Below are 57,671 nucleotides of genomic sequence, written 5' to 3'. Positions count from 1 at the left end.
GGTACTACGACGCGTACTACGGCAGCGCCCAGAAGGTGCGCACGCTGATCACCCGGGAGTTCCAGCAGGCCTTCGACCAGGTCGACGTGATCGTCTCGCCGACGACGCCCACCACCGCCTTCCCGATCGGGGAGCGGGTGGACGACCCGATGGCGATGTACCTGATGGACCTGTGCACCATCCCGTCCAACCTCGCGGGCAACGCCGCGATGTCCCTGCCCTGCGGCCTCGCGCCGGAGGACAACCTGCCGGTCGGGCTCCAGATCATCGCCCCCGCCACGAAGGACGACCGCCTGTACAAGGTCGGTGCCGCTGTCGAGGCCGCATTCGTGGAACGCTGGGGGCACCCGCTTCTCGAGGAGGCTCCGTCACTGTGAGCGCAATGGCCAAGAAGGCTAAGAACTTCAAGAAGTCCAAGTCCGGCGCCTACCTGTCGATGGCCACCACGGCCTTCGGCGCGCTGAGCGTCGTCAAGCAGGCCAAGCTGGCCCGCGAGGACAACGACACCCTGCGACTCGTCGACGCCGCGGTCTCGGCCGCGGCCATCGTCACCGGCCTCGCGATCCTGTACCGCGAACTGAAGCGCCTGGGCGACGACGACGTGCTGCTGGGCTGAGGCCCGTTCGCGCCTCGGGGCCCGGCCTCGGCCGGGCCCCGGCTGCTCATGAGGACATTGCCGGTACGAGAAGGAGGTGACACGGTGATCACGCGACTGGAGATCGAGGGCTTCCGCTCGTTCCGCGAGGTCGCGGTGGACCTCGCCCCGTTCACGGTGCTCGTGGGCCAGAACGGCTCCGGCAAGAGCAATCTGCTCGAGGCGGTGGATCTCGCCGCGCAGGTACTCACCGACAGCCGTCATCTCGACGTCGAGCAGGGCCCGCCCGGTCATCACACCTGGCGGGGCGGCCTCCGGCCGGGCGGTGACCGCAGGGGCCGGATCCTCGACCTCTTCCACCGGTACGGGGACGGATCGGTCGCGGACCGGCTGCGTCTCACGGTGTGCTTCCTGCACGTCGATCCCGAGTATGGGCTTCTCCATCTGCGCCTGGACGCGGAGGTGAACCGGCCGCAGGAGCGGGGCAGTCCCTCCCTCACGGTGAGCGTGCGCCCCCTGACCGAGGCACCGGCGTACTGGGGTCTCGACAGCCGGCTCCAGGAGGAGATCCGCGCGAACGCGGAGGTCCCGTACTCCTTGGTCGAGGTGTGGCGTGCCTGTGCCTGGGACCGGCTGGTCCCGCGGCCCTCCGCCGCGCGCAAGGCCCCCGACCTCGCCGACGACACCCGAGTCGCACCCGACGCGGGCAATCTGGCCGCCGTACTCGGGCGCCTCCTGGCCGGGGGAGAGCAGGACGCCGACGAGGAGCACGCCCGGCGTGCGCTGCTGCTGCGGGCCGACACCTCGGCCGTCCTGCCGGGCCTGGTGGAGCTGCTGCCCCGGCCCAACGAGCACGACGGCACCTGGGAACTCGACCTGGTCTACCGCGACGGCACCCCCATCCCCGTCCGCCTCGCCTCGGACGGAACCCTGCATGCGCTGGCCCTGCTGACCGCCGCGCACGACGGGGTGAGCGGTCCGCTCCGGGAGGGGCGCGCGGCGCACCGGCCGGGCGCGTGCGCGACGCTGATGATCGAGGACGTCGAGAACGGCCTGCACCCCGGTCAGGTCAGGGAACTTGTGGACCGGCTCCGGCGGTGTTCGGGTGTGGACGCCCTGCAGCAGATCATCGTCACCACCCACTCGCCCGTGGTCCTCTCCGCGGTCTATCCGGAGCACACCGGCGACATCCGCTTCGTGGACACGGTCGTCCGGGTCGGCGGAGGCGAGGTGGCCTCCCGGCACACCCGGGTGCGTCCGCTCGCCGAGTCCGGTCGGCGCGGCACCTTCGTCGGCCCGTACGAGGTGCGCCGGTATCTGGAGTCCGCGACGGCGGGAAGCCTGTGAGCCGTTATCTGACCTTCGCGCTGTTCGTCGAGGGGCCCGAGGACGAGGCCTTCTTCCGCCCGCTCGCGACGCGGCAGCTGCAGGCGATGGCGGCCGGGCTGCCGGAGCCGTTCGACGTCGACGAGTGGCCGGTGACCGCGGACTGCAGTACCGCCCGCAGCCTCCACGAGCAGGTGTGCCGACTGGTGGCCGACCTGGCCACCGACCGGGACCTCCTGCTCCTCCACAACGACCACCGCGAGCGCGCGAAGATCGACAAGGTCCGCTCCGGCGTCGAACTCCCGCCCGGCTGCCGCATCGTCCCCACCGTGCCGATCCGGGAGACGGAGGCATGGCTCCTGGCGGACGGCCCCCTCCTCGCCTCCCTCCCCGGCGCCGACCGCGCGCTGATTCCCTCCTCCCCGCACGAGGCCGAGAAGGTCCCCGACCCGAAGGCCTTGCTCTCCCGTATCCTGCGAGGTCGGGACACCCGTCAGCTCGCCCAGCACCTCGGCGAGCGTGCCGACCTCGACCGCCTCCGCAGACTCCCCGCGTACCAGCAGTGGTGCGCCGATCTCACAGCTGCCCTGAAGGAGTTGCACTTCCTGTGACCGTCACGACCGACCTGGTGTCCTACGACGAGGCCCTCGAGTCGTACGACCCCGTCATGGGCCTGGAGGTCCATGTCGAACTCGGCACCAGGACCAAGATGTTCTGCGGCTGCTCCACCGAGCTCGGTGCGGAGCCCAACTCGCAGACCTGTCCGACCTGCCTGGGGCTGCCCGGTTCGCTGCCGGTGGTCAACGCGACCGGCGTCGAGTCCGCGATCAAGATCGGGCTCGCGCTGCACTGCGAGATCGCCGAGTGGTGCCGCTTCGCGCGGAAGAACTACTTCTACCCGGACATGCCGAAGAACTTCCAGACCTCCCAGTACGACGAGCCGATCGCCTTCGACGGCTATCTGGACGTCCAGCTGGAGGACGGCGAGGTCTTCCGGGTGGAGATCGAGCGCGCCCACATGGAGGAGGACACCGGCAAGTCCACCCATGTCGGCGGCGCCACCGGCCGCATCCACGGGGCCTCGCACTCCCTGCTCGACTACAACCGCGCCGGTATCCCGCTCATCGAGATCGTCACCAAGCCGATCGAGGGCGCGGGGGAGCGGGCCCCGGAGGTCGCCAGGGCCTACGTGGCCGAGCTGCGCGAGCTGATCAAGGCGCTCGGCGTCTCGGAGGCCCGGATGGACAAGGGCCAGATGCGCTGCGATGTGAACCTCTCGCTGCGGCCGAACGGCACCACGGAGTTCGGCACCCGCTCCGAGACCAAGAACGTCAACTCGCTGCGATCGGTGGAGCGCGCGGCCCGCTTCGAGATCCAGCGGCACGCCGCGGTGCTCTCCACCGGCGGCACCATCGTCCAGGAGACCCGCCACTTCCACGAGGAGGACGGCTCCACCACCTCCGGCCGGATCAAGGACAACGCCGAGGACTACCGGTACTTCCCGGAGCCCGACCTGGTGCCCGTCGCGCCCCCGCGCGAGTGGGTCGAGGAGCTGCGCGCGGGCCTGCCCGAGCAGCCGCTGGCCCGCCGCAACCGGCTGCGCGAGGAGTGGGGCGTCGGCGCCCACGACATGCAGTCGATCCTCAACGCCGGTGCCATCGACCCGATCGTCGCCACCATCGAGGCGGGCGCCCCCGCCGACCAGGCCCGCAAGTGGTGGATGGGCGAGCTGGCCCGGCACGCCAACGAGACCGGCCGCCCGCTCGACGCCCTGCCGATCACCCCGGAGCAGGTCGCCCGGGTGACCGCCCTGGTGGCCGCGGGCGACCTCAACGACAAGCTGGCCCGCCAGGTCATCGAGGGCGTACTCGCCGGTGAGGGCACCCCGGACGAGGTGGTCGACAAGCGCGGCCTCAAGGTCGTCTCCGACGAGGGCGCACTGACCACCGCGGTCGAGGAGGCCATCGCCGCCAACCCGGGCATCGCCGACAAGATCCGCGGCGGCAAGGTGCAGGCGGCGGGCGCCCTGGTCGGCGCCGTGATGAAGGCGACCCGCGGCCAGGCGGACGCCGCCCGCGTGAAGGAACTGATCCTCGCGCAGCTCGGCGTCGAGGGCTGACACCCGGCACCGTCCGGACCGGTCACCCGCCGGACCAGCCACCCGAAGGGGGCGGCGCACCAGCCCGGTGCGCCGCCCCCTTCGGCGGGCGCCCTCCCCTGACGGATCGGCTGTCCTGAAGGACCGCCGCCCGGACCGCCGCCCCGGACTGCCACTCCGGAGTGCCCCCGGGGTCCGCCGCCCCGGACCGCCGCCCGGACCGCCACCCTGGACTGTCACCCCGGACCGCCTGACCCCCGTCCCGGACGATGCCGACACCCCCGAACGATACGGAGCCCAGGACTGAACGCCGTCCTCGCCGAGACCCTCTCGGTGGCCATGCTGCTCGCGGTGCTCGCCTTCGCGGTGGCCCGACCGGGCGCCTGGCCGGAGGCCGCCGCCGCGGTGCCCGCCGCCTCGCTCCTGGTCGCCCTCGGCGCGCTCTCCCCGGAAGAGGCCTGGGCCCAGCTCCGCGAGCTGCTGCCGGTGGTGGGCTTCCTCGCGGCGGTCCTGGTGCTCGCCCAACTCTGCGCCGACGAAGGGCTGTTCGCGGCGACCGGGGACCTGGTGGCGCGGGCCTGCGGGGCACGGCCCGGGCGGCTGCTCGGCGGCACCTTCGCGGCGGCGGCCGTCACCACGGCCGTCCTCAGCCTGGACGCCACGGTGGTGCTGCTGACCCCGGTGGTCCTGGCCACCGCCCACCGGGTCGGCGCCCGCCCCCGCCCGCATGTCTACGCGAGCGCCCACCTCGCCAACTCCGCCTCCCTCCTGCTCCCCGTCTCCAACCTCACCAACCTCCTCGCCTTCACCGCCAGCGGGCTGAGCTTCACCCGCTTCGCGCTCCTGATGACGGTGCCCTGGCTGGCGGCCGTACTGATCGAGTACGCGGTCTTCCGCCGCTTCTTCGCCCGCGATCTGGCCGCCCCGGTGCACACCGCCGACCCCGCCGAGGTCCCCCGCTTCCCCCGCTTCACCCTCGTCGTCCTGCTGCTGACCCTCGCCGGTTTCGCGCTCACCTCCTTCGCGGGCGCCGAGCCGGTGTGGGCGGCCCTGGCGGGCACCCTGGTCCTCGCGGTACGGGAACTCGCCCGGCGCCGCACCACCCCGCTGCGCCTGCTCCGCTCGGCGAACCCGCTGTTCTGCCTCTTCGTCCTCGCGCTCGGCGTCGTGGTGAAGGCGGTGGTCGACAACGGACTCGGCGAGGAGGTGGACCGGCTGCTCCCCGGCGGCGACTCGCTGCCCGCGCTGCTCGGCATCGCCGCCCTGGCCGCGGTCCTGGCCAACCTCATCAACAATCTGCCCGCCGTGCTCGCCCTGCTCCCGGTCCTCGGCTCGGCGGGCCCCGGCCCGCTGCTCGCCGCCCTGATCGGCGTGAACCTCGGCCCCAACCTCACCTACGCCGGGTCCCTCGCGACTTTGCTGTGGCGCCGGATCCTGCACGAGCACGGCGACCCGGCGGCGATGCCCCGCCTCGGCGAGTTCACCCGCCTCGGCCTGCTCACCGTCCCGCCCACCCTGCTCGTCTCGACCGTCACCCTGTGGGCGGGACTGCGGATCTTCTGACGGCTCGGGATTCGGGGCCCGGGGCTCGGCCCGAGACCCGAGGGGCGACCGCAGCGGGCACCGGATGTCGGGTCCGGGAGCCCTCGCTCTTCCTAACGTGAGGGCAGCACAACAGCAGCAGGACAAGGAGAGCCACGGTGCTGGAGCAGCTCAACGAGGCCATGGAGGACATCGAGCGCCACCTCGGTGAGAAGACCGACGCGGCACGGCTCGCACGGATCGCCGTCACCTCGGAGTACCACTTCCGGCGGATGTTCTCGGCCCTCGCGGGTCTGCCGCTCTCGGAGTACGTACGCCGCCGCCGGCTGACTGTCGCGGGCGCCGAGGTGCTCGCGGGCGAGCGGACGCTCCTCGACATCGCGGTGCGGTACGGCTACGGCTCGGCGGAGGCCTTCGCCCGCGCCTTCCGCGCGATGCACGGGGTCGGCCCCGGCGAGGCCCGCCGCACCGGCGCGGCCCTGGAGTCGCAGCCCCGGCTCTCCTTCCGCCTCACCGTCGAAGGGAGCAGCAGTATGCGGTATCGGATCGTGGAGAAGGACGCCTTCCGGATGGTGGGCCGGGGGACGCAGGTCCCCTTGGTCCACGAGGGGATGAATCCGGCCATCGTCGCCTTTGTGCGGAGCATCGGCCGGGAGACCCTGGACCGCCTGGCGGAACTCTCCGACCAGGAGCCCGAGGGGATCGTCGCAGCCGTCGACAAGCTCTCCGCGGGCCGGGAGGAGGGCACCGAAATCGACTATTTCCACGGGGTGTTGACCGGCGCAGACGCCCCGGAGGGCATGGAGACCCGTACCGTCGCGGGCGGCAGCTGGGCGGTCTTCGAGAGCTCCGGCGCCTTCCCGGAGGCCGTCCAGTACCTCTGGCGGGACATCTTCACCCAGTGGTTCCCGGCCAACCCGTACCGCAGCAGGCCCGGGCCCGAACTCTCCTGGACGAAGCTCTCGGCGGACGGCAAGGAGGCGGACGCCCAGGTGTGGATCCCGGTGGAGCACACCCCCGAGGCCCTCGCCTGAGCGGCGCTGCGGCTCCGGGCACCGGCAAGTGCCGTGCGCGGCCCGCCGGTTGGGACGACATGACACCCCGACCGGCGGGCGGCGGCACCGGGCCGTACGAGACCATGTGCACGCGAGGAGCAAGGGCACAGGGGAGACCGGAGAAGGCAAGGAGCGGCGCCGATGGCGACGACGACGGGGCCCGCCGCGCCGGGCGACGAAGCGGCGCAGCAGCGGATCGCCGCGCTGGTGGCGGGCGTGCAGAGCGATCTGGCCCGCACCGAGAGCAAGGCCGGGCTGCTGCTCGCCCTGTCCGCGGCGGCCCTCGCGGCCCTGCTCTCGGCGGCGGTGACCCTGGACCTCCCGGCCGCCGTCGCGGTGACCGGCGCCCTCGCCGCCGCCGCGCTGCTCGCGGCCACCGCCCTGCTGCTGCTCGCCGTACGCCCCGACCTCACGGGCACCGGCTGGACCAGCTGGCCCGCCCTCGGCGACGAGGAACTGCGGGCCCAGCTCCTCGGCGGCTACCGCGTGGAACACCTGCGCTTCCTGGCCGCCCTGGCCCTGCGCAAATTCCGGCTCATCCGCGCCGCGGTGGACTGCCTGCTCGCCGGGCTGGGCCTGGTGGCGGTGGCGGGGGTGCTGGCGGGGGTGGGCTGAGAAGCCTCAGGGAGGCCCGAGGAGTGGTGGCGGCCGGATCCGGGCCCGCGCCCACCCGATGTGCCCACTCTGTGAGCAACCCCACCAAACGGGCAAATGATCTCTTGTTCCTGCAAGAGTATGTCCCGGCTGTTCTCCTATCCTTGCGGGTATTCCGGGGCTTTCAGTATGTTCCGGACAATGCGCGGCCTGCGGTCGACCACCGCCACCGTGCTGCTCCCGTCGACGACCTCGAAGCACACCAGGGAGCCGATCCGTGGCAGCACTCGCCCGGTGGTGCGTCAGGCACCGACTCGCCGCCGTACTGCTGTGGCTTCTCGCGCTCGGCGGTACCGCCGCGGCGGCCGCCCTCACCGGATCCGCGTACTCCAACGACTACGAGGTGCCGGGGACCGAGTCCGGGCGGGCCACCCGGTTGCTGGACGAGGACTTCGCGGGGCTCGGCGGGGACGGCGACACCCTGGTCTGGCACACCCCGCGGGGCACCAGCGTCCGGGCCGCCGACGTCGAGCAGACGATGACGCGGACCCTGGAGCGGGTCGCCGCGCAAGACCGGGTCGCCTCGGTGACCAGCCCCTACGGGGAGCGCGGGGCGGGGCAGATTAGCGCCGACAGCCGGACCGCGTACGCGCTGGTCACCTTCGACGGTCCGGTGGGCGAGCTGGACAGGTCCGATGCGCAGGCCGTGGTGGACGCCGCGGCGGCGGCGCGCACCGAGGGGCTCCAGGTGGAGCTGGGCGGCAGCGCGGTCGGGCTGACCAAGGAGCAGGGCGGGCATCTCGCCGAGTTCGTCGGGGTCGGGGTCGCCGCGGTGGTGCTCTTCCTCGCCTTCGGTTCGCTGTCCGCCTCGCTGCTGCCGATCGCCACGGCGCTGGTCGGCGTCGGCACCGCGTACGCCGGGATCGAACTGCTCGGCCATCTGACGACCGTCGCGGACTTCGCGCCGATGCTCGGGCTGCTCATCGGCCTCGGGGTCGGCATCGACTACGCCCTCTTCCTCGTCACCCGGCACCGGCGGGGCCTCCAACGCGGGCTGCCGGTTGCCGAGGCGGCCGCCCAGGCGGTGGCCACCACCGGGCGGGCGGTCGTCTTCGCGGGCGCCACCGTCTGCATCGCCCTGCTCGGGATGCTCATCCTCCGGCTCAGCTTCCTCGACGGGGTGGCGATGGCGGCCTGCCTCACCGTGGTCCTGACCGTGGCCGCCTCGGTGACCCTGCTGCCCGCGCTGCTCTCCTTCCTCGGCATGCGGGCCCTCAGCCGCCGCGAGCGCCGCCGGCTCGCCGAGGAGGGGCCGCGGCCCGAGCTGCCGACCGGGCTCGCCGCCCGCTGGTCCGCCTTCGTGGAGAAGCGGCCGAAGCTGCTCGGGGCGCTGGCGACGGCCGTGATGGCGGTGCTCTCGCTGCCCACCCTCGCCCTGCACCTGGGCACCTCCGACCAGGGCAACGACCCCGCGGGCGCCACCACCCGCAAGGCCTACGACCTGCTCGCCGAGGGCTTCGGACCCGGTGTCAACGGCCCGCTCACCCTGGTCACCCGGGTCGACGGCGCCGACGACCGGCTCGCCCTGGACAATCTGGGCGGCGCCCTCGAAGCGACCCCGGGCATCGGCTCGGTGAGCCCGGTGGCGTACAACGCGGCGGGCGACGCGGGGTATCTGACGGTGCTGCCCCAGACCGCGCCGCAGTCCGCCGAGACCAGCGCGCTGGTGGACCGGCTGCGAGCGCACGTGCTGCCGCGGGTGGAGGCCGACACCTCGCTCGATGTGCAGGTGGGCGGGGTGACGGCGAGCTACGACGACTTCGCGGACGTCATCCTCGGCAAGCTGCCGCTGTTCATCGGGGTGGTCATCGGCTTCGGCTGCCTGCTGCTCCTGCTCGCCTTCCGCTCGGTCGGCATCCCGCTGAAGGCGGCGGCGATGAACGTCGCCGCGGTCTCGGCGGCCTTCGGCGTCGTGGTGGCGGTCTTCCAGTTCGGCTGGGGCGCCGGGCTGCTCGGCCTGGGCGGCGCGGGGCCCATCGAGCCCTTCCTCCCGGTGATCATGGTCTCGGTCCTCTTCGGACTCTCCATGGACTACCAGGTCTTCCTGGTCAGCAGGATGTACGAGGAGTGGCTGGAGACCGGCGACAACCGTCGGGCGGTACGCGTCGGCCTCGCCGAGACCGGCCGGGTCATCAACTCCGCCGCGGTGATCATGATCTCGGTCTTCCTCGCCTTCGTGCTCAGCGGGGACCGGGTCATCGCGATGTTCGGCATCGGTCTCGCCGCGGCCGTGGCCCTGGACGCCTTCGTGCTGCGCACCCTGCTCGTCCCCGCCCTGATGCACCTGCTCGGCGGCGCCAACTGGTGGCTGCCCAGGAGCCTGGACCGGCTGCTGCCGCGGATCAGCATCGAACCGCCGGAGTGCCGCGCGGGCGCCGTCCGGCCCACCGGATCCGTACCGGCGGCGGACAGTGCTGCTCTGGAGTCGTACGAGGAGAGCGGGCTCGTCGAGCGGCGGTGAAGGGGACGCGCCGAGGCCCGCGAAGTCTCTCCGGGGCCCTGGGACGCCCTGTGCGGAAGGCCTCGTGAAACTTCGGGGGCCGATATTAAGGAACTTCTCAGACTCCCTCCGTACCGTGCGCCGCATGGGAACCACGAACGAGAACACAGCCGAGAAGGACGAGGCGGCGGTCGCGGCGGCCGCCGAGGCCGAGGCGAAGGAGGACAAGGTGCCGGCCGCCCGTGAGGAGGGCGCGAAGGCCAAGGAGGAGGCGGCCCCCGCCGAGGAGAAGGCCGCCGCCCCGGCCGACCTCGGCAAGACGCCCGCCGAGGACGAGGTGGTCGTCGAGGAGACCGTCGAGGGCGAGGAGATCGTCGAGGCGGAGCCCGAGCCGGCGGCTGCCGGTGTCGGCCTCGGCGCCGGGGCCGTGGTCTCGGCCGCGCTCGGCGTCGTCTCGCTGACCGGCGGCTGGCTCGGCACCATCGCCTCCGCCCGCGCCAACCTCAAGGGCCAGATCAAGACCTCGCAGGAGGCCAGCGCCGCCGACCAGATCCAGGCGGTCTACGGCGACTCCTGGGAGGCCACCGCCCTGGTCGGCGGGATCTTCGCGCTCGTGGCCCTGGTCATCGGCGCCGTCGTCCTCGCCCGCCCGGCCTTCGGTGTGCCGCGCCCGGCCCCGGCGGTCTGGATCCGGTCGGTGGCCTGGGGCGGCGTCGTCCTCGGCGTGATCGGCCTGCTGCTCGCCGTCCTGAAGTACACGGACGTCCTGCTCTCGCTGCCCTCGGCACCCTGAGCGGGCGGCCGCCCCGCCCGCACACCCCCACGGCGCACCGGCCTCCGCAGGGAGCCGCCGCCCGCCCCCGTCCCCCACGGCCCGGTCTGACCCCAGACCGGGCCGTTCGCTGTGCCGGGCCGGTACGGGGTGCCGGGGGGCCCGTTACCGGTACGGGTGTTCCCGGCGCGGCCAGGCGCGGGAGGCCGCCCGTACCCCCGCTCCGCCGGACCGCGCGCATACCTCGGCGGAATCGGGTTACTCGGTAGTACACGATCCAGTGCCCCGCGGCGCGCACGACTGCCCGGTGGTGCTTCATCCGTACGCCAAGGAGGCGTTGAGCATGCTCTTCCTCGTAGTCGCCCTACTGGTACTCCTGGTCGTGCTGGGGGCGGCCTCCTATCTGCCGCTGCCGGTGGCCCTCGGCCTCGGCGCGGTCATCGTGGTGTGGCTGGCGGTGTTCACCGTCAAGGAACGCCGCCGCCGTACCCGGGTGGGTGAGGTCCGATGAGCGTGCGCCTGACAGGGGAGCCCACCCGGCGGACCGGCCGCGCCGACACCTCCGGCATGGCCGTCGCCTCCTTCGTCCTCGGACTCGTCGGCTTGCTGGTCCTGAACCTCGTCCTCGGCCCGATCGCCATCGCGCTCGCGGTCGTCGCCCTCCGGCGCAACACCCCGCGCCGCTTCCGCGCCTGGCTCGGCCTCGGTCTCGGCATCGCCGACCTGGTGATCATCGGCGTACTCCTCGCGGTGAACGGCACCGCGGGCTGGGTCGCCGTGGGGTGAACGCCCGCGATCGCCCCGGGCAGCCCGTGCCCGGGGCGATCGCGCGGTACGGGTGCGCCGGCCGTGCCCGGGCCGACCGAAGACGCAGAGTGAGTCCCCCTCGAAGGGCGGCTCCTCCTTGCCCTGCGGTTTCTCCTTGCCCTGCGCGGCGGAGAGCAGCCCCGCGGGGTTGTGGCGCAGAGTGACGGCGAACGTGCCGGAGGAGTGGAGGCGCTAAGGCCCCCCGCGCGAGGCCCTGAGGCCCCGCGCCCCGGCAAGATGCGGCAGCCTCCCGATGCGGCCCGGGGGCCTGCCCCGGAAGTCTTGAGGCATCACCTCGCGGAAGAGCGCTCGCCCCCTCGGCGGGTGAGCCGGGCACCGACCTCGGACCGCCGCTCCGCGGCCCGATGCGAAGACAGGGGAAGAAGATGTCCGCCTACGACCGGATGTTCGCCTACGAGCTGCACCGGCTGCGCCACGCCGAACTCGCGGCGGAGGCCGCCCGCGACCGGCAGCTGCGCGAGGCCCGCACCGCCCGTCGCACCGCGGGACGCGCCGCCGCCCGCAGTGCCGGCCGGGAAGAGGGAGGGCAGGTGAGGCGGCAGCTCCACCGGTCCTGGTCCGGTCGTGCGGCGTGAGCGGTGGCGGGCTTCCCGGGCCGGGCCCCGAGCCGGTCGGGGCCGGGTCCGGCGGGGCCGCCGGTGCCCGCTGTGCGATGCTCGACGGCGTGGAGAACAGGTCGGTCAGTCCGGTTTTCGTCGGTCGCGAGGAGGAGCTGGGCACGCTGCGCGAGGCGCTCGCCCGGGCCGGTGCCGGGGAGCCCCAGGCGCTGCTGCTCGGCGGCGAGGCGGGCGTCGGCAAGAGCCGCCTCCTGGAGGAGTTCGGCGCCGAAGTACGGGAGGCGGGCGCCGAGTTCGCGGTCGGCGGCTGCGTGGAGATCGGCGCCGAGGGGCTGCCCTTCGCGCCCTTCTCGACCGCGCTGCGCGCCCTGCGCCGCCGGCTGCCCGCCGAGTTCACCGCCGCCGTCGCCGGGCAGGAAGCCGAACTCGCCCGGCTGCTCCCGGAGTTGGGCGAGAGCCCCGGGGGCCGCTACGAGGAGGACGGCACCGCCCGGCTCTTCGAACTCACCCTGCGCCTCCTGGAACGCCTCGCCGCCGAACGCACCCTCGTCCTCGCCCTGGAGGACCTGCACTGGGCCGACGCCTCCACCCGGCACCTGCTCGCCTACCTCTTCCGCACCCCCGCCCGCGGCCGCCTCGTCCTCCTCGGCAGCTACCGCTCCGACGACCTGCACCGCCGCCACCCGCTGCGCCCCCTGCTCGCCGAACTCGACCGGCTGCGCACCGTCACCCGCGTCGAACTGCCCCGCTTCAGCCCGCCCGAGGTCTCCCGCCAGCTCGCCGGGATCCTCGCCGCCGAGCCCGAAGAGGCCCTGGTGGACGAGGTGTTCACGCGCAGCGACGGCAACGCCTTCTTCGTCGAGGAACTCGCGGGCACCGTACGGTCCGGGCAGTGCACCGGGCTCACCGACTCGCTGCGCGATCTGCTCCTGGTCCGGGTGGAGTCGCTGCCCGAGGAGGGCCAGCGGGTGGTGCGGATCGTCGCCGAGGGCGGTTCCACCGTCGAGTACCGGCTGCTCGCCGCGGTCGCCGGGCTCGGCGAGGACGCCCTCATCGAGGCGCTGCGCGGCGCGGTCGGCGCCCATGTCCTGCTCCCCGCGCCGGAGGGCGACGGCTACCGCTTCCGCCACTCCCTGGTGCGCGAGGCGGTCAGCGACGACCTGCTGCCCGGCGAGCGGGCCCGCCTCAACCGCCGCTACGCGCACGCCCTGGAGGCCGAACCCCACCTCGTACCGGCCGAGGAGCGCGCCACCCGCCTCGCCAGCTACTGGTACCACGCGCACGAACCGGCCAAGGCCCTGCCCGCCGTCCTCGACGCCTCCGCCGCCGCCCGCAGGCGGCACGCCTACGCCGAGCAACTCAGCCTCCTGGAACGGGCGATGGAGCTGTGGGACCAGGCCCCGGAGACCGCCCGCGCCGGGCTGCGGCCCCTGGACCACGCGGAGGCCTACCCGGTGGGCGACCGCGACCCGGCGGCCGCCCCGCTGAGCTTCCTCGACCTGATGGCGGAGGCCGCGGTCGCCGGGCGGCTGTGCGGGGAGCGGGAACGCGCCATGAAGATCACCAAGCGGGCGCTGCGGCTCCTCGAAGCGGACCCCGATCCGCTGCGCGCCGCCTGGTTCTGGGTCCAGCGCTCCCGCCTGGTGCAGAGCCAGGGCCGCGGCGACGGCCGGGCCGAACTCGCCAGCGCCCAGGAACTCGTCCGCGGGCAGCCCCCGTCCGAGGTGCACGCCGAGGTGCTCGCCCACGCCGCCACCTGGACCATGCTGCACACCCCCGGCCCCGAGTCCCTGGCCGACGCCGAACGGGCCGTCGAGTACGCCCGCATGGTCGGCGCCTGGGACATCGAGCTGAACGCCCGCCTCACCCTCGGCGGCCTGCTCGCCGACGCCGGGGACGTGACGCGCGGACTCGCCGAGATGGAGGCGGTACGGGAGGCCGTCGCCACCCGCGGGCTCACCTTCCTGCTCGGCCGCAGCCATGTGAACCTCGCCTCGGTGCTCGAAGGCCTCGGCCGCTCCCGGGAGGCGGTCGCGGTCGTCGAGGAGGGCATCGTGCTCGCCCGGCGCTACGGACTCCAGGAGTCGGCGGCCTGGCTCTGGGGCAACCTCGCCGAATCCCTGACGACACTGGGCCGTTGGGAGGAGGCGACCGCCGCCGCCGAACGCACCGAGCACGGCGGCCAGGGCGCCAAACCCGGCGGCATGGGCGCCCTGCGCCTCGGCCTGCTCGCCGCCGCCCGGGGCGACGAGGAGGAGACCGCCCGCCGCCTGGCGGAATCCCGTACCCGCTTCGGGGGCCTCGACCCCATGCCGCAGAACTCGCTGCCGCTGGCCCGCCTGGCCCTGCTGCTCGCGGCCGGTCAGGGCCGCCTGCTCGACGCCCGCGCCGAGGTGGCCGGTGCCGTCGAGGCCGGATTCCCGCCGGGCACCCAGCGCTACGCCTGGCCGCTGCTGCTCGCCGCCGCCACCGCGGAGGCCGAGGCCCGGCACCTCGCCCTCTCCGCCCCCGGCCGCGCGGAGGCCCTCGACCTGCTGCGCGCGGCGGCGAAGCGGCTGACCACCGGGGTACCGGTCTGGGAGGCGTACGCCCACTGGCTGCGCGCCGAACTCCTGCGCGCCGAGGGCCGGTCGGACCCCGCCGCCTGGCGCGAGACGGAGTCGGCACTCGCCCCCTTGGAGCGCCCCTACGACCTTGCCCGGGTCCGGCTCCGCCTCGCGGAGGCCCTGCTGTCGGGCGGGGGCGAGGGGCGCCGGGGCGAGCAGCGCGGGGAAGCGCGGGACGAGGCGCGCGGGAGCCTTCGGGACGAGCGGGAGGAAGAGCGGAGTGACGTACGGGGGGACGAACGGGGTGAGGCCGTCGTCTTGCTGCGGCAGGCGAAGGCGGTGGCGGAGCATCTGAAGGCGCGCCCGCTCGCCGAGCAGGTGGCCCAGCTCGCCCAGCGCGCCCGGGTCGCCCTGCACGGCCCGAAGGCACCGGAACCGGCCGACGCCGCCGCGGAGTTGGGCCTCACCGGCCGCGAACGCGACGTCCTGCGCCTGGTCACCCGGGGCCGCAGCAACCGCCAGATCGCCGAGGAACTCTTCATCTCCCCGAAGACGGCCAGCGTCCATGTCTCCCACATCCTGGCGAAGTTGGAGGTCTCCGGGCGGGGTGAGGCGGCGGCGGTGGCGCATCGGCTGGGGTTGTTCGAGGAGGGCGGCTGAGCGGTGGCGGAACCCGACCTCACCCTCCGGCCCCGCTCACACCCCCAACTCCCCTGACCCCCGCGCCACCAGCTCCGTCCCCACCGTCACCGTCCGGGCCCGCGAGCGGTCCCCGTCCAGCCGGGCCAGGGCCGTGCGAGCGGCGGCGCGGCCGAGTTCGGCGGGGTTCTGGGCGACCACGGTCAGGCCGGGGTCGAGGACTCCGGCGAGCGGCAGGTCGTCGAAGGCGACCAGGGCCACGTCGTGGGCGCGGCCGGTGCGGGCGAGTTCGCCGACGGCGCCGAGGGCGACGATGTTGTTGGCCGCGAAGAGCGCGGTCGGCGGTTCGGGCAGGGCGAGCAGCCGCCGTACCGCCTCGGCCGCCCCCGCCTCGTCGTGCGTACCCACCACCAGCGCCTTGTCGTACGGGAGCCCGGCGTGCGCCAGGGCGTCGCGGTAACCGGCGAGGCGTTCGCGGCGGGTGTAGAGCTTCGGCGGGATGTCGCCGATGAAGCCGATGCGCCGGTGTCCTCGGCCGAGGAGGTGGGCGACGCCCTCGCGGGTGCCCGCCCGGTTGTCGCTGACCACGCAGTCGGCGGCGATGCCCGAGCCGGGCCGGTCGAGGAAGACCACCGGCAGGCCCGCCGCGCGCTGCGATTTGAGGTGGCCGTGGTCGGCGTCCACCGAGGGCACCACCATCAGCACGCTCACCCGGCGGGCCAGGAAGGTGTCCGTCAACTGCCGTTCGCGGCCCGCGTCCTCGGCGGAGGAGCCCATCAGGAGGGTGAGCCCGCGTTCCCGTATGGCGTCCTCGATGCCCCCGGCCACGGTGCCGAAGAAGGGGTTGCCGAGGTTCGGCACTACCAGGCCGACCGTGGTGTCGGGGCCGCCCACCCGGATGTTGCGGGCCATCAGATTGGGCTGGAAGCCGAGCCGGGCCACCGCGTCGAGCACCCGGGCCCGGGTCTCGGGCGAGCTGGGCCCGTCCTCGTTGAGCACCCGGGAGACGGTCTTGGCGCTGACCCCCACCTCCCGGGCGACATCGGCCAGAGTGGGGCGGCGGGTCGCTGCCATGTACCACCGTTCCTTGGTGCGGGGCACCCCCGGCCGCACCCGCGCGCGGGCGGCGGAGCGGCCGGGGGCCGCCGAATCAGTCGGCTGTGACTCCGGCCGCCTTGGCGGCCTCGGTGTCCGCCACGACAGTACCGCCGCCCTCGCTGACGCTGAGCGCGCCGGTCATGATGGCCACCACCTCGGCCATGGAGTGGTCCTGAGGGCGGATCAGGGCCTCGCGCCTGCCGAGCCGGTGGACGTGGATGCGGTCGGCGATCTCGAAGACATGGGGCATGTTGTGGCTGATGAGCACCACCGGCAGCCCCTTGTCGCGTACCCGGCGGATCAGGTCGAGCACCTGGCCCGACTCCTTCACGCCGAGGGCCGCCGTGGGCTCGTCCATGACGATCACGCTGCGCGCCCAGGCCACCGACCGCGCCACGGCGACCGCCTGCCGCTGCCCGCCGGAGAGGGTCTCCACGGTCTGGGTCAGCGAGCGCAGGCCGATCCCCAGGTCCGCCATGTGCGCGGCGGCCTGCTCGCGCATCCGCTTCTTGTCCAGCAGTCGGAAGACGCTGCCCAGCGGTCCCGGCCTGCGCAGTTCGCGGCCGAGGAACATGTTCGAGGCGATGTCCATCGAGGGCGCCACCGCGAGGTCCTGGTACACCGTCTCGATGCCGTACTGCCGGGCGCTCTGCGGTCCGCTGAAGCGCACCGGCTCGCCGTTCAGCCGGATCTCGCCCCGGTCGGGGACGAGTGCCCCGGTGAGCGCCTTGATCAGGCTGGTCTTCCCGGCGCCGTTGTCGCCGATGACGGCGAGCACCTCGCCGGGCAGCAGGTCGAAGTCGGCGCCGTCGATGGCGGTCACCTGGCCGTAGCGCTTGACCAGGCCGCGCGCCTGGAGCACCGGTGCGGCCTTCGTGGTCGTGGTGCTCATCGGACCTTCCTCCGGGACATCTGGTCGACGGTCACGGCGAGGATCACCAGGATTCCGGTGATCAGGGTCTGGTAGACCGAGGCGACCCCCATCAGCTGGAGTCCGTTGCGGAAGACGCCGACGATCAGTACGCCGAGCAGGGTGCCGAGCACCGTGCCGCGCCCGCCGAAGAGGCTGGTGCCGCCGAGCACCACGGCGGTGATGCTGTCCAGGTTGTCGGTCTGCCCGGCCTGCGGATCGCCCACGCCGGTACGGGAGATGAGCAGCAGCGCGGCGATCCCGTACACCAGTCCGGCCAGCGCGTAGACGCCGATGGTCAGCCGGGTGGTGCCGATGCCGTTGAGGCGGGCGCTCTCGGGGCTGTTGCCGAGCGCGTAGACGTGCCGGCCCCAGCCGGTGGAGCCGAGCGCGTAGGCGAAGAGCAGGAAGAGGGCGATGGTGACCAGGGAGCCGTAGGTGATGTCGGTGTTGCCGAGCGGGAAGGTGTCGCCGAGGACGGTCAGCTCGGAGGGCAGCCGGCTGATGGTCTGCTCCTCGGAGTAGATGTGGGTGAGCGCGAAGGCGACGTTCAGCATGCCGAGGGTGACGATGAAGGGCGGCAGCGGAATGCCCTTCACGAGCAGCCCGTTGAGCAGCCCGAACCCGGCGCAGACCACCAGGCCGAGGGTGATCGCGAGCAGCGGCGGCACCGAGCCCTCGGCGGCCAGCTTGGCCATCACGATGCTGCCGAAGGCCATCACCGCCCCGCAGGACAGGTCGATGCCCGCGGTCAGGATGATCAGCGTCTGCCCGATGGCGAGCGTGCCCACCACCATGACCTGCTGGACGATCAGGGAGAAGTTGCCGCCGGACAGGAACTGCTCGGAGGACAGGGAGAAGAAGACACAGGCGAGGATCAGGGCCACGAGCGGCCCGAGGGTGGGAGCGGTCAGCAGTCTGCGGACCGTGGTCGGGTCCTTCAGATGCGCGTACGCGGTGGTGGTGGCGGTCATCGCGGTCCTTGCGGGAGGAAGCGGTCCTTGCGGGGGCCTCGGCGGAGGCCGGGACAGGAGGCGGGGGAGCGGGGCGGGGCTCAGCCCCAGCAGTTCTTCAGGCCGAAGGCGGTGTCGCGGGAGCCGTCGCCGGACTGCGGCTCGTCGGTGACGAGGGTGACCCCGGTGTCGGTGTAGCCGCTGGGCTTCTTGCCGTCCTCGGCGAACTTCGCGACGGCCGCGACGCCCTGCTCGGCCATCTTCAGCGGGTACTGCTGGGAGGTCGCGGCGAGCTTGCCGTCCTTGACGGCGCGGGTGCCGGTGCAGCCGCCGTCCACCGTGACGATCATGACGTCCTTCTCGCGGCCCTTGGCCTTGAGCGCGGTCCAGGCACCCAGCGCGGCGGGCTCGTTGATGGCGTAGACGAGGTTGAGCGAGGGCGCCTTCTGCAGGCAGTTCTCCATCGCGGTCTGCCCCTTGGCCTGGTCGCCGCCGGTGTCCTGGGAGCAGACCACCGAGGGGTCCTTCTCCGGTACGCCGAAGCCCTTGAGGAAGCCCTGGTGGCGCTGGATCCCGACGGCCACGCCGGGCGCGAGGTCGAGGGTGGCGATCTTCGCCTTGCGGCCCTTCATCGCGGACTTGGCGTACTTGCCGATGAGTTCGCCCGCCTTGCGGTTGTCGGTGGCGAAGAGGGCGTCCGTCGCGTCCTCGGGGTCGGTGGGGCTGTCCAGGGCGACGACCAGGACACCGCGGGCCCGGGCGCGTTCCAGAGCGGGCACGATCGCCTTGGAGTCGTTGGGGGTGATGAGGATGCCCTTCACCCCGGCGGCCACCATGTTCTCGATCGCGGTGACCTGTCCGGCGTTGTCACCGTCGAACTTGCCCGCCGCGGTGGAGAGTTGGACGTCATGGGTCTTGGCGGCGCGCTCGGCGCCCTGCCGCATCTTCACGAAGAACGGATTGGTGTCGGTCTTGGTGATCAGACCGACCTTCACCGAGGAGCCGTCCCCGCCCTGCGCGCCCTCGCCGCAGGCGGTGAGGCACAGGCCCGCGGCCAGGACACCGGCGGTGGCCGCGGCCAGTCGGGGGACGGAACGGGTACGTGGCGACATCGGGACTCCCTGCGGATAGCGGACGGCAGCTTGCGGGCGGCGGATTGCGGACAACCGGCGGCGGACCCGGGCCAGTCGGGGCCCGGGCGGGCCGTGGACGCGAACGGACACGAGTGGTGGACACCGGCGGTGGAGCGGAGTGCGAGCGGAACGGGCGGGAACGGGCAACAACGGTCAGCCGTACGCGAGGAACGGGCGGCGGAACCATGGCGGATCCGTGTCATCGTTGACGTATGTCATCGTTGACACTGCTTGCCGAGGATGATGGACTCCGCCTCCCGGCAACGTCAATGCCTTGTGCCCGACACATTCGCGGCCTCGGGCGCCGGGCCCCCGCCGGGCACCGAACGGGCAGCCCCCGCCCGGCCACGGCCCCCGCCGGCCCACCGCACCCCTCGGGAGAGAGAAGCAGCCATGCCCCCTGAGCAGGTCACCGTGCTCGGCGAGTGCGTCGCCGACGCCTTCACCGCGCCCGACTCCGCCCCCGGTGAACTCGCCCTGCGGGTGCTGCCGGGCGGCGGCCCCGCGAACACCGCCGTCGCCCTCGCCCGCCTCGGCACCCCCACCCGGCTGCTCGCCCGGCTGTCCCAGGACGCCTTCGGACGGCTCTTCCGCGCCCGCCTCGAGGCCTCCGGGGTCGACCTCTCCGCCGCCGTGCCCGCGGCCGAGCCGAGCACCCTGGCCGTCGCCGACCTCGACGAACAGGGCAGCGCGGGCTACTCCTTCCACGCCGAGGGCACCGCCGACTTCCAGTGGACCCGCGCCGAACTCGCCCGCGTGGACCTGACCTCCGCGGCCTGCGTGCACTCCGGCTCCCTCGCCCTGGTGCGGGCCCCCGGCGCCGAGGCCGTGGAGGAGTTCCTGCGGCGGGCAGCCGCCACCGCGAGCGTCTGCCTCGACCCCAACGTACGGCCGCTGCTGGTGGCCCCCGAGGTCTACCGGGAGCGGCTGCCGCGCTGGTGCCGCCTGGCCGATGTGCTGCGGCTGAGCGAGGACGACCTCGCCCTGCTGCGGCCCGGCGCCGACCCGGCCCGGGCCTGCGACGACTGGCACGCGGCCGGGGTGCCCCTGGTGGTGCTCACCCGCGGCGCCCGGGGCGTGCTGCTCTCGCTCGACGGCGAACGGGCCGAACTGCCCGCCCCGCCCGCCGAGATCGTCGACACGGTGGGTGCCGGGGACGCCTTCACCGGCGGGATGCTGCACCGCCTCGCCGGGCGCGGACTGCTCGGCGGGCGGCTGACCGGGCTGCGGCTGGCGGAGGTGGTCGAGGCCGCCGAGTTCGCGGGCCGGGTGGCCGCCCTGACCTGCGAGGTCCGGGGCCCGAACCCGCCCTGGGGGAGCAGCCTGACCGAGCCCGCCGGGGCGGCGCCGGGGCCGACCGGAGCCGTACGGAACGCCCTCGGCGAGGCGCATCGGGAGCGGTAGCGCCCGCGCCCCGGGAGCGGTGGCGCCCGTGTCGCGGGGAGTCCCGGCGCCCGCGCCCGGGGAGCGGTGGCGCTTCGCGCCGAGGGGCCGGTGGTGCCCGCCCGGGCCGCACGGGAGGCGGGGCGGGCGGTCGGGAGCCAATCGCGTCCGGGGCGTTGACGGGCGGCCGCGGTCCGCCCATCATCTCTCCACGAGTCGCTGTCAACGCTGACATCGGGCATGGCGCCTGCCGCCACCCCTGCCGTCGGCGGGACAGCCCGGCGCCGGTCCCCCGACCCCCGGCGCCTTCCCCACGGCCCGCCGGGCCGCACCCCGGCGGGCCGCCTTCCCGTGGCTGACCGCACCACCGGAGTCCTCATGAGACGTCAACGCCCTTTCCGGCATGCCCCGTTGCGCGCGCTGCTCGCACTGGCCGCCGGACTCGCCCTCGTCCTGCCGCTCGGCGGCGCCTCCCCGCAGGCCGCCGCCGCCCCGCCCCGAGCCGCCGGGTCCGCCTCGGCCGAGGAGCCGCCCGGCGCCGAGCCCTACCGCCCGCAGTTCCACTTCAGCCCCGCCCGCAACTGGATGAACGACCCCAACGGACTCGTCCACTACGACGGTGAGTACCACCTCTTCTTCCAGTACAACCCGGAGGGGAACACCTGGGGCAACATGTCCTGGGGCCACGCGGTCAGCCGCGACCTGGTCCACTGGGAGGAACTGCCGCTCGCCCTGCCGCACGACGAGCAGGAGATGGTCTTCTCCGGCAGCGTCGTGGTGGACCGGGAGAACACCTCCGGATTCGGCAGCCCCGAGAATCCGGCCATGGTCGCCGTCTACACCAGCCACGCCAAGGACGGCTCCCGGCAGGCCCAGTCCCTCGCGTACAGCACCGACCGCGGCCGCACCTGGACCAAGTACGCGGGCAACCCGGTCCTGGACATCGGCGCCAAGGACTTCCGCGACCCGAAGGTCCAGTGGCACGAGCCCAGCCGGAGCTGGCTCATGACGGTGGCGCTGCCCCTCGAACACAAGGTCCGCTTCTACCGCTCCCCGGACCTCAAGCAGTGGACCGAGCTGAGCGACTTCGGCCCCGCGGGCGCCGTGGACGGCGTCTGGGAGTGCCCCGACCTCTTCCCGATGCAGGTCGACGGCGACCCCGAGCGCACCAAGTGGGTCCTGGTCGTCAATCTCAACCCCGGGGGAATCGCCGGGGGTTCGGGCGCCCAGTACTTCGTCGGCGACTTCGACGGCACCCGCTTCACCGCCGACCCCGACCAGGGCACCCGCTGGCTCGACCACGGCAAGGACTACTACGCGGCCATCTCCTGGGACGGCGATCCCGAGGGTCGGCGCCACATGATCGGCTGGATGAACAACTGGCAGTACGGCGAGAAGATCCCGACCGACCCCTGGCGCAGCGCGATGAGCGTGCCGCGCACCATGGGCCTCAGCACCGTCGACGGCCGCCCCACCCTGACCCAGCAGCCGGTGGCCGCACTCGACTCGCTGCGCCTGCCCGATCCGGTGACGGTGCGCGAAGTGGACGTGCCCGAGGGCTCCCAGCCCTTGGCCGAGGGCCGCGGCGACGGCCGCACCCTCGACATCGAGGCACGCTTCTCGCCCGGCGAGGCCGAGCGCTTCGGCCTCGAACTGCGCGCGGGCGACGGCCAGAAGACCGTGGTCGGCTACGACGCCGCCGCCGGGGAGGTCTACGTGGACCGCACCCACTCCGGCGACACCGGCTTCAGCCCCGACTTCCCCGGCACCCAGCGCGCCCCGCTCGCGGTCCGCGACGGCGAGGTGAGACTGCGGATCCTGCTCGACGCGTCCTCGGTCGAAGTCTTCGGCGGAGCAGGCGAGTCGGTGCTCACCGACCAGATCTTCCCGGGCGCCCCCGAGGGCGTACGCCTCTTCGCGGAGGGCGGCACCGCCCGGCTGAAGTCACTGGACCTGCACCGGCTGGGGACGTACCGGCCGTGAGGACCGGCAGCCGCCAACTCCCTTGCTTCGTACGGCTCTTGAGCCGTGCCAGGGCCTTCGGCCGGTGCGCTGCCCGCGGGCAGCGCACCGGCCGGGGGTCCGCGGGAGGCCGGGCCGCGGCGAGCGCACCGCGCCCACGCCACCGTCCCCACGCCACCGCGCCTGAGGCGTGGCGCCTACTTCACCTCGACCTCCAGCACCTTGTCGTCCCCCTTCTCCGGCGTCCCCCGGGTGTCCGTCTCACTGGTCACCAGCCAGAGCTTGTCGGTGCCCGCCGAGACGACGGTGCGCAGCCTGCCGTACTCGCCCTTGAAGAAGGACTGCGGCTTCGCGGCGGCCTCGGTGCCGCGCAGCGGGATGCGCCAGAGGCGTTCGCCGCGGAGTCCGGCCATCCAGATCGAGCCCTCGGCGTAGGCGATGCCGCTGGGGGAGGCCTCGTCGGTGCTCCACTGGGCCACCGGGTCGGTGAAGCCCTTCTTGCCGCCCTTGCCCTCGACCTCGGGCCAGCCGTAGTTGCCGCCGGGGGCGATGTGGTTCAGCTCGTCATAGGTGTCCTGGCCGAACTCGGCGGCCCACAGGCGCTGTTTGCCGTCCCAGGCCAGGCCCTGCACATTGCGGTGGCCGAGCGAGTAGACCAGGGAGTCCTCGCCGAGCGGATTGCCGGGGGCGGGGTCGCCGTCCGGGGTCATCCGCAGGATCTTGCCGCCGAGGGACTCCTTGTCCTGGGCGAGCGCCCGGTCGCCGGTCTCGCCGGTGCCCGCGTACAGCATCTTGTCGGGGCCGAAGGCGATCCGGCCGCCGTTGTGGATCGAGCCCTTGGGGATGCCGCGGAGCACCGTGTTGGGGGCGCCGAGCTGCTGGCCCGCGGGCTTGTCCTCGTTGTAGAGGAGGCGGGCGATGCGGCTGTCGGACTCGGTGGTGAAGTAGGCGTAGACCATGTGGTCCGAGGCGAAGGTGGGCGAGAGCGCGATGCCGAGCAGGCCGCCCTCGCCGCTCGGCGCCACCCCGGGGACCTCGCCGATCTCGGTCTTCTTGCCGTTCTCCGCGTCGATCCGGGTCAGGGTGCCCTCGTCCCGCGAGGAGACGAGCAGGTCCCCGTCCGGCAGCGGGGCGAGCCCCCAGGGGGACTTCAGGCCCTCGGCGACCGTACGGAGCACCTTGGCCGAGCCCTTCGCCGGGGGCGCCGACTCCGAGGGGGCGGGGGAGGAGCCCGGCTTCTCGCTGCCCGTCGGCGAGCCCTCTCCGGAGGAGGGCCCCGAGGAGTCCCCGTCGGAGGAGCAGGCGGGCAGGGCGAACAGGGCGGCGGCGGCCAACACGGCCCCCAGAGCTGGGCGTTGCACGATGACGGTCCCCTTCGATGCGGAGTGGCCGGGCGGTGCCACCCGTCGTTCATACACCGTCCGGCGGGCGGATCGGTCCCACCACCCCCGCGCGGCAGGCGGCCGGTCGGTCCCCGGGCGGTCCGCCGGGGCCGGCTCCGGTGCGGCGGCCGCCGCCCTCGCGCGCGCCCGGCGGGCGGCCCCTGGGGTCTGCCGGTGCCGTGCCCTAGCCTCCTGACCATGACTGACGAGGTGTGGCTGCCGATGGCGGCCGAGACGATCGAGGGACTGCCGGAGGGCTTCACCTACCGGTTCTGGGACGGCGGGCAGGAGTTCCCCGCGGACCCGGCCGACTGCGCCTTCTACGTGGTCCCCTATATGAAGGGGGCCGAGGTCGCCGTGCGCCCGCTCGCGAAACTCACCTCGGTACGCGCCGTGCAGACCCTGACCGCGGGCATCGACCATGTCGAGCCGGGCCTCGAACTCCTGCGTCCCGGCGTCCGGTTGTGCAATGCCCGCGGGGTCCACGAGGCCAGTACCTCGGAACTCGCGCTCGCCCTGACCCTCGCCTCGCTGCGCCGCCTGCCGGACTTCGTCGACGCCCAGCGCGCGGGCCGGTGGCGCACGCCGGCGGTCTTCCCCGAGGCGCTCGCCGACAAATCGGTGCTCATCGTGGGCTACGGATCGATCGGCGCGGCCGTCGAGGACCGGCTCACTCCCTTCGAGCCCGCGCGGGTCTCACGCGTCGCGCGCTCCGCGCGCACCACCGAGCGCGGTCCGGTGCACCCACGGGAATCGCTGGGCGAACTCCTGCCCGAGGCCGATGTCGTGGTGCTCACCACCCCGCTCACCCCGGCGACCCGAGGCCTGGTGGACGCCGCTTTCCTGGCCCGGATGCGGGACGGGGCCCTGTTGGTGAACGTGGCCCGAGGCGCCGTGGTGGACACCGGCGCGCTCCTCGCCGAGCTGGACTCCGGCCGGCTGCGGGCCGCGCTCGACGTCACCGACCCGGAACCGCTGCCGGACGACCATCCGCTGTGGCACGCTCCGGGGGTGCTCATCAGTCCGCACACCGGTGGCCCCTCCTCCGCCTTCGCCCCGCGGGCGCGGAGGCTGATCGCCGCCCAGCTGAACCGGTTCGCGGCGGGGGAACCCCTGCACAACGTGGTGCGCACCACCGGGAGTTGAGCCCGGAGGGTCCCCGGGGGCCGCCGCGGGCCCGGCGCCGGGGCCGGTTGCGCTCGCTTGCTGTTACGGAGAGTAGGCCGACTATGTCCCAGAGTGACGAAACTGGTGTATCGTCCGGGCAGGGGCTGCGCCACCGTCCGTCCGGCGCAGGGGGCGACACACCGGAACCGCAAGGGGGGCGAAGCGTGATGCACGCACTGTGGACCCACCGGCCGGCACGGCACGGCCGCACCCGGCAGCCCGTGCCCGATCCGGCGACCACCGGGACCACCGGGGGCGCCGGTTCCACCGGGACCGCCGCGACCCAAGTGACCCAAGTGACCGAAGCGACCCGACGGAGCCGAGCCACCGCCGCGCCCGACGCGGGTGGGCCGGGCGACCGCCGGGAGCCGTACCGCCGCCTCGTACGGGGCGCCGCCCGGGGAGCGGACCGGTGACCGCCCGGCCGCCTCTGGCGGGAGCCGTCGGCGGCGCGTTCCGCTCGCTGCTGCCCCCGCTGGAGCCACTCGGCCGCGGCCATCTGCCGCGCGGCGTGAACGGCCCGCTGGTCCTCGCGGTGGCCTGTTCCGGCTACGCGGTCGGCGCCACCCTCGGCTGGGGATCGGAGCGACTGGCCCTCGCCATGGGCGACTTCGGCCTCGCGCTGGCCGCCGCCCTGGCCGCGGTCTCCTGCTACCGCTACGGCCGCCTCAGGGCCGGTTCGCTGCGCCCCGCCTGGCTGCTCTTCGCGCTCTCCTCCGCGATGGCGGCGCTCGGCAACGCCGTCTGGGGCTGGTACGAGGTGGTGCTCGGCCGGGAGGTGCCCGACCCGAGCTGGGCCGACCTCTTCTTCCTCTGCTTCGCGCCGCCCGCCATCGTCGGGCTGCTCGTCCTCGCCAAACGCCCCGCCAGCAGGGCCGGCTGGGTCTGCCTGGTGCTCGACTCCTGGCTGATCGGCGGCTCGCTGCTCACCCTCTCCTGGAGCCTGGCGCTCGCGCACACCGCGCACTCCGGCGGCGGCGACGTGGCGCACACCGCCCTCTCCCTCGCCTATCCGCTGCTCGACATCGCGCTGGTGAGCATGGTCCTCGCGATGCACTTCCGGCGCGGCTTCGTGGACCGCTCCGCGATCAACACCGCGGTCGGGGCACTGGCGCTGACCGTGATGTGCGACGCGCTCTTCACCTCCCCGCTGCTGCACGACAGCTACCGCTCCGGGCAACTGCTCGACGCGGGCTGGTTCGCCGGTTCGCTGCTGCTCGCCTACGCCCCCTGGGTCGCCCCCCGGCGCGCGCACCCGGCCGACGGCGAGCACGCCAGCGGACACGGCGCCCCGCACCCGGCCACCGAGGACGACCCGCCGCCCCGGGGCACGCCGCCCCGCCCGATCGCCGGTTCCCTGGCCGCGCTGACCCCGTACCTCGCGGCCGCCGTCTGCACCCTCGGGATCCTGTACAACGTCCTGGACGGCAGACGGGTCGACCGGGTGGTGCTGCTCACCGCCTGCACGGTGGTGCTCGCCCTCGTCGTACGCCAGGGGATCATGCTCCTGGACAACATCACCCTCACCCAGGAACTGGCCGAGAAGGAGAACCACTTCCGCTCCCTGGTCCAGGGCTCCAGCGATGTCATCATGATCGCCGCGCCCAGCGGGGTGCTGCGCTACGTCAGCCCCGCCGCCACCGGGGTCTACGGACGCGAGGCCGCGGAGCTGGTCGGCTCCGAACTCGCCGCGCTCATCCACCCCGAGGACCTCGGCCGGGTGGTGCACGAGCTGCGCCGCTTCCTCGCCGCGAGCCCCGCCGAGGAGCCCACCGCGCGCATCGAGTGCCGCTTCCGCTCCGGCGCCGGGCAGTGGCTCAACGTCGAGTCCACCGTCAACCGGCACCAGGGCGGGCTGATCCTCAACACCCGCGACGTCACCGAACGGGTGCGCCTGCAGGCCCAGTTGCAGCACAACGCCGAGCACGACCCGCTCACCGACCTGCCCAACCGGGCCCTGTTCGCCCGCCGGGTCGGCCAGGCGCTCGGCGGGCGCAGAGCCGGGGACGCGGGCACCGCCGTGCTCTTCATCGACCTCGACGGCTTCAAGGCGGTCAACGACACCATCGGCCACCAGGCGGGCGACGAACTCCTCATCCAGGCCGCCCGGCGGCTCCAGGAGTCGGTGCGCCAGGGCGACACCGCGGCCCGCTTCGGCGGGGACGAGTTCGCCGCCCTCGTCCTCGGCGACGGCGCCCGCGAACGCGCCCTGCGGGAGCGGCAGATCCTGGAGCTGGCCGACCGGCTCCGGCTCACCCTCTCGCGGCCGTACGCCATCGACGGCAACGACGTCCGGGTCGCCGCCTCCATCGGCGTCGCCTTCGCCGAACCGGGACTCAGCGCGGGCGAGTTGCTGCGCAACGCCGACCTCGCGATGTACCGGGCCAAGGCGGGCGGCAAGAACCGGGTCGAGCTGTACGCCCCGCAGATGAAGACCGAGGCGGTGCGCAAGGCGCAGCTGGAGGACCGGCTGCGCGGCGCCCTGGACGAGGGCGAGTTCGCGCTGCTGCACCAGCCGGTGGTCAGCCTCGACCAGGGCCGGATCTGCGCGGTGAGCGCCCAGGCCCGCTGGCGCAGCGGGCAGGGGGCGCTGTTCACCCCCGAGCGCTTCCTGCGCGGCCGGGACCAGGCACGCGCCGACGAGCTGGACTGGTGGGTGCTCGAAGCCGCCGTCGCCCAGGCCGCGGAGCGCGCCGCCGCGGGCGTCACGGTGCCGGTGGTGGTCCGCCTCGGCGGGCACCGCCTGCTGGACCGCTCGCTGCCGCTGAACGCCGTGGAGGCGCTGCTCGACCGGCACGCCCTCGCCTCCGGGGCGCTCGTCCTGGAGCTGGCCGACAGCGGACCGCCGGCCCGCCTCGCCGAGCTGGAGCGGCGCCTCGCGGAGCTGCGCAGGCTCGGGGTGCGGATCGCCCTGGACGGCTTCGGCGGCGGCTACGCGGCGATCAACGCGCTGCGCACCCTGCCGGTGGACATCCTCAAGCTGGACCGCAGCCTGGTCGAGGGCGTCACCGAGTCCGCCCGGCTGAACAAGATCACCGGCGGTCTGCTCCGGATCGCGGGCGACCTCGGCATGCGCTCCGTCGCGGACGGCGTCGAACACCCCGACCAGGTGCTCGCCCTGCGCGCCATGGGCTGCACCCACGGGCAGGGTCCGGTCTTCTCCGGGCCGCTCGACGAGTACCGGCTGCGCCGGGTGCTGTCCGCCGGGAAGGTGCCGGTGCCGGGTGCGGCGGGGGAGCGGACCATGCTCACCAGGGTGCCCGCGCCGTACCGTCCGGAGAGTGTCCGCAGTTCACATCATGAGACGCCCGTCCCACCCACTTGACACGGGGAGCGCCTCGGCGAGAGGGTCTGAGCCATGCGCACCCGAATTCTCGTACTTGGACAGCGCGTCGGCTGATACCGGGCCCTCTCACCGCCCCGGTGGACGATACCGACGCGCTCCCCTCGCTTGCCTCACGGCACGGGGGGTTTTTTGTTGCACCGAAGCCCCGCGAGAGCTGTACAAAGCTCGCAGATCGACCCGCAGGAACCTCCGAGCCGCCCACCCGCCTCCCCCGAGCCGCACCCCGCACCACCCCTCCGCCCTCACTCCCCGTACCTTGCGTACTCACCCTCAGCATCGAGAAGAGAAGCCGATGACCGAGCAGGCCACCGGGGCCCATCCGCAGCCGCGGCCCCGTTCCGGACAGCAGTCCGCCCCCGTCGAGCACGTCACGGGCGCGCAGTCCCTCATCCGTTCCCTGGAGGAGGTCGGGGCCGAGACGGTGTTCGGGATTCCGGGCGGGGCGATCCTGCCGGCCTACGACCCGATGATGGACTCCACCCGGGTCCGCCATGTGCTGGTGCGGCACGAGCAGGGCGCGGGCCACGCGGCCACCGGCTACGCGCAGGCCACCGGCAAGGTCGGGGTCTGCATGGCCACCTCGGGCCCGGGCGCCACCAACCTGGTCACGCCGATCGCCGACGCGCACATGGACTCGGTCCCGCTGGTGGCCATCACCGGCCAGGTCGCCTCCAAGGCGATCGGCACCGACGCCTTCCAGGAGGCGGACATCGTCGGCATCACCATGCCGATCACCAAGCACAACTTCCTGGTCACCGACGCCGCGGACATCCCGCGGACCATCGCCGAGGCCTTCCACATCGCCGCCACCGGACGCCCGGGACCGGTCCTCGTCGACATCGCCAAGGACGCCCTCCAGGCGCGCACCACCTTCTCCTGGCCGCCCGTCCAGGACCTGCCCGGCTACCGCCCGGTGACCAAGCCGCACGCCAAGCAGATCCGGGAGGCCGCCAAGCTCATCGGCCAGGCCGCCCGCCCGGTCCTCTACGTCGGCGGCGGCGTCCTGAAGGCCGGTGCCACCGCCGAGCTGAAGGTGCTCGCCGAGCTGACCAAGGCCCCGGTCACCACCACCCTGATGGCACTCGGCGCCTTCCCCGACAGCCACCCCCAGCACGTCGGCATGCCCGGCATGCACGGCGCCGTCACCGCGGTCACCGCCCTGCAGAAGGCCGACCTGATCGTCGCCCTCGGCGCCCGCTTCGACGACCGCGTCACCGGCAAGCTGGACAGCTTCGCCCCGTACGCCAAGATCGTGCACGCGGACATCGACCCGGCCGAGATCGGCAAGAACCGCGCGGCCGACGTGCCGATCGTCGGCGACGCCCGCGAGGTCATCGCCGACCTGGTGCAGGCCGTGCAGCGCGAGCAGAGCGAGGGCCACGCGGGGGAGGCCGCCGCCTCCGGGTACGCGAGCTGGTGGGCCGACCTCAACCGCTGGCGCGAGACCTACCCGCTCGGCTACGACCAGCCCGAGGACGGCTCGCTCTCCCCCCAGCACGTCATCCGCCGGATCGGTGAACTCGCCCCCGAGGGCAGCGTCTTCGCCGCGGGCGTCGGCCAGCACCAGATGTGGGCCGCCCACTTCATCCAGTACGAGACCCCCGCCACCTGGCTGAACTCCGGGGGCGCCGGGACCATGGGCTACGCGGTCCCGGCCGCGATGGGCGCCAAGGCCGGGCAGCCCGGGCGCACCGTCTGGGCGATCGACGGCGACGGCTGCTTCCAGATGACCAACCAGGAACTCACCACCTGCGCCCTGAACAACATCCCGATCAAGGTCGCCATCATCAACAACGGCGCCCTCGGCATGGTCCGCCAGTGGCAGACCCTCTTCTACAACCAGCGCTACTCCAACACCGTGCTGCACTCGGGCCCCGCCGCGGACGCCGCGGCCTCCGCCCCCGGGCCGAGCGCCGGCACCCGCGTCCCCGACTTCGTGAAGCTGGCCGAGGCGATGGGCTGCGCCGCCCTGCGCTGCGAGTCCCTGGACGAGCTGGACAAGGTCATCGCCGAGGCCAACGCGATCGACGACCGCCCCGTCGTCGTCGACTTCATCGTCCACGAGGACGCCATGGTCTGGCCGATGGTCGCCGCCGGGACCTCCAACGACGAGATCATGGCCGCCCGCGACGTCCGCCCCGACTTCGGCGACAACGAAGACGACTGAGCCGCGAGAGCGCGCAGGGAACCATCCGAGAGTCCGAGAATCGAGTCAGCGACATGTCCAAGCACACGCTCTCCGTCCTGGTCCAGAACACCCCCGGCATCCTGGCGCGGATCGCCGCGCTCTTCTCCCGCCGCGGCTTCAACATCGACTCCCTCGCGGTGGGCGTCACCGAGCACCCCGACATCTCCCGTATCACCATCGTGGTGAACGTCGAGGACCTGCCGCTCGAACAGGTCACCAAGCAGCTCAACAAGCTCGTCAACGTGCTGAAGATCGTCGAACTGGAACCCGGTTCGGCCGTCCAGCGTGAACTCGTTCTGGTGAAGGTCCGCGCCGACAACGAGACCCGCTCGCAGATCGTCGAGATCGTGCAGCTGTTCCGCGCCAAGACCGTGGACGTCGCCCCGGAGGCCGTGACCATCGAGGCCACCGGATCCAGCGACAAGCTGGAGGCCATGCTGAAGATGCTGGAGCCCTTCGGCATCAAGGAGCTGGTGCAGTCCGGCACCATCGCGATCGGCCGCGGCGCCCGCTCCATCACCGACCGCAGCCTGCGGGCCCTCGACCGCAGCGCCTGAGCCGCGCCCGCCGGGGGCGGCCCGTCCGCCCCCGTCCGTCATCCGAGACCCCGCAACCGCCCCACCCGCCGTCCCCGTACGGTGGTCGCCACAGCAGCGATACCGCAGAAACTAGGAGAGAACCCGTGGCCGAGCTGTTCTACGACGCCGACGCCGACCTGTCCATCATCCAGGGCCGCAAGGTCGCGGTCATCGGCTACGGAAGCCAGGGCCACGCCCACGCGCTCTCGCTGCGCGACTCCGGCGTCGACGTCCGGGTCGGCCTGCACGAGGGCTCCAAGTCCAAGGCCAAGGCCGAGGAGCAGGGCCTGCGCGTGGTCACCCCGGCCGAGGCCGCCGCCTGGGCCGACGTGATCATGGTCCTGGTCCCGGACCCGATCCAGGCCAAGGTCTACGAGGAGTCCATCGCCGCCCACCTGGAGGACGGCAACGCCCTCTTCTTCGGCCACGGACTCAACATCCGCTTCGGCTTCATCAAGCCCCCGGCCGGCGTCGACGTCTGCATGGTCGCCCCCAAGGGCCCGGGCCACCTGGTCCGCCGCCAGTACGAGGAGGGCCGCGGCGTGCCCTGCATCGTGGCCGTCGAGCAGGACGCCACCGGCAGCGCCTTCGCGCTGGCCCTCTCGTACGCCAAGGGCATCGGCGGCACCCGCGCCGGCGTCATCAAGACCACCTTCACCGAGGAGACCGAGACCGACCTCTTCGGCGAGCAGGCCGTGCTGTGCGGCGGCGCCTCCGCGCTCGTCAAGGCGGGCTTCGAGACCCTGGTCGAGGCGGGCTACCAGCCGGAGATCGCCTACTTCGAGTGCCTGCACGAGCTGAAGCTGATCGTGGACCTCATGTACGAGGGCGGCCTGGAGAAGATGCGCTGGTCGGTCTCCGAGACCGCCGAGTGGGGCGACTACATCACCGGCCCGCGGATCATCACCGACGCCACCAAGGCCGAGATGAAGAAGGTCCTCGGCGAGATCCAGGACGGCACCTTCGCCAACAACTGGATGAAGGAGTACGAGGCCGGTCTGCCGAAGTACCACGAGTACAAGAAGGCCGACGAGGACCACCTCCTGGAGACCACCGGCAAGAAGCTGCGCAAGCTGATGAGCTGGGTCGACGAGGACTGATCACCCGCTGACCGGGGCCGCCCGCAGGAGGGCGGCCCCGGTGCTTTTTCCGATCACCGCCGCGGCCGAGCCGCCCCGGCGCCATGCCCTGGCCACGGAAGGGTGATCCTTCCGCCACATCCGGGAAACAGCCCGGAAACCGCCACTACACTGAGCGGCATCAACGCGTCAGGCCCACAGCGTCGTGCGTCTTCCACGCGGCATCCCTCCACCGCCTGCGGCCCTCGGGACGGCCGCCAAGCAATGGACTTGTGAGGACTCACGTGAGCTCGAACACCGCTGCCAAGCCTGTGGTACTCATCGCCGAGGAGCTGTCGCCCGCCACCGTCGACGCCCTCGGCCCGGACTTCGAGATCCGGCACTGCAACGGCGCCGACCGTGCGGAACTGCTCCCCGCCATCGCCGAGGTCGACGCCATCCTGATCCGCTCCGCCACCAAGGTGGACGCCGAGGCGGTGGCCGCCGCGAAGCGCCTCAAGGTGGTCGCCCGCGCCGGAGTCGGCCTGGACAACGTCGACGTCTCCGCCGCCACCAAGGCCGGCGTGATGGTCGTCAACGCCCCCACCTCCAATATCGTCACCGCCGCCGAGCTGGCCTGCGGACTGCTGCTCGCCACCGCGCGCAACATCCCGCAGGCCAACGCCGCGCTCAAGAACGGCGAGTGGAAGCGCTCCAAGTACACCGGCGTCGAGCTGGCCGAGAAGACCCTCGGCGTCGTCGGCCTCGGCCGCATCGGCGCCCTGGTCGCCCAGCGGATGTCCGCCTTCGGCATGAAGGTCGTCGCCTACGACCCCTATGTACAGCCCGCGCGGGCCGCGCAGATGGGCGTGAAGGTCCTCTCCCTCGACGAGCTGCTCCAGGTCTCGGACTTCATCACCGTGCACCTGCCGAAGACCCCCGAGACCCTCGGCCTGATCGGCGACGAGGCGCTGCGCAAGGTCAAGCCCAGCGTGCGGATCGTCAACGCCGCGCGCGGCGGGATCGTCGACGAGGAGGCGCTGTACTCGGCCGTCAAGGAGGGCCGCGTCGCGGGCGCCGGACTCGACGTCTACGCCAAGGAGCCCTGCACCGACTCCCCGCTCTTCGAGTTCGACCAGGTCGTCGCCACCCCGCACCTCGGCGCCTCCACCGACGAGGCCCAGGAGAAGGCCGGTATCGCGGTCGCCCGCTCGGTGCGGCTCGCCCTCGCCGGTGAGCTCGTCCCCGACGCGGTCAACGTCCAGGGCGGCGTCATCGCCGAGGACGTACGCCCCGGCCTGCCGCTCGCCGAGAAGCTCGGCCGGATCTTCACCGCCCTCGCGGGCGAGGTCGCCGCCCGCCTCGATGTCGAGGTCTACGGCGAGATCACCCAGCACGACGTCAAGGTCCTCGAACTCTCCGCGCTCAAGGGCGTGTTCGAGGACGTGGTCGACGAGACCGTCTCGTACGTCAACGCCCCGCTGTTCGCCCAGGAGCGCGGCGTCGAGGTGCGCCTGACCACCAGCAGCGAGTCCCCGGACCACCGCAATCTGGTCACCGTGCGCGGCACCCTCTCCGGCGGCGAGGAGATCTCGGTCTCCGGCACCCTGGCCGGGCCCAAGCACCTGCAGAAGATCGTCGCCGTCGGCGAGCACGACATCGACCTGGCGCTCGCCGACCACATGGCCGTGCTGCGCTACGCCGACCGCCCCGGCGTCGTCGGCACCGTCGGCCGCATCCTCGGCGAGGCCGGGATCAACATCGCCGGAATGCAGGTCTCCCGCGCCAAGGCGGGCGGCGAGGCCCTCGCGGTGCTCTCGGTGGACGACACCGTGCCGCCCGCCGTGCTCGCCGAGGTGGCCGAGGAGATCGGCGCGACCTCGGTACGCGCGGTCAACCTCGGGGACTGAGCGAGCAGAAGCACACCTCGCGCCTCGACTCCCCTACCGCGTAGGGCAGTTGTCCAGCTGAGAGGGGAAGGACCCGGACCGCCGATGCTCGGCGGGGCCGGGCCCTTCGCCGTTCACCGGTGAATCCGGCTGCCTGGAAGGGGAGTTGGAGCGTGTCGGCCGCCCCGCGCGGCCGTGTGTTCCCCGTGACGGGAACCGCCCCTCACAACCGCGCCGCCTTCAGCGCCATGTGCAGCAGCAGCCGGTCCTCGCCGTCGTCCAGGTCCAGGCCGGTGAGCTTCTCCACCCGGGAGAGGCGGTAGTAGAGGGTCTGGCGGTGGATGCCGAGGGCCGCCGCGGTACGGCCCGCCTGGCCCGCGTGGTCCAGGAACTCCTCGGCGGTACGGGCCAGTTCGCGGTGGGCCCCGGTCAGCAGCGGGGCGGCCGAGGGGTCCTGGCCGGCTTCGGCGGGCAGCGCGGAGAGCAGCCGCCAGGGCCCGATGGAGGACCAGTCGGCGACCGGGCCGCGCCCCGGCTCGGCGAGCACCGCCCGGGCCGCCGCCCGCGCCTCGTGCCAGGCCCGGCCCAGCTCCGCCAGCCCCTCCCGGGCCACCGAGAGCCCGGCCGCCACTCCACCGCCCGGAGCCGAACTCCCGCCCGTACCCGCCGCGTTCACCGCCGCACGGCCTCCCGTCGCGCCCGCGCTGCCTGCGGCACGGCCTCCCGTCGCATGGCCTGCCATCGCGCCCGCGCTGCCTGCGGCACGGCCGCCCGTCGCGCCCGCCGCTCCGCCCCCCGCGCCCGCCGCTCCGCTGCCCGTCGCGCCCGCCCCGCCCCCCGCCGGGTCCGCCCCCGCCATCGCGCTCAGCCGTTCCGCCGCCGCGCGGGCGGGGGTGTCCACCTCGCGGCTGCGCAGCCGGACCAGTACGGCGAGGGCCTGGCGCTCGGTGCCCCAGGGGACCGTGCACCGCGCCTCGACGCCGGGGGCCGCCGCGGGGGCAGACTCGGCGGTGGTGGGCCAGGGCGCCACGCAGACCAGGGTGTGCGGGCCCTCCGCGCGGGTGCCGAGGGCGGAGCGCAGGGCGGTGAGGGCCGCCTCCCGCTGCCAGCCGGGCTCCGCGGTCAGCGCGGCGCGGAACTCGCGGCTGAGGTCGGCCCCGGCCCGGGCCTCGTCCGCGAGGAGCGCCCCGATGCGGACCGTCACCTCCATGGCGGCGGCCAGCTGGGCGTCGGTGGGGCCGGGCTCGTCGTCGATCAGCCAGACGTAGCCGAGGACGGTGCCCTGGTGGCGTACCGGCAGGCAGATCCGGCCGCGCCGCACCCCCGCCGCCGGACTGGCCGGAATGCGTACCGGACCCGTCGCCCGGGTGATGCCGAAGCCCTCGAACCAGTCCTGCACCGCCCTGGTGGAGCGGCGGGTGAGGATCGAGCGGGTGCGCACCGGGTCCATCGCGCTGTCCTCGCTGTCGTGCGCGCCGAAGGCGATCAGCTGGAAATGGCGGTCCTCAAGCGTCGCCGGGGCGCCGAGCAGCGCGGAGATCTCATCGACCGGTTCCTGGTAGTCGCCCTTCACACCCGCCATTCTGCGCCACCCGCCCGGCCGCGTCATACAGATGTCTGAGATCCCGGCCACGGAGGCGTGACACCTGTCGATGGCGCCGGATCGGAGGGATCCTTAGGTTTCACGGAGGTTCTCCAAGCCGTCACCGGTCCGCGCGATCCGCGCCGGAACGGCCGAATATCAGCGACATGTACCGCAGGTACTGCCTCACCGTGGAGGTGCCCCGTGCTGGGTCCCGTGATCCTCGCCGCCTCGCGCAGCGAGCAGCTGCGCCGCATCGTTTCCGCCGCGCCGGTGACGAAGCCGGTCGTCACCCGCTTCATCGCCGGTGAGACCTCCGAGGAGACCCTGCCGGTCGTCAAGGACCTCGCGGACCGCGGCCTGGAGGTCACGCTCGACGTCCTCGGCGAGGACGTCACCGACCCCGCCGAGGCGCTGCGCGCCCGCGACGCCTACCTCGGCCTGGTCGAGGCGCTGCGCCCGCTGGAGCTCGGCACCCGCGCCGAGATGTCCATCAAGCTCTCCTCCTTCGGTCAGGCGCTGCCGGGCGGCCACGACCTCGCCCTGAAGAACGCCACCGCCGTCGTCGAGGCCGCCGCCGAGATCGGCACCACGGTCACCCTCGACATGGAGGACCACACCACGGTCGACTCCACCCTCGCCATCCACGCCGAGCTGCGCCGCCGCTTCCCCGAGACCGGCGCCGTCGTGCAGTCCTACCTCTTCCGTACCGAGGACGACTGCCGCGACCTCGCCGCGGCCGGCTCCCGGGTCCGGCTCGTCAAGGGCGCCTACAAGGAGCCCGCCTCCGTCGCCCACCAGGACAAGCACCAGGTCGACCTCGCCTATGTGCGCTGCCTGAACATCCTGATGGCGGGCACCGGCTACCCGATGATCGGCTCCCACGACCCGCGCCTGATCGCCGTCACCCAGGAGCTGGCGCTGCGCCACGGCCGCGCCCTGGACGCCTACGAGTTCCAGATGCTCTACGGCATCCGCACCGAGGAGCAGCACCGCCTCGCCGCCGAGGGCCACCGGATGCGCGTCTACACGGCCTACGGCACCGACTGGTACGGATACTTCATGCGCCGCCTCGCCGAGCGCCCCGCCAACCTTGCCTTCTTCCTGCGCTCCCTCGTCACCAAGGGGTGAGTCGGTGAGCCGTACGTCCGCCACCATCCGAGGCTGAACGCCCGTCCGTCGCCCCACCTCCGTACCACGGAGGGGCACCCAACCCAAGGAGATTCGGCAGTCATGGACGCTGTGACCCAGGTCCCCGCCCCGGTCAACGAGCCGGTGCTCGGCTACGCCCCCGGTTCCCCGGAGCGCGCCCGCCTCGAAGCCAAGCTCAAGGAGCTGGCCGAGAACCCGATCGACCTCCCGATGACCATCGGCGGCGAGAAGCGGCTGGGCGGCGGCAGCGCCTTCCAGGTGGTGCAGCCGCACGACCACAAGTCCGTGCTCGGCACCTACCGCAACGCCACCCAGGACGACGCGCGGGCCGCCATCGACGCCGCCCTGGCCGCGGCCCCCGCCTGGCGCGACCTGCCCTTCGACGCCCGCGCCGCGATCTTCCTGCGCGCCGCCGAGCTGCTCTCCGGCCCCTGGCGCGAGACCATCGCGGCCTCCACCATGCTCGGCCAGTCCAAGACCGCGCAGCAGGCCGAGATCGACAGCCCCTGTGAGCTGATCGACTTCTGGCGCTTCAACGTCAAGTACGCCCGCGACCTGCTCGCCGAGCAGCCGGTGGCGAACTCGACCGGCGTCTGGAACCGCCTGGACCACCGCCCGCTCGAAGGCTTCGTCTACGCGATCACGCCGTTCAACTTCACCGCCATCGCGGGCAACCTGCCCACCGCCCCGGCGCTGATGGGCAACGTCGTGGTCTGGAAGCCCTCCCCGACGCAGACCCACGCGGCCGTGCTCCTGATGCGCCTCCTGGAGGAGGCCGGGCTGCCCGCCGGTGTGATCAACCTGGTCACCGGCGACGGCATCGAGGTCTCCGAGGTCGCCCTGGAGCACCGGGATCTCGCGGGCATCCACTTCACCGGCTCGACCAAGACCTTCCAGTACCTGTGGAAGACGGTCGGCAACAACATCGAGAAGTACCGCTCCTACCCGCGCATCGTCGGCGAGACCGGCGGCAAGGACTTCGTCGTCGCCCACCCGAGCGCCGACCGCGCGGTCCTCAAGACGGCGCTGACCCGCGGCGCCTTCGAGTACCAGGGCCAGAAGTGCTCGGCCACCTCGCGCGCGTACATCCCGGCCTCGATCTGGAACTCCGGTTTCAAGGAGGAGTTCGCGGCCGAGGTCGACGGCATCGCCATGGGCAGCGTCACCGACCTGACCAACTTCATCGGCGCCGTCATCGACGAGCGCTCCTTCGCCAAGAACAAGGCCGCCATCGACCGCGCCAAGGCGGACGAGTCCTGCACCGTCGTCGCGGGCGGCACCTACGACGACTCGGTGGGCTACTTCGTGCGCCCGACCGTCGTCGAGTGCAGCGACCCGGCCAACGAGGTCTTCACCACCGAGTACTTCGGCCCCTTCCTCGCCGTGCATGTCTACGAGGACGAGAAGTACGAGGAGATGCTGGCGCAGATGGAGTCCGTCTCGGCGTACGCGCTGACCGGTTCCGTCATCGCCCAGGACCGCGCCGCCGCCGTGGACGCCGCCCACAAGCTGCGCTTCGCGGCCGGCAACTTCTACATCAACGACAAGTCGACCGGCGCCGTGGTCGGCCAGCAGCCCTTCGGCGGCGGCCGCGCCTCGGGCACCAACGACAAGGCGGGCGCCCCGCAGAACCTCCAGCGCTGGACCCTGACCCGGTCCATCAAGGAGGCGCTCGTCCCGCCGACGGAGTACGGCTACCCGCACATGGGCTGACCCTCTCCCGGCAGGGGCGGGCGAATCCCGCCGGGCACCCCCCGGTGCCCGGTGACCACCACCTCGCCCGCCCCCGCCCCGGGGCCGTGTCCCGACACGGCCCAGGACCGGCACTCCCTCCGCGGCCGGTCCCGCCCGCGCCCCCGGCCCCACCCCGGCCGGGGGCGCGTCGGCGTTCCCGCACCCCCGCGCCCGCCCGGCACGCACCCCCGCGCCCGCCCGGCACGCACCCCCGCGCCCGCCCGGCACGCACCCTCGCGCGCGAACGGGAACGCGCCCATGGCCGCCCCGTACGCGCCCGAGCCCACCCGGAACGCGCCCGCGCCCGCTGCCCGTGCGCGCGCGACCCCCGTCCGCGCGCACGGGCAGCGGATCAGCCGGGCCGCCGGTCAATCGGTACGGGCCGCCCTCAGCCGGTGGCGCGCACCAGCATCTTCCCGGTGTTCTCGCCGCGCAGCATGCCGAGGAAGGCGGCCACGATGTGCTCGAAGCCGTCCACCACGGTCTCGTCCGGGACCAGGCGCCCGCTGCGCAGATGCGGCAGCGCGAAGTCGTACAACTCCTCCTGCGCGTCGAGGTGGTTGCGCACCAGCACGCCTTCCAGGCGCAGGCTCTTGCTGACCACCGAGTAGAGGTTGCGCGGCGCGGGCGGCGGGGAGGCGAGGTGGTGGTACTGCCCCACCGCGCCGACCCAGGCGATCCGGCCGTGCTCGCGCAGCCGGGCGATGGCGCCTTCGAGGTGGTCCCCGCCGACGTTCTCCACGGCGACGTCCAGGCCCTCGGGCGCGGCGTCGCCGAGGAGTTCGGACACCGGCCCTTCGTGGTAGTCGAAGGCCGCGTCGAAGCCGAGCGAGGAGGTCAGCCGGGCCGCCTTCGCCGCCGAGCCCGCGCTGCCGACCAGGGTGCGCGCGCCGAGCAGCCGCGCGAAGCGCCCGGCCGCCGAGCCCACCCCGCCCGCCGCGGCGGAGATGAACACGTCCTCGCCGGGCTGCAGCCGCGCGGTCCTGGTCAGGGCGACGTACGCGGTCAGGCCGGTGCCGCCGAGGACGCTGAGGAAGGCGGAGAGCGGTACCCCTGGCAGGGACCCGCCCCCGGGCAGCCGCCGGGTCTCCTCGGGGCCGACCACCGCGTGGGTGCGCCAGCCCTTGCGGTGGAAGACCACCTCGCCCTCGGGGAGCGCCTCGGTGCGCGAGGCGATCACGCGCCCGAGCGCGCGCCCTTCGAGCGGCGCGTGCAGGGCGAAGGCGCCGTCCATCATCTCCCGGTGGTACGGGTCCACCGACCACCAGAGGTTCTCCACCAGGGCGGTGCCGGGCTCCGGCGCCGGTACCGGCGATTCGACGAGGCGGAACTGCTCCGCGGTGGGGAAGCCCTCGGGGCGGGCGATCTGGTGCACGGTGCGCGCGATCTCGGTCATGCCGGAGACCGTAGGAAGGAATGCGGGCGGTGGGCAGAGCGTTCGGCTCATGCGACGGGCCGGTCCATGAGGCCCCTTCATAGACGCAGGTGGTGGGCGTGTGGCCGGGACCGATCTCGCTCCGCAGGAGCTGCGGGTGATCGTCGCCGTGGAGCGCGAGGGCGGCTTCACCGCCGCGGCGGCGGCGCTCGGCACCACCCAGTCCGCCGTCTCGCACGCCGTGCGCGCCGTCGAACGCAAGCTGGGCGCCGTCCTGTTCACCCGGGGCCGGGCGGGCGCCGCCCCCACCCCGGCCGGTGCCACGGCCGCCGCCCACGCCCGCCGCGCCCTGCGCCTTCTGGACACCCTCGCCGCCGAGGTGCGCGGCACCGGCGCGGGACCCGGCGGCGCCGACACCGCCGCCGGGGTGCTGCGGATCGCCGCCTTCCGCAGCGCCGCCCTGCACCTGCTGCCGCCCGCCCTGGAGCGCCTGCGGGCCCGGCACCCGGCGATCGAGCCCCGGGTGCGGGTGATCCGCGAGCTCGGCCCCGGCACCGCGGGCGAGGTGGCCGCCGGCCGCGCGGACCTCGCGCTCGCCACCCTGGACGGCGGGCGGCCCCCGACCGGTCTCACCGGCGCCGCCCTCTTCGAGGAGCCCTACGCCCTGGTGCACCCCGCGGGCCACCCCGAGCCGCGCTCGCTGCCGCTGGTCGACTGGCACGAGAACTGCGGCGCCGCCACCCGCGACTGGTGGCGCGGCCAGGACTGGCTGCCCTCGGCGACCGTGGAGGCCGAGGACGACGGCACGGTCCTCTCGCTGGTCGGCGCCGGGCACGGCATGGCGGTGATGCCCGCGCTCTCGCTGACCTCGGCGCCGGAGTCGGTCACCGTCGTCCGGCTCGGCCCCCGGCCGCCGACCCGCGCCATCGGCTATGTGACCACCCCCGAACTCGCCCGCTCGCTCGCGGTCCGCGCGCTGATCCGGGAGCTGCGGGCCCAGCAGGGGCCGCGCTGAGGCCCCGGCGCGAGGGCCCGCCGGGGCGGAAGCGGAGGGCGGGCCGGTGCGTACCGCCGTTCGGGGAGGCCTGCGTCACATCGGGGAACGGGCGGGAAAGGCCCGGTCAGCGGCCCGGAGCGGAGGGCGCGGAAAACTCGCCGTCTCAGATAGTAGGAAGTCCGACTAACTGTGGAGACAGCGACGGCGGAACGCTCTAGCTTTGTAGGAAGCCGAACGTCTCGCTCGACCAAGCGAAGGCGGAGCCGAACCCGGCGCCCCGCGCAGGTGACCCCTGCGGCGCGAGTTCCCCGCCCATCCGGCGTCTCGTAAGGACATCCGCTCCCGTGTGCTTTCTAGGAGTTGAACTCTCATGGCCGAGACGACCGCCCGCCGAGTCCGCCGTGCCCCCCGCACGACAGGTACCGAGCGCAAGAACGCCGCCGCCGCCCTCCAGCGCGCCCTCGACCGCCGCGACAACGGCGGCGACTGGGGCCACTCCACCCACCCGTAAGCGGCCCGCTCCACCCGTGAGCGGCCCGCTCCACCCGTGAGCGGCCCGCTCCGCCTGTGAGTTGACCGCCCGCAACAGGCGACTTCCGCCCCCTGTACGGTCCTTGCACGGCCGCGGTGCGCAAGGACCGTACAGGGGGCGTCGGAACGCGTCCCCGACGACTCGTCTGCCTGGTGAGGCGCGGAATGAAGGACACCTCAGAGGACGCCATCAGGGGCGAGGCCACCTCGCTCGTCCCGGCCACGGAGGAGCACCTCCCGCTGCTCGCCGGGTGGTTCGCCGACCCCGCGTTCGTCCGCGACTGGGGCGGACGGCCGCTCACCCGCGAGGAGGTGGCCGCCAAGTACATCGGAAGGCGGCGTCCCGCGGTGGTCTCGCTCCTGGTCCTCGACGGCGCCGAGCCCGTGGGGTACGCGCAGTACGCCGCCACCGGTCCGCACGAGGGCGGCATCGACGTGGTGCTCCTGCCGCACGCGCAGGGTCAGGGCCGGGGCCCCGACGCCGCCCGCGCCCTGGTCCGGCACCTGTGCACCGTCGTGGGATGGAACCGGGTGACCGTCGATCCCGAGGCTGCCGACCACCGGGCCGTCAGGGCGTGGAGCAAGGCGGGCTTTTGCCCGGTCGGCCCGCGGGGAAGCCGGTTGCTGAAGGAATACCGGCCCGCACCCGGCGGTCCACCGGGAGGGGCCCCCGAACAGCACGCCTAGTTCCTCCCGCGCGCGATCTCGAAGTGGTCGACGCGCTCCCCGTTCGCGGCGAGCGCCGAGACCTTCATCCGGGGCGCGGCGCCGGCCTCCACCTCCACCGCGAGGAAGGAGAAGCCGGTGTAGCGCACCCGGGACCACTCCACCCGGTCCGGGTCCGGCAGCCGTGACGTGGTCCAGTGGAAGGTGAGCACCGACTCGCGGTCGCGGACCCGGCCCTCGTAGCTGTCCTCGACGCCCGCCGGGAAGCCGTACAGGTCCTTGCCCGCGCCGCCCGCCGTCACATAGACGATGCCGTCGCGGGTGGGGTCGGTGGAGCCGCCGACCGGCAGCCGCCGGCCGATCTCGCCCTCGCCCCGGAGGGCGTCGGTGCGTTCGTAGACATGGTTGTGGCCGTTGACCACCAGGTCCACCTGGTGCCGCTGGAGCAGCGGCAGCCAGGCCGCGCGCACCCCGCCGTCCGAGCCGTGGGTGGACGTCGAGTACATGCAGTGGTGGAAGAAGACCACCAGGAAGTCGATCTCCTCGCGCGCCCGCAGCTCCCCGAGCCGCTCGTCCAGCCAGCCGGTCTGACGGCCGTCCAGATAGCCCCTGTTGGCGGGGATCTCGTACGAGACGTCGTTGGCGTCCAGGGCGATCACCCCGACGTTGCCGTAGACGAAGGAGTACACCCCCGGCGCCTTCTTCGCGTCCGGGCCGTTCTCCGGCAGCGACCAGCGGGCCGCCTGGCCGCCGTAGCCCTCGGGGGAGTACCAGGCCTCCATGTCGTGGTTGCCGGTGGTCACCATCCAGGGCACCGACTTCGCCACCGACTCGGTCTGCGCGAGGAAGGTGTCCCAGACCCGCGCGTCGTAGGTGTCGCTCTCCTTGCCCTTGCCGCTGCTGTCCGCGTAGCAGAGGTCGCCCGCGTGGAGGTGGAAGGAGGGGTTCTGGCCGAGGATCAGCTGGTCGTTGGCGAGGGCGTCGTAGCCGACACCCTGGTCGCCGAAGGCGGTGAAGACGAAGCGCTCCGGCCGGGCGGGCGCGGTCCGGAAGGAGCCGAGCGTGGCCAGCCGCTCCGGGGCGGCCGGGTCGAAGCCCTCGTGGCCGACGCCGTAGTAGTACGTGGTCCCGGGCCGCAGCCCGTCGAGCGCCGCGTGCAGATAGAGCTGTTCGACCGCGGGCAGCTTCGCGGAGAGCGCGGGCGTGTGCAGGGCGCGCACCTCGGCGGGGATCTTCCGGCTCAGCTCCCAGGGCTTCAGCCCGACCCGCAGGAAGGGCGCGCGCACCGGGAGGGGCACCTGCCAGGAGACCCGCATCTGGGTACGGGGGTCGGCCCCGAAGGCGAGATGGCGGCCGAAGGGCGCCACCACCGAGCCGTCCACCCGGACCGCCGACCGCGCGGGCGCCGCCGCCGGGTGCTGCCCGCCGTAGGCCGCGCCCGAGCCGCCCGCGAGGAAGCCGGTGCCGCCCGCGACCGCGGCGGTGGCGCCGGAGGCGAGCACCGTGCGGCGGGCGAACTTCCGCCGCAGATGAGCGTGCTGCTCCGGCATGCTCATCCCGCGGGCGAGCCGCTCCGGGATGCCGACGTCGGGGGTGTCCATGACCAGCAGGCTGGCAGCGGCGGTCGTACGGCGCCCCGACTCCAGGTGAACCCGCCCGGACGCGGACCTGACGCGGGGGTGAGCACGGCCCCCGGGCCGCCGTCCCGACCAGTCATCCGCCGTCCGCATCGTGGATGGTGTGTGTCATCCCCTAAGACGGAGAGTACGGTGACCCGCATGTCGCGCACTCTCGATCTCGCAGTGATCCCCGGTGACGGTATCGGCCAGGAGGTCGTCGCCCAGGGGCTGAAGGTCCTCCAGGCCGTACTCCCCGGTGAGGTGAAACTCGAGACCCGGGAGTACGACCTCGGCGCCCGCCGCTGGCACCGCACCGGCGAGACCCTGCCGGACACCGAGCTGGCCGAACTGGCGGAGCACGACGCGATCCTGCTCGGCGCCATCGGCGACCCGACCGTGCCCTCGGGTGTCCTGGAGCGCGGGCTGCTGCTCAAACTGCGGTTCGCCTTCGACCACTTCATCAATCTGCGCCCGAGCAGGCTCTACCCGAACACCACCGGTCCGCTCGCCGGGAACCCGGAGATCGACTTCGTGGTGGTCCGCGAGGGCACCGAGGGCCCGTACACCGGGAACGGCGGCTCGCTGCGCACCGGCACCCCCGCCGAGGTGGCCACCGAGGTCAGCCTCAACACCGCCTACGGTGTCGAGCGCGTGGTCCGGGACGCCTTCGCCCGCGCCCAGGCCCGCCCGCGCAAGAAGCTCACCCTGGTCCACAAGACCAACGTCCTGGTGCACGCGGGCAGTCTGTGGAAGTCCACCTTCGACAAGGTGGCCGCCGAGTACCCCGAGGTCACCACCGACTACCTGCACGTCGACGCCGCCACCATCTTCTTCGTCACCCAGCCCGAGCGCTTCGACGTGATCGTCACCGACAACCTCTTCGGCGACATCCTCACCGACCTCGCCGCGGCCGTCACCGGCGGCATCGGCCTCGCCGCCTCCGGCAACATCAACCCCACCGGCGCCTTCCCCTCGATGTTCGAGCCGGTGCACGGCTCCGCCCCGGACATCGCGGGCCAGGGCAAGGCCGACCCGACGGCGACCGTGCTCTCCGTCGCCCTGCTCCTGCGCCACCTCGGCCACGACACCGAGGCCGCGCGCGTCGAGGAGGCGGTCACCGCCGACCTCGCCGCACGCGACGGCGGCCCCCGCACCACCGAGCAGATCGGCGCCGCGCTCGCGGCCCGGGTAACCGCCTGACCGGCGGAAGAACACCTCCCCGGGACGCTCCCGGGGCCGCAGGTCCGAGGAGAGCCGCCGGGGCGCGACAAGGCCCGGCGGCTTTCCGTATGTTCCGCCGGGTGCCACCATCGGAACCCGGACCGGCTCCACGCCGTCTTCACCACGGACACCCTCGCGCGATAATCGGACGTGAGACCGCGGTATGAGGAGAAGCTCGGACGTCCTGGCAGTGACAGCGGGCGTGCGGCGCGGTCCGCCTGGACGACTGTGAAGGACGCACTCAGATGACGACGACGATCGAGCTGAAGCCCTCCGCCCATCCGCTGCCGGATGCCGAGCGCGAGGCCATCCTGGCGAACCCCGGATTCGGCCGCCACTTCACCGACCACATGGTGTCGGTGCGCTGGACAGAGGGCCGCGGCTGGCACGACGCCGAGCTCGTCCCGTACGCGCCGCTGTCGGTGGACCCGGCCAATATGACGCTGCACTACGCGCAGACCATCTTCGAGGGGCTCAAGGCCTACCGCCGCCCCGACGGCAGCGTGGCCACCTTCCGCCCGGAGGCCAACGCCGCCCGCTTCCAGACCTCCGCCCGGCGCCTGGCGATGCCGGAGCTGCCCGCGGAGCTGTTCATCGCGGCCTGCGACGAACTGGTCAAGCAGGACAAGGCGTGGGTGCCGGCGCATGGGGAGCAGTCGCTGTACCTGCGGCCCTTCATGTTCGCCGCCGAGGTCGGCCTGGGCGTGCGGCCCGCCAACGAGTACCTCTTCCTGGTCATCGCCTCCCCGGCCGGCGCCTACTTCAAGGGCGGCGTGAAGCCGGTCTCGGTGTGGCTCTCCGAGGACTACGTCCGCGCGGTCAAGGGCGGCACCGGCGCCGCCAAGACCGGCGGCAACTACGCGGCCTCGCTCGTCGCCCAGAAGGAGGCCGCGGACAAGGGCTGCGATCAGGTGGTCTGGCTCGACGCGGTGGAGCACCGCTGGGTCGAGGAGATGGGCGGCATGAACCTCTACTTCGTGTACGGGGACCGCATCGTCACCCCCGAGCTGAGCGGCTCGCTGCTGCCCGGCATCACCCGCGACTCGCTGCTCACCCTCGCCCGCGACCTCGGCTACACCGCCGAGGAGGGCCGCATCTCCACCGAGGACTGGAAGCGGGACACCGAGAACGGCACCCTCACCGAGGTCTTCGCCTGCGGCACCGCCGCGGTCATCACCCCGGTCGGCACCGTCAAGTCCCGCCAGGGCGAGTGGGCGCAGGGCGGCGGCGAGCCCGGCGAGGTCACCATGCGGCTCCGCAAGGCCCTGCTCGACCTGCAGAGCGGCGCCGCCGAGGACACCCACGGCTGGATGCACCAGCTCGGCTGAACCGGCACCGGCTCCGGCGAGCGGCCGCTCCGCGCCCGAGGGTGCGGGGCGGCCGCTCGCCGTGGGCGCCCCGGCCGTGGACACCAGGACCACATCCTGAGACCGGACGTCACGGCATGCGGACCTTGTGGCAGACTGCCGTCCATGCTCGCTCTGACCATGATTATTGGCAGCAGCGCGCCGGTCCGCAGTGGCCGCTGAACCCGAGGACGACACCCGGGCGGCGAACACCGTGCCCCGGACCCGCGCGCAGACCTCTCGCACCCGCGAGGGGTTTTTTCGTTTCCGGACCCAACCGGCCCGAGGCGGAACGCGCGCGGCGACGGGGGCAAGTGGAGCCAGGCAATTCGGAGCCACTCACCGACAGGAGTCAGGCAGCCATGAGTAGTACGGCCCCCGGCGGCGCTCCCCGCGCCGACGACAGCTTCCACGTCTTCGACACCACCCTGCGCGACGGCGCGCAGCGCGAGGGCATCAACCTCACGGTCGCGGACAAGCTGACCATCGCCCGGCACCTGGACGAGTTCGGCGTCGGCTTCATCGAGGGCGGCTGGCCCGGCGCCAACCCCCGGGACACCGAGTTCTTCGCCCGCGCCCGCGAGGAGATCGACTTCCGCCACGCGCAGCTGGTCGCCTTCGGCGCCACCCGCAGGGCCGGGGCCACCGCCGCCGAGGACCCCCAGGTCAAGGCGCTGCTCGCCTCCGGCGCCCCGGTGATCACCCTGGTCGCCAAGTCCCACGACCGGCATGTGGAACTCGCCCTGCGCACCACCCTGGACGAGAACATCGCCATGGTCCGGGACACCGTCGCCCACCTGCGCGAGCAGGGCCGCCGGGTCTTCGTGGACTGCGAGCACTTCTTCGACGGCTACCGCGCCAACCCCGGCTACGCCAAGGCCGTGGTCCGCGCCGCCCACGAGGCGGGCGCCGACGTCGTCGTGCTCTGCGACACCAACGGCGGCATGCTGCCCGCCCAGATCCAGGCCACCGTCGCGACCGTCGCCGCCGACACCGGGGCCCGGCTCGGCATCCACGCCCAGGACGACACCGGCTGCGCGGTCGCCAACACCCTGGCCGCGGTGGACGCCGGGGCCACCCACGTCCAGTGCACCGCCAACGGCTACGGCGAGCGGGTCGGCAACGCCAACCTCTTCCCGGTCGTCGCCGCCCTGGAGCTGAAGTACGGCAAGCAGGTCCTCCCCGAGGGCGCCCTGCGCGAGATGACCCGGATCTCGCACGCCATCGCCGAGGTCGTGAACCTCACCCCCTCCACCCACGAGCCCTACGTAGGCGTCTCCGCCTTCGCGCACAAGGCCGGTCTGCACGCCTCCGCGATCAAGGTCGACCCGGACCTGTACCAGCACATCGACCCCGAGCGGGTCGGCAACCGGCTGCGGATGCTGGTCTCCGACATGGCGGGCCGCGCCTCCATCGAGCTGAAGGGCCGCGAGCTCGGCATCGAACTCGGCCACGACCGCGAACTGGTCGGCCGGGTCGTCGAGCGGGTCAAGGAACGCGAGCTGGCCGGCTACTCCTACGAGGCCGCCGACGCCTCCTTCGAACTGCTGCTGCGCGCCGAGGCGGAGGGCCGGGCCCGCCGCTACTTCCGTACCGAGTCCTGGCGGGCCATCGTCGAGGACCGCCCGGACGGCAGCCACGCCAACGAGGCGACCGTGAAGGTCTGGGCCAAGGGCGAGCGCATCGTCGCCACCGCCGAGGGCAACGGCCCGGTCAACGCCCTGGACCGCGCCCTGCGGGTCGCCCTGGAGCGCCTGCACCCGCAGCTCGCCAAGTTCGCACTCGTCGACTACAAGGTCCGCATCCTGGAGGGCGTGCACGGCACCGAGTCCACCACCCGGGTGCTGATCTCCACCAGCGACGGCACCGGCGAGTGGTCCACGGTCGGCGTCGCCGACAACGTCATCGCCGCCTCCTGGCAGGCCCTGGAGGACGCCTACACCTACGGGCTGCTGCGCGCCGGGGTCGAGCCCACCGACTGAGCCCGGCGCCCGGCGGCCCGCCGCTCCCGCCGCGCGGCCGGACGGGGCGCGAGCGCGCCGGCGCCGCCCCGCCGCTCCTCCTCGCCGAGCGCGGGCGGCGCGGCCCCTTGCGCACCGGACCAGGTGAAGGTCGCCGAGGTGCGGCCCGGCAGGGTGTACGTGGCGTGCGCGCCGCCCCAGTCGAGGGTGACCGTCCGGGGCCGCCGGGACTCGTTGTAGGCGATCAGCGCCTTGGAGCCGTCCGGATTGCGCCAGGCCACGTTCGGCACCGCCTCGCTCGCGGTGGAGGCGATGCGCCGGGCTCCGGGCCGGACGAACTTCGTCAGGTGGCCCATCGTGTAGTACTCCACGGTGTACTCCACCCTGCCGGGCTGCCCGTCGCCGTGGTGCACCGTGACCAGGCCGGTGCAGACCCCGCAGCCGCCGCTGTGCGGGCCCTGGTCCTGGTCGAGGGCGAGCGACCACTTGGTGACCGAGCGCGCCCAGTTCCGGGAGTAGTCGATGATGTCGTGCATATCGGCGCTCTGCTGGTCGTCGACCCAGTCGCCGCCGGAGTGCTCGGTGCCGAAGGCGGGCAGCCCCGGGTAGCGGCTGTGGGTGCGCTGCTGCCGGTCGATGCCGCTGCCGTAGCCGTGCCAGGCCACCCCGCCGAAATTGGGGTGGCGGCGCACCTCGGGGTCGTCCACGGTCGGGGCCCCGTACTTCTGGTAGGTGTTCCAGTTCCAGTCGTGGGCGAGCACCTTGGTGGAGAGACCGGCGGCCTTCAGGCGGGGCAGCAGCTCCTCTTTGGTGAAGTAGTGCAGCGAGGTGCCGGACCAGCTCATCGAGGGGTACCCGGCGCAGCAGGTGGGCTCGTTCTGCACGGTGACATAGCGGACCGGGATGCCCTGGTCCCGGTAGCCCCGCAGGTACTTCACGAAGTAGCGCGCGTAGGTGCCGTAGTAGCGGGCGTTCAGCCAGCCGCCGCGCAGCTTGCCGCTGTCCTTCATCCAGCCCGGCGCCGACCAGGGCGAGGCCATGACGGTCAGCTCCGGGTTGAGCCGCAGCGCCTGCCGGGTCAGCGGGACCACATCGGCGAGATCGTGCCGCAGCGAGAAGCCGGAGAGGTCCGGATCGCTCTTCCCCTCGGGCAGGTCGTCGTACGAGTACGGGTAGCGGGCGAGGTCGGAGGCGCCCATCGGATTGCGCAGGAAGGACAGGCCGATGCCGTCCTCGGGGGAGAAGAGCCGGCGCATGACCTTCTCGCGGGTGGCCCGGGGCAGCGCGCCGCTGGAGTTCAGGAGCCAGGCGGCGGAGTCGGTGAAGGAGGCGCCGCCGCCGGTGAAGGGCTGGAAGCGGGTGTGCTCGTCGACGCCGAGCCGCACCCCGGGGCCGCCGGTGCCCTCCCGGAAGACGAAGGGCCGCTGCTTCTCCAGGCCGCGCACCACATGCCGCCCGCCCTTGTCGTCGGTGGTGGTCAGCCAGACCGTCACCGGTTCGCCGACCGCCCGGGGCACCCCGTGCTCCGAGGCGGTCAGCGCCCCGCCCAGCGCGAGCAGCACGAGCAGGGCGGCGGCGAGGGCACGCGGGCGGCGCGCGCGGCGGGGAAGCGTCATGGCGGGGCGCCGCCCTTCTGGGGTGGGGGAGTGGGGCGCGTCCGAGCCGAGAGTAAACGGCCAATTCGCAGATGCGTCAAGGGCTTTGACGGTCGCCCGGGCTGGTCACCGAGGGTTTGCCTCGACTTCGGCCTGCGAGAATGTCTGGATCTGATTCCTTGTCTCCGGCGCTCGTGTTGCGCGGAGTTAACAATCGCGATCGGGCAAGCCCACAGGGTTTCGCGGAGGTTGCGGGATACGTCCCGCCCAGTCTCGCAGCCGGGGTGCCCGCGCCGGGCAGGGGGCCCGGGCCGGTCGCGCCGCCGGGTGCTCCACCGCCGGGTCACCCGGGCAGACCTCCCTGTAGTCGGATGCCCGTATTCGTGATATTTCAGGTAGCTTCGAGGTATGAAGGCTGCGCTGTTCCGAGACCTTCGCCGGATGCTCTTCCTCGCCGTGCTCGCGGCGCTGGCACTGCTCACGGTGACGGTGCCGAGCGCCCAGGCCGACACCGCCGTGGACACCGTGGCCGAGGAACTCCAGCGGGACCCGGTCTACGTCGACCCCGAGGCCGCGGGCACCCTCTCGGAGTCCCAGGCCGACGCCCTCTCCGACAAGATCAGGGACGCCGACAAGCCCGTCTTCGTCGCCGTCCTGCCCGCGGGCTACCCCACCGACGGCCTCTTCCGCGATCTGCGCGCCCTCACCGGGATCACCGGCGTGTACGGGATCCGGCTCGGCGACCAGTTCGACGCGCGCGCCGACAGCCCGGTGATGAGCAGGCAGGCGGTCGGCAACCTGGTCCAGACGGTGCGCGGCGAGGGCGCGCCCCAGCAGCTGGACACCTTCGTCGACCAGTCGCTGCGGCAGGCCGAGGGCTCCGCCCCCGCCTCCTGGAGCAACGGCGGCCGGGTCGACCGCTCCGGGGACGGGAACGGCGTGCACACCGGCACCCTGATCGCGGTCGGCGGTGTCCTGGTGGCCGGCGGCGCGGGCGCCTACGCGCTGATGCGCCGCGGTCGCCGCCGCCGGGAGGAGGAGCAGCGGGCCGCCCTGGAGAAGCTGCGGGTCGTCGTCGACGAGGACATCACCACCTATGGGGAGACCCTCGACCGGCTCGACTTCCACCCCCGCGAGCCCGGCGCCGACGAGGCGATGCGCACCGACTACGAGCACGCCCTCGACGCGTACGACAAGGCCAAGGAGCGGATGGCGGGCGCCCGGCACCCCGACGACGTCCGCGGGGTGACCCGGGCCCTGGAGGACGGCCGCTTCTCGCTCGCCGTCCTGGAGGCCCGGCGCGCGGGCCGGGAGCTGCCCGAACGCCGTCCGCCCTGCTTCTTCGACCCGCGCCACGGCCCCTCGGTCGCCGATGTCCACTGGCGCCCGGCGGGCGGCGAACCCCGCGAGGTGCCGGTCTGCGCCGCCGACCGGACCCGGCTCGCCGACGGCGCGGACCCGATGGTGCGCGAGGTCGACACGGCCGCGGGCCGCCGCCCCTACTGGGAGGCGGGCCCGGCCTACGGCCCCTGGGCGGGCGGCTACTTCGGCGGCGGACTGCTGCCCGGGCTGCTCGTCGGCACCATGCTCGGCGGCATGATGTCCACGCCCGGTTACGCCGCGGACTACGGCCACACCGACGGCTTCAGCGACGGCGGCGGCTTCGCCGGGGGCGACTACTCCGGCTCCGACTTCGACTCCGGCGACTTCGGCGGCGGCTTCGGGGGCGGCGGTGACTTCGGCGGTGGCGGCGGCTTCGGCGGGGGCGGGGACTTCGGGGGCGGGTTCTAGGCCCCTTCCCTCCCGCTCCCTTCCCGCTCCCGTCCCGCTCCCGCTCCCGCTCCCGTTCCGCGCGGCTCAGGCCGTCTTGACCGCCGAGATGTCGAAGAGCAGCTTGATCTTGTCGGAGACGAGCACCCCGCCGGTCTCCAGGGCGGCGTTCCAGGTCAGGCCCCACTCGGAGCGCAGCAGTTCGGAGCGGCCCTCGAAGCCGACCCGCTCCATGCCCGCCGGGTCGGTGGCGCTGCCGTTGAACTCCAGGTCGATGGTGATCTCCTTGGTGGTGCCGAGCACGGAGAGCGCCCCGGTGATCCGGTAGTCGTCGCCGCCGAGGTGCTCCGCCGAGGTCGAGCGGAAGCTCATCGTCGGGTAGGTGTCCGTGTCGAAGAAGTCCGCGCTCTGCAGGTGCTTGTCGCGGTCGGCGTTGCCGGTGCTCACGCTGGCCATCCGCACGTCCAGGGAGGCGGTCGAGCGGGTGGGGTCGGCGCCGTCGAGGACCAGGGTGCCCTCGAAGTCCTCGAAGCTGCCCTTGACGTTGGTGACCATCGCGTGGCGCGCGGCGAAGCCGATGGTGGAGTGCGCGGGGTCGAGGGTGTAGGTGCCGGTCAGCGCCGCCAGGGCGGGGGCGGCGGACTGCTCGGTGTTCTTGCGGTCGCGGTCGAAGAGACCCATGGCTCAGTGCTCCTTGCGGACGCGCTCCGGCTCTTCCCGCCGAAGCTGTTCAACCTTCAACAACTACGAGACTAGGCGCATTCCGCCCTGGTTTCCACCGCCCGCGCCGCGCCACACCGGCGGCTCCGGGCGATTTCCGTTTCTCCCGCTCCCGGGCTCTGGCGACGCGCGTAGAACTCGGGCACCATCTCCCTGCGCTCCCCGCACCGCCGGCTCCGCCGTGTTCCACCGGGCATGTCCCGGGCACGTCTTCTCGCACGTCTTCCATCGGGCACGTTCCTCAGAAGGGGACTTCACGTGAAGCAGCGCAGGATCCTCCGTACCGGCCTCAGTGCCGCCGCCCTCCTCGCCGGGGCGCTCGTCGCCCCCGGCTTCGGGGTCCTCGGCGGGGCCTCCGAGGCCTCGGCGGGCACCTCCGCCACCAAGATCAGCCACGCCACCGCGACCTCGATGTTCCGCAGCGTCGGGATCACCTGGTCCTCCTCGGGCGGCTGCTCGGACCGCAACACCCCGACCTGCACCTCGTTCAGCCAGCTCAACCAGGCCACCGCCAAGGGGGCGCAGACCCTCAAGAGAGCCAGCGGCTGCGGGCTGAACATCACCGGCGGCACCGAGACCGGCCACGCCAGCGGCACCTACTCGCACTGGAACGGCTACAAGCTCGACTTCGGCAAGACGAGCTGCCTGACCGGCTACATCAAGAACACCTTCGCCTACGCCGGGGTCCGCGGCGACGGGGCGCCGATGTGGAAGTCCGGCTCCGGCAACGTCTACGCGGACGAGGGCAACCACTGGGACGTCCTCTACTACAACTGCGGCGGCTGCTGACCGGCCGCGGTCTGGCGCGGCGCCCCTCGCGGGCGGCACGCCGGGGGCGGCCCCGGGGGCTCCCGCGCCCCCGGGGTTCCGCTTTCGGTAGTCTTCCGACGGTCTTTCCGGGGCTGGATGCCTCCGGTCGCCGCTGTTGACACCGTCCAAAGGCTGCCGCAATCTGGCCGTCGTCGCCGGGTTACACGGTGGACATCTGCTCCGTGCATCAACCCCTACGTACCCCTAGGTGGGACGCTCTTCGGGGGAAGCGGTGCGGCCGGGTGTGACGTACTTCTCACTGTGGCGGGTTTTGTGTGATCTCCACAAGCAACCGGCCCCTGAACAGTGGGTTCAGGTCTTTCCCGGGCCGGTTCTGTTCATGGCCGCCAGGAAAACGCCCCGGAGACTGTACGGAGTCGACGGATCGGAACCGGGGCCCGGCTCCGTAAGGTCGCTGCATGACCGTTTTGGACGAGACCCCGGGTGAGCCCTCCGACGCGCGAGGGCGGGTGGCCGAGCTGCGCGCGATCCGTGCCGAGGCGCTGCGCGGTCCGAGCGACCGGGCAACCGAGGCCCAGCACGCCAAGGGCAAGCTGACGGCCCGTGAGCGCATCGAGCTGCTCCTCGACCCGGACTCCTTCCACGAGGTCGAGCAGCTGCGACGGCACCGGGCGACCGGTTTCGGGCTGGAGACCAAGAAGCCGTACACCGACGGCGTCATCACCGGCTGGGGCACGGTCGAGGGCCGGACGGTCTTCGTCTACGCCCACGACTTCCGCATCTTCGGGGGCGCCCTCGGCGAGGCGCACGCCACGAAGATCCACAAGATCATGGACATGGCCATCTCGGCCGGTGCCCCGCTGGTCTCGCTCAACGACGGCGCGGGCGCCCGGATCCAGGAGGGCGTCTCCGCGCTCGCGGGCTACGGCGGCATCTTCCAGCGCAACACCCGCGCCTCCGGCGTCATCCCGCAGATCTCGGTGATGCTCGGCCCCTGCGCGGGCGGCGCCGCCTACAGCCCCGCGCTCACCGACTTCGTCTTCATGGTCCGTGAGAGCTCGCAGATGTTCATCACCGGGCCCGACGTGGTCAAGGCGGTCACCGGCGAGGAGATCACCCAGAACGGCCTCGGCGGCGCCGATGTGCACGCCGAGACCTCCGGGGTCTGCCACTTCGCCTACGACGACGAGGAGACCTGCCTCGCCGAGGTCCGCTACCTCCTGTCGATGCTCCCGCAGAACAACCGGGAGAACCCGCCGCAGGCCGCCGGCGAGGACCCGGCCGACCGGCGCTCCGACGTCCTCCTCGACCTGGTCCCCGCGGACGGCAACCGCCCGTACGACATGACCCGGGTGATCGAGGAACTCGTCGACGACGGCGAGTACCTGGAGGTCCACGAGCGCTGGGCGCGCAACATCATCTGCGCGCTCGCCCGGCTCGACGGCCAGGTCGTCGGCATCATCGCCAACCAGCCGCAGAGCCTGGCCGGGGTCCTGGACATCGAGGCCTCCGAGAAGGCTGCGCGCTTTGTCCAGATGTGCGACGCTTTCAACATTCCGATCGTGACCCTCCTCGACGTCCCCGGGTTCCTTCCCGGGGTCGACCAGGAGCACGGCGGGATCATCCGGCACGGCGCCAAGCTGCTCTACGCCTACTGCAACGCGACCGTGCCGCGGATCTCGCTCATCCTGCGCAAGGCATACGGCGGTGCGTACATCGTGATGGACTCCCAGTCGATCGGCGCCGACCTGACGTACGCCTGGCCCACCAACGAGATCGCGGTGATGGGCGCCGAGGGTGCCGCCAACGTCATCTTCCGCAGGCAGATCTCCTCGGCCGAGGACCCCGAGGCCATGCGCACCCGCATGGTCAAGGAGTACAAGTCCGAGCTGATGCACCCGTACTACGCCGCCGAACGCGGACTCGTCGACGACGTCATCGATCCCGCAGAGACCCGCGAGGTGCTCATCCGCTCCCTCGCGATGCTGCGGTCCAAGCACGCGGACCTGCCGTCCCGCAAGCACGGCAACCCGCCGCAGTGACCCTGCGGCCCGTTCACGGAGACGACTCACCCATGACCACTCCTTCCGAAGCAACCGCCGCCGCTGCCGACACCTCCACCGCGCTCGCCGCCGCCGGCCGGCTGCTGCGCGTGGAGAAGGGCCACGCCGAGCCCGAGGAGGTCGCCGCCCTCGCCGCGATCCTGCTGGCCCGCGCCTCCTCCTTCGCCGAGCCCGCCGCCCCGGCGCACCGCGGCCGCAACAAGGCCGGCTGGCGCCGCCTGGAGCGCACCCCCGGCTTCCGCGCCCCGCATAGCTGGCAGGGCTGAGCCCACCGCCACCGCGGGGTCGGCCCGGCCCCGCGGCGGCACCCGGCGCCCGTACAAGCACCACGAAGGCCCCGGACATACGAAGCCCCGGACACCCCCGCTCTCGGCGGTGGGGTCCGGGGCTCTCGTGCGTCCGGGGTGGTGTCTGCTAGCGCAGTCGTGCCATGAGGGCGTGTTCGACGAGGGTGATGAGGGCGGATTTGGCGTCTGCGCGGTGGCGGGCGTCGGTGGTGATGATGGGGGTGTCGGGGCCGATCTGGAGTGCTTCGCGTACTTCGTCGGGGGTGTAGGGCTGGTGTCCGTCGAAGCCGTTGAGGGCGATGACGAAGGGGAGTCCTGAGTTTTCGAAGTAGTCGACGGCGGGGAAGCAGTCGGCGAGGCGGCGGGTGTCGACGAGGACGACGGCGCCGATGGCGCCGCGGACGAGGTCGTCCCACATGAACCAGAAGCGGTCCTGTCCGGGGGTGCCGAAGAGGTAGAGGATGAGGTCCTGGTCGAGGGTGATGCGTCCGAAGTCCATGGCCACGGTGGTGGTGGTCTTGTCTCCGGTGTGGGTGAGGTCGTCGATGCCCGCGCTGGCGGATGTCATCACTGCCTCGGTGCGCAGCGGGTTGATCTCCGAGACCGCGCCGACGAACGTGGTCTTGCCCACGCCGAAGCCACCGGCCACCACGATCTTCGCGCTGGTGGTCGAGCGGCCCTGGAGGCCTGCTCCGCCGCTAGAGCTTGCGAAGTCCACTGAGCACCCTTTCGAGCAATGTCACGTCCGGCTGGCCACCGGCGTTCTCGTCGCCGCCCGGCTGGTGGATGGCGACGAGTCCCGCCTCCGCCAGGTCGGCGACGAGGATGCGGGCCACGCCGAGGGGAATGGTCAGGAGTGCGGAGATCTCGGCCACCGACTTGATCTCACGGCACAGATTGCAGATCCGCTGATGCTCGGGCAACTGCCCCTGCATCTGGTGCGGTTGAGCGGTGGTGTGCACCAGCGCCTCGATGGCGAGCTGGTACCGGGGCCGGGTCCGCCCGCCCGTCATGGCGTACGGGCGGACCAGCGGGTTGTGCGCGGCGGGTGCCGGAGCGGGCTCCGGCGACTGCCGCTGCGGCTGCACGGGCACGATGCGGGGCGCCTGCGGCTGGTCGAAGGGCTGCTGCCCGCCGCCCGGCTGCTGCGGTGCCTGGGGACGGCGGTGGCGGGGCGCGGTGGGGGGATAGCTGAACCGGTTCTGTGAGCCGTCGCCCTCGGCGTGGCCGTACTGCTGCCACCTGCCCGAAGACGAACCCTCTGGGGGTGTTGCCACGTTCTCCTCCTCGAAAGCGCCGGATCCATCACCGTGGAGCCGCGTGCCGAAACTTTACGTGCCCGGCACGCGAAAACGCACTGCCTGTCTGTTAGTTGAGAAGGCTTCCCTGGAGCTCGGCACGCAGGTCGGGGGTCAGAACGCTGCCTGCCCGGTCGACAAGAAGTGCCATCTCGTACCCGATGAGACCGATGTCCGCTTCGGGGTGCGCGAGAACAGCGAGAGAGGAGCCGTCGGAGATGGACATGATGAAGAGGAATCCTCGCTCCATCTCCACAACTGTCTGGTTCACGCTGCCGCCCTCGAAGATGCGGGAGGCGCCCGCGGTCAGCGAGGTCAGTCCGGAGGCGACGGCCGCGAGCTGATCGGCGCGGTCGCGCGGGAACCCTTCGGACATCGCGAGAAGGAGTCCGTCGGCGGAGACCACCACCGTGTGCGACACCCCGGGGGTGTTGTCCACGAAGTTGGTGATCAACCAGTTCAGGTTCTGTGCCGCCTGGCTCATCGGGCTCACACTAACGCTCCTGGTTGTAGGTGCTGTCAGGACCACCGTGCTGATGCGGTGCGCCCTGGCCGTTCGTGTCACTACCTGCGGTGCGTCCCCGCTGGACGCCGCGGCGCAGCTTGCTGAGCCTGCCCCGTACGTCCTCGGGGTCGCGGGAGACCTGCGGTCCACCGAGCGGGGTCTGCTCCGCGGTGCCCTCGACCAGATTGGCCTTGGGGACCCGGCGGGGCAGTCCCGACGAGGTGATGCCGCCGGCCTTCGGCTGCCGGAGCTGCTCGGCGCGCTGCCACCGGTCGTCGTTGGCGGAGTGCCAGTCGTCCTGGTGGTCCCCGGCCTCCTGGGAGCCGCCCGCCTCCTCGGCGGACGGCGGTGCCGAGGGCGCCTCCGGCTCACTGCGCCA

General features: G+C 73.0%; 48 protein-coding genes (2 of these 48 only partly in view). 34 read left to right on the top strand and 14 right to left on the bottom strand.

The window, feature by feature from the left end; genetic code table 11:
* From gatA to MID12_RS06480, 14 genes are all read left to right on the top strand, one after another.
* A protein-coding gene (gene gatA / locus MID12_RS06545; RefSeq protein WP_411576914.1) for an Asp-tRNA(Asn)/Glu-tRNA(Gln) amidotransferase subunit GatA crosses the window boundary here: on the top strand, positions 1-377 show its 3' end. It extends 1,135 nt beyond the left edge of the window; 377 of the gene's 1,512 nt are visible here — the last part of the coding sequence; its start codon lies beyond the left edge, outside the window; it ends in the stop codon at positions 375-377.
* A 5-nt stretch (positions 378-382) separates the two neighbouring features.
* On the top strand, positions 383-616 hold the full coding sequence (locus MID12_RS06540) for a hypothetical protein (protein ID WP_040247992.1): 234 nt from the start codon (positions 383-385) through the stop codon (positions 614-616).
* Positions 617-700: 84 nt separating this feature from the next.
* The gene (locus MID12_RS06535) at positions 701-1,942 is read left to right on the top strand and encodes an AAA family ATPase (RefSeq protein WP_263165363.1); all 1,242 of its coding nucleotides are present in this window, start codon (positions 701-703) and stop codon (positions 1,940-1,942) included.
* On the top strand, positions 1,939-2,532 hold the full coding sequence (locus MID12_RS06530; protein ID WP_040247989.1) for a DUF4276 family protein: 594 nt from the start codon (positions 1,939-1,941) through the stop codon (positions 2,530-2,532). The genes MID12_RS06535 and MID12_RS06530 overlap by 4 nt, the downstream gene beginning before the upstream one ends.
* Positions 2,529-4,040, top strand: a complete 1,512-nt coding sequence (gene gatB / locus MID12_RS06525) for an Asp-tRNA(Asn)/Glu-tRNA(Gln) amidotransferase subunit GatB (RefSeq protein WP_040247986.1) — start codon at positions 2,529-2,531, stop codon at positions 4,038-4,040. Before MID12_RS06530 ends, gatB begins: the two co-directional genes overlap by 4 nt.
* Positions 4,041-4,358: 318 nt before the next feature.
* Complete coding sequence (locus MID12_RS06520; RefSeq protein ID WP_186095502.1) at positions 4,359-5,582, top strand: SLC13 family permease; 1,224 nt, start codon at positions 4,359-4,361, stop codon at positions 5,580-5,582.
* A gap of 137 nt (positions 5,583-5,719) precedes the next feature.
* Positions 5,720-6,595: an AraC family transcriptional regulator gene (locus MID12_RS06515; RefSeq protein WP_040247981.1), complete on the top strand. Its 876-nt coding sequence runs from the start codon at positions 5,720-5,722 to the stop codon at positions 6,593-6,595.
* Positions 6,596-6,757: 162 nt separating this feature from the next.
* The gene (locus MID12_RS06510) at positions 6,758-7,231 is read left to right on the top strand and encodes a Pycsar system effector family protein (protein WP_186095426.1); all 474 of its coding nucleotides are present in this window, start codon (positions 6,758-6,760) and stop codon (positions 7,229-7,231) included.
* Positions 7,232-7,487: 256 nt separating this feature from the next.
* Positions 7,488-9,731 (top strand): MMPL family transporter, encoded by a 2,244-nt coding sequence (locus MID12_RS06505; protein ID WP_263165362.1) that lies wholly within the window; start codon positions 7,488-7,490, stop codon positions 9,729-9,731.
* A 124-nt stretch (positions 9,732-9,855) separates the two neighbouring features.
* Positions 9,856-10,503, top strand: a complete 648-nt coding sequence (locus tag MID12_RS06500) for a hypothetical protein (protein WP_263165361.1) — start codon at positions 9,856-9,858, stop codon at positions 10,501-10,503.
* A 322-nt stretch (positions 10,504-10,825) separates the two neighbouring features.
* Positions 10,826-10,993 carry a hypothetical protein gene (locus MID12_RS06495; RefSeq protein WP_168543054.1) on the top strand — a complete coding sequence of 56 codons (168 nt, stop codon included), beginning with the start codon at positions 10,826-10,828 and terminating at the stop codon, positions 10,991-10,993.
* Between the two features lie 2 nt (positions 10,994-10,995).
* Complete coding sequence (locus tag MID12_RS06490; protein ID WP_040256488.1) at positions 10,996-11,268, top strand: hypothetical protein; 273 nt, start codon at positions 10,996-10,998, stop codon at positions 11,266-11,268.
* 407 nt (positions 11,269-11,675) lie between these two features.
* Complete coding sequence (locus MID12_RS06485) at positions 11,676-11,885, top strand: hypothetical protein (RefSeq protein WP_040247964.1); 210 nt, start codon at positions 11,676-11,678, stop codon at positions 11,883-11,885.
* A gap of 77 nt (positions 11,886-11,962) precedes the next feature.
* Positions 11,963-15,073: a helix-turn-helix transcriptional regulator gene (locus MID12_RS06480; RefSeq protein WP_263165359.1), complete on the top strand. Its 3,111-nt coding sequence runs from the start codon at positions 11,963-11,965 to the stop codon at positions 15,071-15,073.
* Between the two features lie 36 nt (positions 15,074-15,109).
* Here the strand turns inward: MID12_RS06480 and MID12_RS06475 are convergent, their stop codons facing one another.
* The 4 genes from MID12_RS06475 to MID12_RS06460 all read right to left on the bottom strand — a co-directional run bounded on the left by MID12_RS06475 (position 15,110) and on the right by MID12_RS06460 (position 19,125).
* Positions 15,110-16,126, bottom strand: a complete 1,017-nt coding sequence (locus tag MID12_RS06475) for a LacI family DNA-binding transcriptional regulator (protein WP_040247961.1) — start codon at positions 16,124-16,126, stop codon at positions 15,110-15,112.
* Between the two features lie 76 nt (positions 16,127-16,202).
* Entirely contained in the window at positions 16,203-17,042 is an 840-nt protein-coding gene (locus tag MID12_RS06470) for an ATP-binding cassette domain-containing protein (RefSeq protein ID WP_040247958.1), read from the bottom strand.
* Positions 17,039-18,034: an ABC transporter permease gene (locus MID12_RS06465; RefSeq protein WP_040247956.1), complete on the bottom strand. Its 996-nt coding sequence runs from the start codon at positions 18,032-18,034 to the stop codon at positions 17,039-17,041. Before MID12_RS06465 ends, MID12_RS06470 begins: the two co-directional genes overlap by 4 nt.
* Positions 18,035-18,114: 80 nt before the next feature.
* Positions 18,115-19,125 carry a sugar ABC transporter substrate-binding protein gene (locus MID12_RS06460; protein ID WP_263165357.1) on the bottom strand — a complete coding sequence of 337 codons (1,011 nt, stop codon included), beginning with the start codon at positions 19,123-19,125 and terminating at the stop codon, positions 18,115-18,117.
* A 414-nt stretch (positions 19,126-19,539) separates the two neighbouring features.
* On the opposite strand from MID12_RS06460, the gene MID12_RS06455 reads away from it, so the two are divergent.
* Both MID12_RS06455 and MID12_RS06450 read left to right on the top strand, forming a co-directional pair.
* The gene (locus tag MID12_RS06455) at positions 19,540-20,550 is read left to right on the top strand and encodes a carbohydrate kinase family protein (RefSeq protein WP_263165355.1); all 1,011 of its coding nucleotides are present in this window, start codon (positions 19,540-19,542) and stop codon (positions 20,548-20,550) included.
* 357 nt (positions 20,551-20,907) lie between these two features.
* The gene (locus MID12_RS06450; protein WP_040247951.1) at positions 20,908-22,512 is read left to right on the top strand and encodes a glycoside hydrolase family 32 protein; all 1,605 of its coding nucleotides are present in this window, start codon (positions 20,908-20,910) and stop codon (positions 22,510-22,512) included.
* A 176-nt stretch (positions 22,513-22,688) separates the two neighbouring features.
* Here the strand turns inward: MID12_RS06450 and MID12_RS06445 are convergent, their stop codons facing one another.
* Complete coding sequence (locus tag MID12_RS06445) at positions 22,689-23,852, bottom strand: PQQ-dependent sugar dehydrogenase (RefSeq protein ID WP_263165352.1); 1,164 nt, start codon at positions 23,850-23,852, stop codon at positions 22,689-22,691.
* Between the two features lie 219 nt (positions 23,853-24,071).
* Between MID12_RS06445 and MID12_RS06440 the strand changes: the two genes are divergently transcribed.
* The 6 genes from MID12_RS06440 (at position 24,072) to serA (ending at position 34,120) form a co-directional block, all read left to right on the top strand.
* Positions 24,072-25,019, top strand: a complete 948-nt coding sequence (locus tag MID12_RS06440; protein WP_263165351.1) for a 2-hydroxyacid dehydrogenase — start codon at positions 24,072-24,074, stop codon at positions 25,017-25,019.
* A gap of 433 nt (positions 25,020-25,452) precedes the next feature.
* The gene (locus MID12_RS06435) at positions 25,453-28,365 is read left to right on the top strand and encodes a putative bifunctional diguanylate cyclase/phosphodiesterase (protein ID WP_411576913.1); all 2,913 of its coding nucleotides are present in this window, start codon (positions 25,453-25,455) and stop codon (positions 28,363-28,365) included.
* A gap of 313 nt (positions 28,366-28,678) precedes the next feature.
* Positions 28,679-30,553, top strand: coding sequence for an acetolactate synthase large subunit (locus MID12_RS06430; protein WP_040247940.1), 1,875 nt, complete (start codon positions 28,679-28,681; stop codon positions 30,551-30,553).
* Positions 30,554-30,606: 53 nt separating this feature from the next.
* On the top strand, positions 30,607-31,131 hold the full coding sequence (ilvN, locus tag MID12_RS06425; protein WP_040247939.1) for an acetolactate synthase small subunit: 525 nt from the start codon (positions 30,607-30,609) through the stop codon (positions 31,129-31,131).
* 125 nt (positions 31,132-31,256) lie between these two features.
* Positions 31,257-32,252 carry a ketol-acid reductoisomerase gene (ilvC, locus tag MID12_RS06420; protein ID WP_040247937.1) on the top strand — a complete coding sequence of 332 codons (996 nt, stop codon included), beginning with the start codon at positions 31,257-31,259 and terminating at the stop codon, positions 32,250-32,252.
* A gap of 263 nt (positions 32,253-32,515) precedes the next feature.
* On the top strand, positions 32,516-34,120 hold the full coding sequence (gene serA, locus MID12_RS06415) for a phosphoglycerate dehydrogenase (protein ID WP_040247934.1): 1,605 nt from the start codon (positions 32,516-32,518) through the stop codon (positions 34,118-34,120).
* 202 nt (positions 34,121-34,322) lie between these two features.
* Here serA and MID12_RS06410 read toward each other — a convergent pair whose 3' ends face one another.
* Positions 34,323-35,681 (bottom strand): PucR family transcriptional regulator, encoded by a 1,359-nt coding sequence (locus tag MID12_RS06410; RefSeq protein ID WP_263165349.1) that lies wholly within the window; start codon positions 35,679-35,681, stop codon positions 34,323-34,325.
* A 204-nt stretch (positions 35,682-35,885) separates the two neighbouring features.
* Here MID12_RS06410 and MID12_RS06405 point away from each other — a divergent pair, with 204 nt between their 5' ends.
* Together MID12_RS06405 and pruA are read left to right on the top strand one after the other, a co-directional pair.
* A complete protein-coding gene (locus MID12_RS06405; protein ID WP_040247929.1) occupies positions 35,886-36,812 on the top strand; it encodes a proline dehydrogenase family protein in 927 nt (308 codons plus the stop codon).
* Positions 36,813-36,914: 102 nt separating this feature from the next.
* Positions 36,915-38,546, top strand: a complete 1,632-nt coding sequence (gene pruA, locus MID12_RS06400) for an L-glutamate gamma-semialdehyde dehydrogenase (RefSeq protein ID WP_040247927.1) — start codon at positions 36,915-36,917, stop codon at positions 38,544-38,546.
* Positions 38,547-38,955: 409 nt separating this feature from the next.
* Here pruA and MID12_RS06395 read toward each other — a convergent pair whose 3' ends face one another.
* Complete coding sequence (locus tag MID12_RS06395; RefSeq protein ID WP_263165348.1) at positions 38,956-39,963, bottom strand: MDR family NADP-dependent oxidoreductase; 1,008 nt, start codon at positions 39,961-39,963, stop codon at positions 38,956-38,958.
* A gap of 100 nt (positions 39,964-40,063) precedes the next feature.
* On the opposite strand from MID12_RS06395, the gene MID12_RS06390 reads away from it, so the two are divergent.
* The 3 genes from MID12_RS06390 (at position 40,064) to MID12_RS06380 (ending at position 42,157) form a co-directional block, all read left to right on the top strand.
* Positions 40,064-40,957, top strand: a complete 894-nt coding sequence (locus tag MID12_RS06390; RefSeq protein WP_263165346.1) for a LysR family transcriptional regulator — start codon at positions 40,064-40,066, stop codon at positions 40,955-40,957.
* Positions 40,958-41,309: 352 nt separating this feature from the next.
* Positions 41,310-41,450 carry a hypothetical protein gene (locus tag MID12_RS06385; RefSeq protein WP_163011105.1) on the top strand — a complete coding sequence of 47 codons (141 nt, stop codon included), beginning with the start codon at positions 41,310-41,312 and terminating at the stop codon, positions 41,448-41,450.
* A gap of 185 nt (positions 41,451-41,635) precedes the next feature.
* A complete protein-coding gene (locus tag MID12_RS06380; RefSeq protein ID WP_263165344.1) occupies positions 41,636-42,157 on the top strand; it encodes a GNAT family N-acetyltransferase in 522 nt (173 codons plus the stop codon).
* Here MID12_RS06380 and MID12_RS06375 read toward each other — a convergent pair.
* On the bottom strand, positions 42,154-43,737 hold the full coding sequence (locus tag MID12_RS06375) for a purple acid phosphatase family protein (protein ID WP_263165343.1): 1,584 nt from the start codon (positions 43,735-43,737) through the stop codon (positions 42,154-42,156). The genes MID12_RS06380 and MID12_RS06375 overlap by 4 nt on opposite strands.
* Positions 43,738-43,914: 177 nt before the next feature.
* Here MID12_RS06375 and MID12_RS06370 point away from each other — a divergent pair, with 177 nt between their 5' ends.
* From MID12_RS06370 to cimA, 3 genes are all read left to right on the top strand, one after another.
* Complete coding sequence (locus MID12_RS06370) at positions 43,915-44,955, top strand: 3-isopropylmalate dehydrogenase (protein ID WP_263165342.1); 1,041 nt, start codon at positions 43,915-43,917, stop codon at positions 44,953-44,955.
* Between the two features lie 266 nt (positions 44,956-45,221).
* On the top strand, positions 45,222-46,304 hold the full coding sequence (locus MID12_RS06365; protein WP_040247913.1) for a branched-chain amino acid aminotransferase: 1,083 nt from the start codon (positions 45,222-45,224) through the stop codon (positions 46,302-46,304).
* Between the two features lie 380 nt (positions 46,305-46,684).
* Positions 46,685-48,304, top strand: a complete 1,620-nt coding sequence (gene cimA, locus MID12_RS06360; RefSeq protein WP_040247910.1) for a citramalate synthase — start codon at positions 46,685-46,687, stop codon at positions 48,302-48,304.
* Here the strand turns inward: cimA and MID12_RS06355 are convergent.
* The gene (locus tag MID12_RS06355) at positions 48,265-49,899 is read right to left on the bottom strand and encodes a glycoside hydrolase family 30 protein (protein ID WP_263165339.1); all 1,635 of its coding nucleotides are present in this window, start codon (positions 49,897-49,899) and stop codon (positions 48,265-48,267) included. The two genes, cimA and MID12_RS06355, sit on opposite strands and share 40 nt — an antisense overlap.
* Before the next feature lie 387 nt (positions 49,900-50,286).
* Here MID12_RS06355 and MID12_RS06350 point away from each other — a divergent pair, with 387 nt between their 5' ends.
* The gene (locus MID12_RS06350) at positions 50,287-51,669 is read left to right on the top strand and encodes a hypothetical protein (RefSeq protein ID WP_263165338.1); all 1,383 of its coding nucleotides are present in this window, start codon (positions 50,287-50,289) and stop codon (positions 51,667-51,669) included.
* Positions 51,670-51,735: 66 nt separating this feature from the next.
* Here MID12_RS06350 and MID12_RS06345 read toward each other — a convergent pair whose 3' ends face one another.
* Positions 51,736-52,329: a YceI family protein gene (locus MID12_RS06345; RefSeq protein ID WP_040247901.1), complete on the bottom strand. Its 594-nt coding sequence runs from the start codon at positions 52,327-52,329 to the stop codon at positions 51,736-51,738.
* A 297-nt stretch (positions 52,330-52,626) separates the two neighbouring features.
* On the opposite strand from MID12_RS06345, the gene MID12_RS06340 reads away from it, so the two are divergent.
* From MID12_RS06340 to MID12_RS06330, 3 genes are all read left to right on the top strand, one after another.
* Positions 52,627-53,157 carry a hypothetical protein gene (locus MID12_RS06340; protein WP_263165336.1) on the top strand — a complete coding sequence of 177 codons (531 nt, stop codon included), beginning with the start codon at positions 52,627-52,629 and terminating at the stop codon, positions 53,155-53,157.
* Positions 53,158-53,597: 440 nt separating this feature from the next.
* A complete protein-coding gene (locus MID12_RS06335; RefSeq protein ID WP_070083128.1) occupies positions 53,598-55,181 on the top strand; it encodes an acyl-CoA carboxylase subunit beta in 1,584 nt (527 codons plus the stop codon).
* A 32-nt stretch (positions 55,182-55,213) separates the two neighbouring features.
* Complete coding sequence (locus MID12_RS06330) at positions 55,214-55,468, top strand: acyl-CoA carboxylase epsilon subunit (RefSeq protein WP_052482169.1); 255 nt, start codon at positions 55,214-55,216, stop codon at positions 55,466-55,468.
* Between the two features lie 148 nt (positions 55,469-55,616).
* On the opposite strand, the gene MID12_RS06325 is transcribed toward MID12_RS06330, so the two are convergent.
* The 4 genes from MID12_RS06325 to MID12_RS06310 all read right to left on the bottom strand — a co-directional run.
* Positions 55,617-56,207 carry a GTP-binding protein gene (locus MID12_RS06325; RefSeq protein ID WP_078844788.1) on the bottom strand — a complete coding sequence of 197 codons (591 nt, stop codon included), beginning with the start codon at positions 56,205-56,207 and terminating at the stop codon, positions 55,617-55,619.
* On the bottom strand, positions 56,188-56,766 hold the full coding sequence (locus MID12_RS06320) for a DUF742 domain-containing protein (protein WP_040247895.1): 579 nt from the start codon (positions 56,764-56,766) through the stop codon (positions 56,188-56,190). Before MID12_RS06320 ends, MID12_RS06325 begins: the two co-directional genes overlap by 20 nt.
* A 91-nt stretch (positions 56,767-56,857) precedes the next feature.
* Positions 56,858-57,271, bottom strand: a complete 414-nt coding sequence (locus MID12_RS06315; protein WP_039658182.1) for a roadblock/LC7 domain-containing protein — start codon at positions 57,269-57,271, stop codon at positions 56,858-56,860.
* Between the two features lie 10 nt (positions 57,272-57,281).
* Positions 57,282-57,671, bottom strand: partial view of a nitrate- and nitrite sensing domain-containing protein gene (locus MID12_RS06310; protein ID WP_263165332.1) — the end only. 3,000 nt of this gene lie beyond the right edge of the window; 390 of the gene's 3,390 nt are visible here — the last part of the coding sequence; its start codon lies beyond the right edge, outside the window; it ends in the stop codon at positions 57,282-57,284.

The sequence above is a fragment of the Streptomyces sp. SCSIO ZS0520 genome (assembly GCF_025643355.1).
Classification (GTDB): Bacteria; Actinomycetota; Actinomycetes; order Streptomycetales; family Streptomycetaceae; genus Streptomyces; species Streptomyces physcomitrii.
Note: the sequence above shows the minus strand (reverse complement) of the source record. Positions and strands in the feature narration are given on the sequence as shown.

Coding starts and splice junctions, on each gene's coding strand:
- MID12_RS06540 (WP_040247992.1), top strand. CDS start 383: ATGGCCAAGAAGGCTAAGAACTTCAAGAAGTCCAAGTCCGGCGCCTAC.
- MID12_RS06520 (WP_186095502.1), top strand. CDS start 4,359: ATGCTGCTCGCGGTGCTCGCCTTCGCGGTGGCCCGACCGGGCGCCTGG.
- MID12_RS06510 (WP_186095426.1), top strand. CDS start 6,758: ATGGCGACGACGACGGGGCCCGCCGCGCCGGGCGACGAAGCGGCGCAG.
- MID12_RS06500 (WP_263165361.1), top strand. CDS start 9,856: ATGGGAACCACGAACGAGAACACAGCCGAGAAGGACGAGGCGGCGGTC.
- MID12_RS06495 (WP_168543054.1), top strand. CDS start 10,826: ATGCTCTTCCTCGTAGTCGCCCTACTGGTACTCCTGGTCGTGCTGGGG.
- MID12_RS06485 (WP_040247964.1), top strand. CDS start 11,676: ATGTCCGCCTACGACCGGATGTTCGCCTACGAGCTGCACCGGCTGCGC.
- MID12_RS06480 (WP_263165359.1), top strand. CDS start 11,963: ATGCTCGACGGCGTGGAGAACAGGTCGGTCAGTCCGGTTTTCGTCGGT.
- MID12_RS06475 (WP_040247961.1), bottom strand. CDS start 16,126: ATGGCAGCGACCCGCCGCCCCACTCTGGCCGATGTCGCCCGGGAGGTG.
- MID12_RS06470 (WP_040247958.1), bottom strand. CDS start 17,042: ATGAGCACCACGACCACGAAGGCCGCACCGGTGCTCCAGGCGCGCGGC.
- MID12_RS06465 (WP_040247956.1), bottom strand. CDS start 18,034: ATGACCGCCACCACCACCGCGTACGCGCATCTGAAGGACCCGACCACG.
- MID12_RS06460 (WP_263165357.1), bottom strand. CDS start 19,125: ATGTCGCCACGTACCCGTTCCGTCCCCCGACTGGCCGCGGCCACCGCC.
- MID12_RS06455 (WP_263165355.1), top strand. CDS start 19,540: ATGCCCCCTGAGCAGGTCACCGTGCTCGGCGAGTGCGTCGCCGACGCC.
- MID12_RS06450 (WP_040247951.1), top strand. CDS start 20,908: ATGAGACGTCAACGCCCTTTCCGGCATGCCCCGTTGCGCGCGCTGCTC.
- MID12_RS06440 (WP_263165351.1), top strand. CDS start 24,072: ATGACTGACGAGGTGTGGCTGCCGATGGCGGCCGAGACGATCGAGGGA.
- MID12_RS06430 (WP_040247940.1), top strand. CDS start 28,679: ATGACCGAGCAGGCCACCGGGGCCCATCCGCAGCCGCGGCCCCGTTCC.
- ilvN (WP_040247939.1), top strand. CDS start 30,607: ATGTCCAAGCACACGCTCTCCGTCCTGGTCCAGAACACCCCCGGCATC.
- MID12_RS06410 (WP_263165349.1), bottom strand. CDS start 35,681: ATGGCGGGTGTGAAGGGCGACTACCAGGAACCGGTCGATGAGATCTCC.
- pruA (WP_040247927.1), top strand. CDS start 36,915: ATGGACGCTGTGACCCAGGTCCCCGCCCCGGTCAACGAGCCGGTGCTC.
- MID12_RS06395 (WP_263165348.1), bottom strand. CDS start 39,963: ATGACCGAGATCGCGCGCACCGTGCACCAGATCGCCCGCCCCGAGGGC.
- MID12_RS06385 (WP_163011105.1), top strand. CDS start 41,310: ATGGCCGAGACGACCGCCCGCCGAGTCCGCCGTGCCCCCCGCACGACA.
- MID12_RS06380 (WP_263165344.1), top strand. CDS start 41,636: ATGAAGGACACCTCAGAGGACGCCATCAGGGGCGAGGCCACCTCGCTC.
- MID12_RS06375 (WP_263165343.1), bottom strand. CDS start 43,737: ATGGACACCCCCGACGTCGGCATCCCGGAGCGGCTCGCCCGCGGGATG.
- MID12_RS06370 (WP_263165342.1), top strand. CDS start 43,915: ATGTCGCGCACTCTCGATCTCGCAGTGATCCCCGGTGACGGTATCGGC.
- MID12_RS06365 (WP_040247913.1), top strand. CDS start 45,222: ATGACGACGACGATCGAGCTGAAGCCCTCCGCCCATCCGCTGCCGGAT.
- cimA (WP_040247910.1), top strand. CDS start 46,685: ATGAGTAGTACGGCCCCCGGCGGCGCTCCCCGCGCCGACGACAGCTTC.
- MID12_RS06355 (WP_263165339.1), bottom strand. CDS start 49,899: ATGACGCTTCCCCGCCGCGCGCGCCGCCCGCGTGCCCTCGCCGCCGCC.
- MID12_RS06350 (WP_263165338.1), top strand. CDS start 50,287: ATGAAGGCTGCGCTGTTCCGAGACCTTCGCCGGATGCTCTTCCTCGCC.
- MID12_RS06345 (WP_040247901.1), bottom strand. CDS start 52,329: ATGGGTCTCTTCGACCGCGACCGCAAGAACACCGAGCAGTCCGCCGCC.
- MID12_RS06335 (WP_070083128.1), top strand. CDS start 53,598: ATGACCGTTTTGGACGAGACCCCGGGTGAGCCCTCCGACGCGCGAGGG.
- MID12_RS06330 (WP_052482169.1), top strand. CDS start 55,214: ATGACCACTCCTTCCGAAGCAACCGCCGCCGCTGCCGACACCTCCACC.
- MID12_RS06315 (WP_039658182.1), bottom strand. CDS start 57,271: ATGAGCCAGGCGGCACAGAACCTGAACTGGTTGATCACCAACTTCGTG.